The organism is Kitasatospora sp. NPDC058243 (assembly GCF_042882025.1).
In the GTDB taxonomy this organism is placed as follows: domain Bacteria; phylum Actinomycetota; class Actinomycetes; order Streptomycetales; family Streptomycetaceae; genus Kitasatospora.
Window position 1 is genome coordinate 5,549 of sequence record NZ_JBHVWW010000077.1, and the last position, 41,687, is coordinate 47,235.

General features: G+C 74.2%; 39 protein-coding genes. 11 read left to right on the forward strand and 28 right to left on the reverse strand.

Features of this window, described 5'->3' with window-relative positions; all coding sequences use genetic code 11:
• Window positions 1–132: 132 nt before the first annotated feature.
• The 6 genes from ahcY to ACFVX9_RS34280 all read right to left on the reverse strand — a co-directional run bounded on the left by ahcY (window position 133) and on the right by ACFVX9_RS34280 (window position 6,636).
• Complete coding sequence (gene ahcY, locus ACFVX9_RS34255; protein WP_363377427.1) at window positions 133–1,581, reverse strand: adenosylhomocysteinase; 1,449 nt, start codon at window positions 1,579–1,581, stop codon at window positions 133–135.
• A gap of 374 nt (window positions 1,582–1,955) precedes the next feature.
• Window positions 1,956–2,933, reverse strand: coding sequence for a cation diffusion facilitator family transporter (locus ACFVX9_RS34260; protein ID WP_387985587.1), 978 nt, complete (start codon window positions 2,931–2,933; stop codon window positions 1,956–1,958).
• 76 nt (window positions 2,934–3,009) lie between these two features.
• Window positions 3,010–4,284: an SIS domain-containing protein gene (locus tag ACFVX9_RS34265; RefSeq protein ID WP_380343738.1), complete on the reverse strand. Its 1,275-nt coding sequence runs from the start codon at window positions 4,282–4,284 to the stop codon at window positions 3,010–3,012.
• Window positions 4,285–4,350: 66 nt separating this feature from the next.
• Window positions 4,351–4,533, reverse strand: coding sequence for a Trm112 family protein (locus ACFVX9_RS34270; protein ID WP_063349138.1), 183 nt, complete (start codon window positions 4,531–4,533; stop codon window positions 4,351–4,353).
• 83 nt (window positions 4,534–4,616) lie between these two features.
• Window positions 4,617–6,002, reverse strand: a complete 1,386-nt coding sequence (locus tag ACFVX9_RS34275) for a phosphomannomutase/phosphoglucomutase (RefSeq protein WP_380377363.1) — start codon at window positions 6,000–6,002, stop codon at window positions 4,617–4,619.
• A gap of 190 nt (window positions 6,003–6,192) precedes the next feature.
• Window positions 6,193–6,636 carry a DUF3499 domain-containing protein gene (locus ACFVX9_RS34280; RefSeq protein WP_079136306.1) on the reverse strand — a complete coding sequence of 148 codons (444 nt, stop codon included), beginning with the start codon at window positions 6,634–6,636 and terminating at the stop codon, window positions 6,193–6,195.
• Window positions 6,637–6,721: 85 nt separating this feature from the next.
• On the opposite strand from ACFVX9_RS34280, the gene ACFVX9_RS34285 reads away from it, so the two are divergent.
• Window positions 6,722–7,174 carry a metallopeptidase family protein gene (locus ACFVX9_RS34285; protein ID WP_079135840.1) on the forward strand — a complete coding sequence of 151 codons (453 nt, stop codon included), beginning with the start codon at window positions 6,722–6,724 and terminating at the stop codon, window positions 7,172–7,174.
• A 53-nt stretch (window positions 7,175–7,227) separates the two neighbouring features.
• Here the strand turns inward: ACFVX9_RS34285 and ACFVX9_RS34290 are convergent, their stop codons facing one another.
• From ACFVX9_RS34290 to ACFVX9_RS34300, 3 genes are all read right to left on the reverse strand, one after another.
• Window positions 7,228–8,958 (reverse strand): DUF5719 family protein, encoded by a 1,731-nt coding sequence (locus ACFVX9_RS34290; protein WP_387985592.1) that lies wholly within the window; start codon window positions 8,956–8,958, stop codon window positions 7,228–7,230.
• A gap of 6 nt (window positions 8,959–8,964) precedes the next feature.
• Window positions 8,965–12,816, reverse strand: coding sequence for a glycosyltransferase (locus tag ACFVX9_RS34295; RefSeq protein WP_387985595.1), 3,852 nt, complete (start codon window positions 12,814–12,816; stop codon window positions 8,965–8,967).
• A gap of 217 nt (window positions 12,817–13,033) precedes the next feature.
• Window positions 13,034–13,306: a WhiB family transcriptional regulator gene (locus ACFVX9_RS34300; RefSeq protein WP_063349134.1), complete on the reverse strand. Its 273-nt coding sequence runs from the start codon at window positions 13,304–13,306 to the stop codon at window positions 13,034–13,036.
• A 629-nt stretch (window positions 13,307–13,935) separates the two neighbouring features.
• On the opposite strand from ACFVX9_RS34300, the gene ACFVX9_RS34305 reads away from it, so the two are divergent.
• From ACFVX9_RS34305 to ACFVX9_RS34315, 3 genes are all read left to right on the forward strand, one after another.
• Entirely contained in the window at window positions 13,936–14,553 is a 618-nt protein-coding gene (locus tag ACFVX9_RS34305; protein WP_387985643.1) for a cysteine dioxygenase, read from the forward strand.
• Window positions 14,554–14,657: 104 nt separating this feature from the next.
• The gene (gene cofD, locus ACFVX9_RS34310; protein WP_363377420.1) at window positions 14,658–15,617 is read left to right on the forward strand and encodes a 2-phospho-L-lactate transferase; all 960 of its coding nucleotides are present in this window, start codon (window positions 14,658–14,660) and stop codon (window positions 15,615–15,617) included.
• A 28-nt stretch (window positions 15,618–15,645) separates the two neighbouring features.
• Window positions 15,646–16,938: a coenzyme F420-0:L-glutamate ligase gene (locus ACFVX9_RS34315; protein ID WP_387985599.1), complete on the forward strand. Its 1,293-nt coding sequence runs from the start codon at window positions 15,646–15,648 to the stop codon at window positions 16,936–16,938.
• A 4-nt stretch (window positions 16,939–16,942) separates the two neighbouring features.
• Here ACFVX9_RS34315 and ACFVX9_RS34320 read toward each other — a convergent pair whose 3' ends face one another.
• The 5 genes from ACFVX9_RS34320 to ACFVX9_RS34340 all read right to left on the reverse strand — a co-directional run bounded on the left by ACFVX9_RS34320 (window position 16,943) and on the right by ACFVX9_RS34340 (window position 19,298).
• Window positions 16,943–17,212: a type II toxin-antitoxin system RelE/ParE family toxin gene (locus ACFVX9_RS34320; RefSeq protein ID WP_380377356.1), complete on the reverse strand. Its 270-nt coding sequence runs from the start codon at window positions 17,210–17,212 to the stop codon at window positions 16,943–16,945.
• Window positions 17,209–17,481 (reverse strand): type II toxin-antitoxin system Phd/YefM family antitoxin, encoded by a 273-nt coding sequence (locus ACFVX9_RS34325; RefSeq protein ID WP_063349130.1) that lies wholly within the window; start codon window positions 17,479–17,481, stop codon window positions 17,209–17,211. Before ACFVX9_RS34325 ends, ACFVX9_RS34320 begins: the two co-directional genes overlap by 4 nt.
• 128 nt (window positions 17,482–17,609) lie before the next feature.
• On the reverse strand, window positions 17,610–18,056 hold the full coding sequence (locus tag ACFVX9_RS34330) for a PIN domain-containing protein (RefSeq protein ID WP_063349129.1): 447 nt from the start codon (window positions 18,054–18,056) through the stop codon (window positions 17,610–17,612).
• Window positions 18,053–18,307 carry a type II toxin-antitoxin system Phd/YefM family antitoxin gene (locus ACFVX9_RS34335; protein ID WP_063349128.1) on the reverse strand — a complete coding sequence of 85 codons (255 nt, stop codon included), beginning with the start codon at window positions 18,305–18,307 and terminating at the stop codon, window positions 18,053–18,055. Before ACFVX9_RS34335 ends, ACFVX9_RS34330 begins: the two co-directional genes overlap by 4 nt.
• Before the next feature lie 25 nt (window positions 18,308–18,332).
• Window positions 18,333–19,298, reverse strand: a complete 966-nt coding sequence (locus ACFVX9_RS34340) for a DNA-3-methyladenine glycosylase family protein (RefSeq protein WP_387985604.1) — start codon at window positions 19,296–19,298, stop codon at window positions 18,333–18,335.
• 6 nt (window positions 19,299–19,304) lie between these two features.
• Here ACFVX9_RS34340 and ACFVX9_RS34345 point away from each other — a divergent pair, with 6 nt between their 5' ends.
• The gene (locus ACFVX9_RS34345) at window positions 19,305–19,796 is read left to right on the forward strand and encodes an SgcJ/EcaC family oxidoreductase (RefSeq protein WP_387985607.1); all 492 of its coding nucleotides are present in this window, start codon (window positions 19,305–19,307) and stop codon (window positions 19,794–19,796) included.
• Window positions 19,797–19,815: 19 nt separating this feature from the next.
• Here ACFVX9_RS34345 and ACFVX9_RS34350 read toward each other — a convergent pair whose 3' ends face one another.
• The gene (locus ACFVX9_RS34350) at window positions 19,816–20,928 is read right to left on the reverse strand and encodes an N-acetylmuramoyl-L-alanine amidase (protein ID WP_387985610.1); all 1,113 of its coding nucleotides are present in this window, start codon (window positions 20,926–20,928) and stop codon (window positions 19,816–19,818) included.
• Window positions 20,929–21,032: 104 nt separating this feature from the next.
• Between ACFVX9_RS34350 and ACFVX9_RS34355 the strand changes: the two genes are divergently transcribed.
• The 3 genes from ACFVX9_RS34355 to ACFVX9_RS34365 all read left to right on the forward strand — a co-directional run bounded on the left by ACFVX9_RS34355 (window position 21,033) and on the right by ACFVX9_RS34365 (window position 25,067).
• Window positions 21,033–21,824 carry a TIGR03089 family protein gene (locus ACFVX9_RS34355; RefSeq protein ID WP_387985612.1) on the forward strand — a complete coding sequence of 264 codons (792 nt, stop codon included), beginning with the start codon at window positions 21,033–21,035 and terminating at the stop codon, window positions 21,822–21,824.
• A gap of 36 nt (window positions 21,825–21,860) precedes the next feature.
• Window positions 21,861–23,222: an LCP family protein gene (locus ACFVX9_RS34360; protein ID WP_387985615.1), complete on the forward strand. Its 1,362-nt coding sequence runs from the start codon at window positions 21,861–21,863 to the stop codon at window positions 23,220–23,222.
• Window positions 23,223–23,414: 192 nt separating this feature from the next.
• Window positions 23,415–25,067 (forward strand): LCP family protein, encoded by a 1,653-nt coding sequence (locus ACFVX9_RS34365; protein ID WP_380377346.1) that lies wholly within the window; start codon window positions 23,415–23,417, stop codon window positions 25,065–25,067.
• Window positions 25,068–25,083: 16 nt separating this feature from the next.
• Here the strand turns inward: ACFVX9_RS34365 and ACFVX9_RS34370 are convergent, their stop codons facing one another.
• The 6 genes from ACFVX9_RS34370 to ssuE all read right to left on the reverse strand — a co-directional run bounded on the left by ACFVX9_RS34370 (window position 25,084) and on the right by ssuE (window position 33,514).
• A complete protein-coding gene (locus ACFVX9_RS34370; protein ID WP_387985619.1) occupies window positions 25,084–25,698 on the reverse strand; it encodes a DapH/DapD/GlmU-related protein in 615 nt (204 codons plus the stop codon).
• A gap of 97 nt (window positions 25,699–25,795) precedes the next feature.
• Window positions 25,796–26,836 carry a glycosyltransferase family 2 protein gene (locus ACFVX9_RS34375; protein WP_063349120.1) on the reverse strand — a complete coding sequence of 347 codons (1,041 nt, stop codon included), beginning with the start codon at window positions 26,834–26,836 and terminating at the stop codon, window positions 25,796–25,798.
• 236 nt (window positions 26,837–27,072) lie between these two features.
• Window positions 27,073–29,073, reverse strand: coding sequence for a hypothetical protein (locus ACFVX9_RS34380; RefSeq protein ID WP_387985623.1), 2,001 nt, complete (start codon window positions 29,071–29,073; stop codon window positions 27,073–27,075).
• Between the two features lie 178 nt (window positions 29,074–29,251).
• On the reverse strand, window positions 29,252–31,819 hold the full coding sequence (locus tag ACFVX9_RS34385; RefSeq protein WP_380486776.1) for an ABC transporter permease: 2,568 nt from the start codon (window positions 31,817–31,819) through the stop codon (window positions 29,252–29,254).
• Between the two features lie 18 nt (window positions 31,820–31,837).
• Window positions 31,838–32,626 carry an ABC transporter ATP-binding protein gene (locus ACFVX9_RS34390; protein ID WP_380560446.1) on the reverse strand — a complete coding sequence of 263 codons (789 nt, stop codon included), beginning with the start codon at window positions 32,624–32,626 and terminating at the stop codon, window positions 31,838–31,840.
• Between the two features lie 333 nt (window positions 32,627–32,959).
• Entirely contained in the window at window positions 32,960–33,514 is a 555-nt protein-coding gene (gene ssuE, locus ACFVX9_RS34395; protein ID WP_063349116.1) for an NADPH-dependent FMN reductase, read from the reverse strand.
• A 930-nt stretch (window positions 33,515–34,444) separates the two neighbouring features.
• Here ssuE and ACFVX9_RS34400 point away from each other — a divergent pair.
• Both ACFVX9_RS34400 and ACFVX9_RS34405 read left to right on the forward strand, forming a co-directional pair.
• Complete coding sequence (locus ACFVX9_RS34400) at window positions 34,445–35,377, forward strand: LCP family protein (protein WP_244293658.1); 933 nt, start codon at window positions 34,445–34,447, stop codon at window positions 35,375–35,377.
• 41 nt (window positions 35,378–35,418) lie between these two features.
• Entirely contained in the window at window positions 35,419–35,871 is a 453-nt protein-coding gene (locus ACFVX9_RS34405; RefSeq protein WP_063349114.1) for a hypothetical protein, read from the forward strand.
• Between the two features lie 34 nt (window positions 35,872–35,905).
• Here ACFVX9_RS34405 and ACFVX9_RS34410 read toward each other — a convergent pair whose 3' ends face one another.
• Both ACFVX9_RS34410 and ACFVX9_RS34415 read right to left on the reverse strand, forming a co-directional pair.
• On the reverse strand, window positions 35,906–36,463 hold the full coding sequence (locus ACFVX9_RS34410) for a hypothetical protein (RefSeq protein ID WP_380377338.1): 558 nt from the start codon (window positions 36,461–36,463) through the stop codon (window positions 35,906–35,908).
• Between the two features lie 305 nt (window positions 36,464–36,768).
• Window positions 36,769–37,263, reverse strand: coding sequence for a peptidylprolyl isomerase (locus tag ACFVX9_RS34415; protein ID WP_063349110.1), 495 nt, complete (start codon window positions 37,261–37,263; stop codon window positions 36,769–36,771).
• A 148-nt stretch (window positions 37,264–37,411) separates the two neighbouring features.
• Here ACFVX9_RS34415 and ACFVX9_RS34420 point away from each other — a divergent pair, with 148 nt between their 5' ends.
• The gene (locus ACFVX9_RS34420; RefSeq protein ID WP_380486771.1) at window positions 37,412–37,804 is read left to right on the forward strand and encodes a MerR family transcriptional regulator; all 393 of its coding nucleotides are present in this window, start codon (window positions 37,412–37,414) and stop codon (window positions 37,802–37,804) included.
• 43 nt (window positions 37,805–37,847) lie between these two features.
• On the opposite strand, the gene ACFVX9_RS34425 is transcribed toward ACFVX9_RS34420, so the two are convergent.
• The 5 genes from ACFVX9_RS34425 to ACFVX9_RS34445 form a co-directional block, all read right to left on the reverse strand.
• Window positions 37,848–38,297, reverse strand: coding sequence for a MarR family winged helix-turn-helix transcriptional regulator (locus ACFVX9_RS34425; protein WP_063349108.1), 450 nt, complete (start codon window positions 38,295–38,297; stop codon window positions 37,848–37,850).
• A 75-nt stretch (window positions 38,298–38,372) separates the two neighbouring features.
• Window positions 38,373–39,992, reverse strand: coding sequence for an alpha/beta hydrolase (locus ACFVX9_RS34430; protein WP_387985632.1), 1,620 nt, complete (start codon window positions 39,990–39,992; stop codon window positions 38,373–38,375).
• A gap of 133 nt (window positions 39,993–40,125) precedes the next feature.
• The gene (locus ACFVX9_RS34435) at window positions 40,126–40,794 is read right to left on the reverse strand and encodes a class I SAM-dependent DNA methyltransferase (protein ID WP_387985635.1); all 669 of its coding nucleotides are present in this window, start codon (window positions 40,792–40,794) and stop codon (window positions 40,126–40,128) included.
• Between the two features lie 40 nt (window positions 40,795–40,834).
• Window positions 40,835–41,317 carry a GNAT family N-acetyltransferase gene (locus ACFVX9_RS34440; RefSeq protein ID WP_387985638.1) on the reverse strand — a complete coding sequence of 161 codons (483 nt, stop codon included), beginning with the start codon at window positions 41,315–41,317 and terminating at the stop codon, window positions 40,835–40,837.
• A gap of 100 nt (window positions 41,318–41,417) precedes the next feature.
• Window positions 41,418–41,687, reverse strand: a 270-nt coding sequence (locus ACFVX9_RS34445) for an acyl-CoA dehydrogenase family protein (RefSeq protein WP_387985641.1), incomplete at its 5' end; no start/stop codon positions are given.

The window sequence follows — 41,687 nt, forward strand, 5'->3', positions numbered from 1 at the left end:
ACGCAGCAGAGGGAACCACCGCTCTCCTTGCCCCCCACACACGCCCCCCCAACCCCCCCGGCCCCCACCCCCCCCTCCCCGGTCCCCCCCCCACCGGCGTACGCCGCACCGCGTCAGTAGCGGTTCACCGCATCAGTAGCGGTACTGATCCGCCTTGTACGGGCCCTCGACCGGGACGCCGATGTAGTCGGCCTGGTCCTGGCTCAGGGTGGTCAGCTTCACGCCGAGCGCGTCGAGGTGCAGCCGGGCGACCTTCTCGTCCAGGTGCTTGGGCAGCACGTAGACGCCGATCGGGTACTGCTCGGTCTTCGTGAACAGCTCGATCTGGGCGATCGTCTGGTTCGCGAAGGAGTTGGACATCACGAACGACGGGTGGCCGGTCGCGTTGCCCAGGTTCAGCAGGCGGCCCTCGGAGAGGACGATGATGGTGCGGCCGTCCGCCTTGCGCCACTCGTGGACCTGCGGCTTGACCTCGGTCTTCACCACGCCGGGCAGCTGCGCCAGGCCGGCCATGTCGATCTCGTTGTCGAAGTGGCCGATGTTGCCGACGATGGCCTGGTGCTTCATCCGGGCCATGTGGGAGGCCATGATGATGTCCTTGTTGCCCGTGGTGGTGATGAAGATGTCGGCCGTCTCGACGACGTCCTCCAGGGTGGCGACCTGGTAGCCGTCCATCGCCGCCTGGAGCGCGCAGATCGGGTCGATCTCGGTGACGATGACGCGGGCGCCCTGGCCGCGCAGCGACTCGGCGCAGCCCTTGCCGACGTCGCCGTAGCCGCAGACGACGGCGACCTTGCCGCCGATCAGGACGTCGGTGGCGCGGTTGATGCCGTCGATGAGCGAGTGGCGGCAGCCGTACTTGTTGTCGAACTTCGACTTGGTGACCGAGTCGTTGACGTTGATCGCCGGGAACAGCAGCTGGCCGTCACGGTGCATCTCGTACAGGCGGTGGACACCGGTGGTGGTCTCCTCGGTCACGCCCTTGATGGTGGCGGCGACCTCGGTCCACTTGTTCGGGGAGTCCTTGAGGGTGCGGTTGAGCAGCTCCAGGATGATCCGGAACTCGTCGTTGTCCGCGGTGGACGGGTCCGGCGCGGCACCGGCCTTCTCGAACTCGACGCCCTTGTGGATCAGCAGGGTGGCGTCGCCGCCGTCGTCCAGGATCATGTTCGGGGTCTTGCCGTCAGGCCAGGTCAGGGCCTGCTCGGTGCACCACCAGTACTCGTCCAGGGTCTCGCCCTTCCAGGCGAAGACCGGCACGCCCTGCGGGTTCTCCGGGGTGCCCTCCGGGCCGACCGCGATGGCGGCGGCCGCGTGGTCCTGGGTGGAGAAGATGTTGCAGGAGCACCAGCGGACCTCGGCGCCCAGGGCGGTCAGGGTCTCGATGAGGACGGCGGTCTGCACGGTCATGTGCAGCGAGCCGGTGATGCGGGCGCCGGTCAGCGGCTTCGACTCGGCGTACTCGGCGCGGATCGACATCAGGCCGGGCATCTCGTGCTCGGCCAGCTGGATCTCCTTGCGGCCGAACGGCGCCAGGGAAAGGTCGGCGACCTTGAAGTCACCGGTGGTGTCGGTCGACATGCGTCTGCTCCTCGCTGATGGGGTGGGCGTGGCCAAGGTCCTGTGTGTGCGGTCGCAGCGGGGCGGGGCCGTACGGGTGCACGGCTACGCCGGGGCGGCCGGATCCGTGGTGCTGGACCGGTTCCCTGCTGCGCAGCACAAACCGTCGGAGGACCTCTCTCCCTCGACCGGGGCACACCCCACAGGGGCGGACCGCCGATCAACCGCCATCAGCAGCGACGTTCTGGCTCTGGTGACGAATCTACACCGGCGGCCCCACCGGCCGTCCGCCGATGAGCGATTTCGGCCTCGGACCGGACGGGTCCTCAAGCGGATCCCAGCCGGCCCCCTGGTCCGCCCCCGGCCGGCCCCGGCCAGGGGCGGACCGGCGCCGGTCAGTGCGAGGCGCCGGGCCCGGGCCCGCCGGGGGTGGCCGCCGGGTCCTCGCCCGCGGCGGCCTTCTCGGCGCTGTAGACGTCGGGCTCCAGGTAGATCGCCCGCGCGATCGGGACGGCGGCCCGGACCCGCTCCTCCGCCGCGTCGATCGCCTGCGCGACGCGGGCGGCGCTGTCCTCCGCGTTGACCGCGATCTTGGCGGCGACCAGCAGTTCCTCCGGCCCCAGGTGCAGGGTGCGCATGTGGATCACGCCGGTGACGGCCTCGCCGTCCACCAGCACCTCGCGGATCCGGCGCACCGAATCCCGGTCGGCGGACTCGCCGAGCAGCAGCGACTTGGTCTCCAGGGCGAGCACCACCGCGATCACCACAAGCAGGACGCCGATGCCCAGGGTGCCGACGCCGTCCCAGACGCCGTCGCCGGTGATCACGGTGAGCGAGACGCCGAGCAGCGCGAGCACCAGGCCGATCAGCGCGCCGGCGTCCTCCAGCAGCACCACCGGCAGCTCCGGGGCCTTGGCGGTGCGGATGAACTGCACCCAGCCCTGGCCGCCCTTGGCCTTCGCCGACTCGCGCATCGCGGTGAGGAAGGACCAGCCCTCCATCGCGACGGCGAAGAGCAGCACACCGACCGCCCAGCCCCAGGAGTCCAGCTTCTCCGGGTGGTTGACCTTGTGCCAGCCCTCGTAGATCGCGAACAGGCCGCCGACGCTGAAGAGGACGATCGCCACCAGGAAGCCGTAGACGTAGCGCTCGCGGCCGTACCCGAACGGGTGCTCCTCGTCCGCCTCCCGGCGCGCCCGCTTGCCGCCGATCAGCAGCAGCACCTGGTTGCCCGAGTCGGCGACCGAGTGCACGCCCTCGGCCAGCATCGACGAGGAGCCGGTGAAGCCGAAGGCGGTGAACTTGGCCACCGCGATCGCCAGGTTCGCGGACAGTGCCGCGACCAGTGCCTTGGTGCCGCCTTCTGTACTCATGCTTCGGGTCCCTCCGCCGCAATGGCTGGTCGCGCTGCTCCGTCGAGCGCTTACCGTACCGGCCGTGCGGCGCGGCTCAGGACTGCGCGGCGGCGAGCCCGAGGTAGACGGCGGCGAAGTCGGTCAGCGCGACCAGGTCGGCGAGCGCGTGCAGCGGGTCCGGCCGGCTGGTCGCGTACTCGGTCAGCCGGACGTCGTGGGCGCCGGCCAGCCGGTGCGCGCGGGTGACGCCGAAGCTGCGCGGGCCCGCGTCGTCCTCCGGCACCTCGGCCGGCCCGCCCTGCTCCTCGGGCGCGCCGCCGGGACGGACACCGGACTGGGCACCGGGCGCCCCCGGGACGTGCCGCAGCAGCAGGACCTGGAGGTGCAGCGGATCCGGCTCGTCGACCCGGTCGCGGAAGAAGTCGTCCGGGTCCGCGCCCGCGCCCAACTGGCCGGTGAACATACCGCGGTGGGCGGTGAGCACCTGCGGCAGCGGCCCGGCCAGCGCCGGGCGGCCGGCCCGTTCGGCGAGCTGGGCGGCGAAGCGGGTGGCGACGGCCCCGGCGATCGGACCCTCGGCCCACAGCAGCGGGACCGTCCCGGCCAGCCGGGCGGCCAGGCCCTTGGCCGGGTTGGTGTACGCGGCGGCGTCGGGGCGGCAGCGGACGGCGGTCGCGTCCAGCAGGTCGGCGACGGCCGGCAGCGCGTCGTACGGCAGCTGGGTGATGCCGATCTTCTGGGCGAGCGCGAGCAGCGGGGCGAGGTGGGACCACAGCGCGGCCGGGTCCTCGGCGGGGAGGTCCGGCTCGGCGGCCGGGCCGGCGGGCGCCTCGTCCTCGGGCAGCGCGGAGGCCACGTACGGCAGCGGCAGCGCGCGCACCTGCAGCGCGGCCTCGGCCAGCGGGCTGCCCGCCGGAGCGGTGACCACGATCGCGCAGCCGCGCGCGTAGGCCTGCTCGGCGAGGCCGACCAGGCCCGGTTCGCCGCCGTCGGCGGAGCTGACCACCAGGAGGTCCAGCGGGCCGGCCCAGCCGGGCAGTTGCCAGCCGAGCCCGGCGGTGAAGGCGGGCGGCGCGCCGGCCCGGTCGGCGCGCGGGGCGGCCGCCTCGGTCGGCGGCAGCGTGGTGATCAGGCCGGCGTGGCCGGCCAGCGCGGTCAGGATCTCGCCCGCCGTCAGGGCGCTGCCGTGGCCCGCGACCAGGACGGCGCGCGGGCGGCCGTCCGGGCGCAGCCGGTCCAGGCCGGCCGCGTCGGCCAGCCGCAGCGCGGTGCGGACCCGCGCGCCGGCGCCGGCCAGGGCCAGCAGGGCGCGGTCGCGGTCGGCGCGCTGCAGGGCGGCCGGGTCGTCGAGCAGGGTGTCGTCGAGCATGCGGCGGGCCTCCGGCTGCTGTCCTGTGCGCGCTGGGCTGGCGGGGTGGGGGCTTCGCCCCAAGGATCAGGCCGGGCGGCGGGCCTCGTCCACCAGCAGGACCGGAATGCCGTCCCGGACCGGGTAGGCGAGGCCGCAGTCCGCGCCGGTGCAGAGCAGCTCGGGCTGCTCCTCGGTGCCGCCCTCGGTGAGCGCGGCCCGGCACTGCGGGCAGACCAGGATCTCCAGCAGGAAGGATTCGAGCTTCATGGGGCTCTCCAAAAGTCGGGGGGTGGCACGGCGGTGCCCCGGCCGATAGGCAACCCTACCGGCCGGGGCACAGGAGGCCTCGGTCAGGCGCGGACGATGGCGAGCACGCCGTCGCGCAGCTCGGCCATCTTCGCCGGGTCCTTGGCCTCGGCGTTCAGGCGCAGCAGCGGCTCGGTGTTGGAGGCGCGCAGGTTGAACCACCAGTCCGGGCCGGCCACGGTGAGGCCGTCCAGCTCGTCGACGGTGGTGCCCTCCAGGCCGGCGTAGGCGGCGCGGACGGCGGCGGTGCTGGCGGCCTGGTCGGCGACGGTGCTGTTGATCTCGCCGGAGGCGGCGTAGCGGTCGTACTCGGCGGTGAGCGCGGACAGCGTGCCGGGCTGCCCGCCGAGCGCGGCCAGCACGTGCAGCGCGGCCAGCATGCCGGTGTCGGCGCGCCAGAAGTCGCGGAAGTAGTAGTGCGCGGAGTGCTCGCCGCCGAAGACGGCGTCGGTGACGGCCATCTCCTGCTTGATGAAGGAGTGGCCGACCCGGGTGCGCACCGGGTTGGCGCCGAGCTCGCGGACCACCTCGGGGACGGTCCAGGAGGTGATCAGGTTGTGGATGACGGTCGGCTCGGCCTCGCCGGCGGCCTGGGCGCGGGCGATCTCGCGGGCGGCGACCAGGGCGGTGATGGCGGACGGGGAGACCGGCTCGCCGCGCTCGTCGACGACGAAGCAGCGGTCGGCGTCGCCGTCGAAGGCCAGGCCGAGGTCGGCGCCGACCTCGCGGACCTTGGCCTGGAGGTCGACGATGTTCTTCGGGTCGAGCGGGTTGGCCTCGTGGTTGGGGAAGGTCCCGTCCAGCTCGAAGTACATCGGGACGAGCTCGATCGGCAGGCCGTCGAAGACGGTCGGCACGGTGTGGCCGCCCATGCCGTTGCCCGCGTCCACGACGACCTTGAGCGGGCGGATCGCGGTGAGGTCGACCAGGCCCAGCAGGTGGTCGGCGTAGCCGCGCAGGGTGTCCTGCTCGGACAGCGCACCGGGCTTGACGTCCTTGGCCGGGACGGTGACGGTGTCGTCCTCGCCCGTCCAGGACTCGACCAGCTCGCGGATCTCGGCGAGGCCGGTGTCCTGGCCGACCGGGGCGGCGCCGGCCCGGCACAGCTTGATGCCGTTGTACTGGGCCGGGTTGTGGCTGGCGGTGAACATCGCGCCGGGCAGGTCGAGCTTGCCGCTGGCGTAGTAGAGCTGGTCGGTCGAGCAGAGGCCGATCTGGACCACGTCGGCGCCGTAGGCGGCGGCGCCCTCGGCGAACGCCCGGGTGAGCGACGGGGAGGAGGGGCGCATGTCGTGGCCGACGACGATCGCGGACGCGCCGGTGACCTGCACGAACGCGGCGCCGAAGGCCCGGGACAGGTGCTCGTCCCACTGGTCCGGGACGACGCCTCGGACGTCGTAGGCCTTCACGAGCTGCTTGAGGTCGCGCACTGCGGCTCCACCCTGGTCTCTGTACTGGTCGGTGTGCGTGTGATCGGCGGCTGGCCGCCCACGGTCACGATACGTCGGGGTCACCGCCCGTTCGGTCGACGGTCCGCGGTGACGCTAGACGGGCAGCGTACCCAAGTCGGACGAACGCCCGGTGCAGGCCCGGGCGGGGTACGGCGTCGGCTGTGCGGCGTCAGTTGTCCGGCGAGCGCAGGACGCGCAGGTGGCCGCGGCGGCCGCCCTCGGTGGACTCGCCCTCGGACCCGCGGCCCTGACGGGGGGTCTGCGGCCGGGCGGCCTCGCGGACGGCGTTGGCGAGGGCCTCCAGGTCGTCACTGCTGCGGCGCAGCGGCCCGGCCTCGGCGGCCAACCGGACGACCTCCCAGCCGCGCGGGGCGGTGAGGCGCTCGGCGTGCTCGGCGCACAGGTCGTAGCAGTGCGGCTCGGCGTAGGTGGCGAGCGGGCCCAGGACGGCGGTGGAGTCCGCGTAGACGTACGTCAGCGTCGCGACGGCCGGCCGGCCGCACGCGGTCCGCGAACAACGACGTACAGAGCTCACGAGGGTGGACGGTACCGCACTCCTCGCCGGGGAGCGAAGACCGCCTGTCCGGCGGGTGTGCCGTGTCGCGGTCCGCACGCCGGTCCACGCCTCCGCCGCCCCGGGCGTTTCCCCGTCGGAGTAGTCCACTTCCGACCGTCCAAGGACTACCCTCGGCAGTGATATGGACAGCTCTGCACCGCAGTCATCGACGGGACCCTCGCGCCGTCCCCGGCATCGCGACCGGCACGGCAGGGGGCTGCGCGGCCCGCTGGCGCCGCCACAGGTGCCGATCTCGCTCACCCGCTCCGAACTGTTCGACGACTACGTGCGCGAATCGGTGGAGCGTCTTGAACGGCGCTGGCCGCAGCTGATCGAAGTGGAGTTCGCCGTCCAGGAGGTGCCGCTGCACGAGCCCGACGCGGCCGACGGCGAGGACGGCGTGCCGCTGGGGCGGGTGTTGCCGGGCAAGCAGGGGCGCAAGAGCCAGATCGTGGTGTACCGGCGGCCGGTGGAGATCCGGGCGAAGACCCGCGAGGACCGCGCGGCGCTGGTGCACGAGATCCTGATCGAGCAGGTGGCGGAGCTGCTGGGACTGTCCCCGGACGCCATCGACCCGCGCTACGACGAGGACTGAGCACGCGGACGGGGCGGTACCCGGGCCTGCCGGGTACCGCCCCGTCCGACCGGTCAGCGCAGGACGACGCCCGGATCCTGGCCGGCCCGCGGGACCCTGACGGTGCTGTGGTCGTCGCGCAGCGCCTGGATGGTGAACATCGGCACGTCCTTGGCGGGCAGCGAGAGCATCCGGGCGGCCATCACCGGGCCGCCGGAGACGGTCTCGACGGTGAGCGCGAAGCTGCCGTTCAGCCCACCGGGCTCGGGCGCCGGGAGGGCGACCGTGCCGCCGGCCGGCAGCTGGACGTCCTTGCTCACCGGGGTGCCGCCGCCGCTGCCGGCCGAGGCGGTGACCCGGACGGTGGCGGCGTCGCCGGCGGAGGTCAGGAACAGCGTGGACGCGCCGGCCCGGTTGTCGGCGACCGTGGCGCGGGCCCCGACCGGGCCGGTGCCGGTGAGCCAGGCCGCGTCGCTCTTGCCGCCGCCCCCGGCCCGGTCGACCCGCAGGCCCGCCACGACCCGGGTCGGGTGCTTGTCGTCGGTGGGCGACAGCCGCAGCCCGGCGACCTCGTCGCGGGTGACCTTGCCGAGGTCGACGGCGGCCACCATGCCCGCCTTGATGTGGATGGACTCGTTGCCGGCCGGGGTGAACCAGCCGTTCTTGCCGGAGAGCTGGATCTTCAGGTCGGCGTCGTCCTCCGGCGGCGCCCAGACCACCAGGTGGGCGGCGGAGGTGTCGGCGGGCAGGCCGGGCAGCACCTGGGTGGCCGCCGGTTCGGCCGAGGCCGGGATCCAGTCGGCGCCCTTGGCACCGTCGGCGGCGTGCAGCGCGGCACCGACCCGCCCGCTGCGGGCGACCACGTGCACGGCGAGGTCGTTGACCGCGCCCTTGCTGATCGTCGGCAGCAGCACGGACTGGGAGCTGCCGGGGGCGACGGTGATGCCGTTGGCGGCGTCGTTCTCGATCAGGCCCTTGTCGCCGTACAGCTTGATGTCGACCACGGCGGCGGAGGACTCGGTGTTCACCAGGCTGACGTAGTCGACCCGGTCGCCGGCCGTGCTGGCCCCGGCGAACCAGAAGCTGGTCCCGGCGGGGGTGCAGGTGAGGCCGGACAGGCCGAGGCCGCGCTGCTCGGTGACCACGGTGGTCTGGGTGACGGTGAAGCCGGGGGCGAGAGCGCCGGTGGCGACGGCCCCGGTGCCGGGCGCGGTGTCGCCGTTGGCGGCCGGGCCGGTGGCCGGGGCGCCGGGCTTGGCCAGGGTCAGCCGGGCGTCGGCGGGCGCGGCGCCCTTGTCCGGAGCGGCCGGAGCGGCCGAGCCGGACGGCGCGGCGGGGGCGCCGGACGCCGGGGCGGAGGGGGCGGTGGTCGGCGGGGTCGCGGGCGCGGCGGCGTCGGAGAGCCAGCCGGCCCCGCCGGTGGCGCCGCCCGCCCCGGGCGGGGTGTAGGCGGTGAGCGTGGTCGAGCCGGTCAGGCCCTGGAGCGGCTGCGGGCAGACCGCCGCCGTCCGCTCGACCTGCGCGGTGGTCGGGGCGACGCCGCCGTCCGCCTTGGCGGGGGCGGCCGGCGGGCGCGTCTCGGCGATCCCGAACACCGCCGCGAGCACGACGGCCGCGGCCAGCAGGGACTGCGTGGTCCTGGTGCCCCCGGACCGCCCCGCCGGCCGGGCGGAGGCCGCAGGCTCCGGCGCCTGGGCCGGGGCGGGCCCGGGCTGCCCGGACTGCCCGGACTCGGCGGCCTCGGCGGCCTCCGTCGGCTCGACGGCCTCGGGCGCGGACTTCTTCCTGAATGCGGGCTTCTTCATCGCGGGTCAGCTCCCCGATCCGTGCTGGTGCAGGTACCGGCCCGTGCCGTTGGGGTCGTTCGGGTCGTTGGGGTCGTAGTAGGGCTCGGCCTGCGGCTGCCCCGGCACCCACGGCTGCTGGTGCTCCGTCTGCTGGTAGGGCTGCTGCTCGTAGCCGTACTGCTGCTCCTGCGGGTACGCCTGCTGCTCGTAGCCCTGCTGCGGGTACGCCTGCGGCTGGTAGCCCTCGTAGCCCTGGCCGTCGTACCCCTGGCCGCCGTACGGCGCGGCCACCGGCTGCTGGGCCGCGTACTGGTCGTAGCTGTACGGGTCGGCCTGCTGGTACGTCTGGTACGGGTCGGCGTACGGCTCGGTCTCCTGGACGGCGGCGGCCGCCTGGACCGCCTCGGCCATCGGCTCGCCGGCCGGCTGCGCCGGGATCGCGCCCGGCGGGCCCTCGTACACCCCGCCGTCCTCGCCGCCCTCGCCGCGCTCGGCCATCCGGCGGGCCCGGCGGCTGCCGGGGGCGGGCGCCTGCGCCTGGGCCGCGGCGGCCAGCGCGGCGGCGGCCACCACCTCCTCGGGCAGGTCGTCGTCCTTGTGGCTGCGGCGTCCGGGCAGGGCCAGCACCAGGACGGTCAGGCCGAGCAGCACCTGGGCCCAGATCCAGCCGGTGTGCGCGAAGCCGTCCTCCCGGGTGACGGTCAGCTTGCCGCCGCCGGCCGGGAGCTTGAAGCCCTGCGCCCAGCCGTCGACCGTGACGGACTCCAGCGCGGTGCCGCCCACGGTGGCCTTCCACTCGGGTGCGGCGGACTCGGCGAGCCGCAGCACCCGGCCGTCCGGGCCGGCCGGGACGGTGGCGGTGAGGTCGCGGGCCCCGGCCGGGACGACCACCGGGGCGGCGCCCGGGGCGGTGATCACCGCACGGACGGCGGGGGCGCCGGTGACCTGCCAGAGCGCGGAGTCGCCGTCCTGGTTGGCCTTGACCAGACCGGGGGTGGTGTCCAGGACGTCCTTGTAGGTGCCGATCACCGACTGCTGGACCAGCACGTAGGCGATGCCGTAGCCGGAGAGCGCCCCGGCCTGGTCGGCGCCGGAACCGGCCAGCAGGCTGCCGACCATCTTGTTCAGGCCGTCCTGGGTGCCGGTCGCCGGGTCGACGGTGGACTCGGCCTGGCCGAGCGTCAGGCCCGCGCCGCGGACCACGGTGTAGCGGACCGCGCCGCCGCCCGGGTCGCCGGTGACGACCAGGGTGCGGGAGCGGTCGGTGGTGCCGGCCTCCTCCGCGATGAACGCGGGCACCTGGCCGGCCTGGGCCCGGTGCAGCGGCTTGCCGGCGCCGGTGAGCGCCCACCACAGGCCGGTGCCCAGCGGGGCCAGCACCGCGGCGGCCACCACCAGCGCGGCCACCGGCTGGCGCCAGCCGAAGGCGATCCCGGCCACTCGGGCGTTGGCGCCGTCGGCACCGATCGCGGCGGCCGCCAGCAGGGCGATCCCGGCGATCAGCGAGGCCGGGCCGGCCCAGGCGGGCACCGCCGGGCCGCCGGAGGCCGGGGTGACGGAGGTGCCCGCCACCGCGACCGCGAAGACCAGACCCGCACCGGCCGCACCCCAGGCGGACAGCACCGCACGGCGGCGGTCGGCGCGCAGCAGTGCGGCGAGCGCGGCGAGCACCACGCCGGCCGACAGCCAGACCGGCGGCACCCCGGCGCCGCCCGGGTTGACCAGCAGCAGGCCGGCCGCGCTCGCACCGGTGCCGTGCAGGCCGGGCAGGCCGGCCTCCAGCAGCAGCCACTGCGGGTGCGCCAGCACCGACAGCGACCACGGCGCCAGCACCAGGACGGGCAGCGCGAGGATCACCAGGACGCGCAGGCCGAGCAGGCGCAGCGCGGCGCCGCCCGAGCCGAAAGCACCGCCGCGGACCACCGCGACGACCAGCGTCGCCAGGCACAGCGGCAGGGCGAGCGCCCAGGTCAACGGCACGAAGGAGGTGGCCAGGGTGAGCAGCAGGACGGTCATCCAGACCGGCCGCCACCCCGGGCGGGCGCCCTTGGCGGCGCTCTCGTCGCGGATGCCGAGACCGGCCGCGATCGCGGCGGCGCGGGCCAGCGGCGGCAGCAGCACGGCGAGGACGGCGGTGCCGATCCGGCCCTGGGCGAGCGCGCCGGTCGCGGCGGGCAGCAGCGCGTAGGCGGCGCTGGCCCAGGCCCGGACGAGCTTGGAGTCCAGCAGCGGCCGGGACACCAGGTAGGCGCTGACCGCGGACAGCGGCACGGTGAGCACGACCAGCAGGGTGAGCGCGAGGTCGGCGTGGTCGAACAGCACCCAGGACAGCACCGCGAGCACGCCGAGGTACGGCGGCGCGGCGGCGGCGGAGCCGGTGCCGATCGGGTGCCAGGCGTCCGCGTACATCGACCAGAGGCCGCCGGCGCCGTCGGTGGCCGGCAGCAGGGCGCCGCCGAACAGCTCGCCGCTGCCGAACAGGCCGCGGCAGGCGATCAGGGCGAACACCAGCAGGGCCGCGAACAGCACCGGCGCCGGACGCCGGGCCAGCTTCTTGATCAGCGTGAACTGCTCGACGACCAGGTCCTCGTCGTCCTCGCCGCCCGGCCCGGCCTCGACCGTGCCGTGCCGGCCGGTGTCGTCCCCTCCCCCTATGCCGAGGGAGCCGATCACGCCCTCGACGGCGAGCCGGGCGGTGGCGCCGGGCGGCGGGAAGAGCGTGCGGTCGTCCAGAGCGTCGGCGGCCCGGGTGCGGGCGCGCTGCTTGCGCGCGGCCAGCAGCCGGGGGAAGCGGACGAGTTCGTGGCCGAGGCCGGTGAGCTCGTCGAAGGCCTGGCGCGGGTCCTTGCCGAGCAGGTTGGTGACGGCCCGCAGCAGGGTGCCGAGCACCAGCCGCAGCAGGACGTAGGGGAAGAGCGCGCCCTTGCAGTTGGCGAGCAGGGTGTAGACGGCGCCGGCCTTGTCCACCCGGTGCGGGTGGGCGGGGCCGCAGTCGATGGCGCGGCGCTCGCGGCTGGCCGCCTCGGCGTGCCGCAGCACGGCGTCGGGAGCGACCACCACGCGGTGGCCGGCGGCGTTGACCCGCCAGCAGAAGTCGGCGTCGTCGCGCATCAGCGGCAGCGCCTTGTCGAAGCCGCCGAGTTCCTCGAAGACGTCGCGGCGCACCAGCATGCCGGCGCTGGAGACGGCGAGCACCGGACGGACCTGGTCGTGCTGGCCCTGGTCCTGCTCGCGGCGGTCGAGGCCGGTCCAGCGGCGGCCGGAGCGGGCGATGGTGACGCCGACCTCCAGCAGCTGGCGGCGGTCGTACCAGCTGCGCAGCTTGGGGCCGACCACGGCGGCGCTGGGGGTGGAGTCGGCGACCTGGAGCAGCCGGCGCAGCGCGTCGGTCTGCGGCTCGCAGTCGTCGTGCAGCAGCCAGAGCCATTCGACGGGCTGGGTCTCGCGCGGGCCGCCGCGGCCGAGGTCGTCCTCCTGGGCGAGCGGGTCGCCGAAGTCGTCCCAGCCGCCGGTGACCGGGTCGTAGCCGGAGGGGTCGAGCCGGTACGGCAGGTCCTCCGGGCGCAGCGGCGGGCTGCTGAAGACGGCCTCGGCGACGGCGGTGCCGAAGCCGGCCCGGCGGCCGAGGAGCAGCGGGCCGCTCTCGGGCAGCCAGTCGGCGAGGGTGTCCGCCAGCAGTTGCGGAGAGTTGTCGGTGGAACCGGTGTCGACCGCGAGCACCCGCTGGACCTGGCGGTCCTGGCCGAGCAGGCCGGCGAGGGCCTGCGGCAGCCAGCGGGCCCCGTCGTGCGAGACGATCACCGCGGTGACCAGGTGGCGCGGGTAGGCGGGCGGCCTGGCAGCGGTGAAGCCGCTCTGGTGGCTGTAGACGGTCATCGAGTGCGCGGGCCTCAGTTCTCGGTGGACACAGCCGGTGAACGGCAACCGGATGGCGCACCACACTAACGGCTCCGGATGGCGGCTTCGTCCGCGGTGCCGGTGCGGGACCGGTGAAGAGCCGGCAGGGAACACGAAAGCGCCCCACCGCCGCGGTGAGGCGCCCGTACTGCCGTGTGGTTGTCGAAGGGTCAGCGGGGGTCGGCGGCCGCCCCGGTCAGACCGCGCTCTTCTTGAGCCGGCGGCGCTCGCGCTCGGAGAGGCCGCCCCAGATGCCGAACCGCTCGTCATTGGCGAGGGCGTACTCCAGGCATTCCGAACGGACCTCGCAGGCGAGGCAGACCTTCTTGGCCTCGCGCGTGGAGCCGCCCTTCTCGGGGAAGAAGGACTCGGGGTCGGTCTGGGCGCACAACGCGCGCTCCTGCCAACCGAGTTCCTCTTCCTCCTCCGCGATGCCGTCACCGATCAACAGCTCAAAGAGCTCGCTCATGTGGCGCGCCTCCTCTGCCCCTACTTGGCGTCCCCGTGGTTGCCGTTGCCTCGTGCGGCCGACGACACGAGTGAAATTACAGTTGCGTCACTCTGGCTCAGTCAAGCCGAGCTCTGGTATTGGGGCGAGGATTCACTCCCCGGCACCAAGCCGTTACGAATAGTGTACATATTCGGACACATTGGACCTTCGATCCGAAAGCCCTGAACGGCGTCGAACCAGCCACAACCCTTCGGCGAGTGACGCTCGGTCACCATCACAGGCCGGTCATCGCCCTGCCTTCCCGGCGATCTTCCCATCGAAACATAGAGCGTGATTTATCACCCCATCCGGGCAACTTCTTGGCGTAACCCTCTCGAATGCCGCATCCCTGTGTTTGACACCGGCCCCACGGATGCGGTCTCCTTTCCCCCATGTCAGAGTTCGCCAGCCCCCGGAGCGGTTCCACGCTCCGCCGTGCCGTGAACTCTTGTTGTCGCCTCTGCTCCTGCTGTATCTAGGCGCCCGCGTCCCACCGCGCGCCGCCCCCAGGAAGCACAGAGGCCGCCCGCGATTCCCGTCCCAGGACATCCCGGATCCGGCTGATCCCCGACGAACCAGCCGCCACTCCGAGGACGACTCCCGTGCGTATGACCCGCATCCGCAAGCGGAACCGCGACCGCAACAAACTCGCCCGCCGAAGCCCCTCCCCCACCGCGCCCGCCTCGCCCGCCCGGGGCTGGACCGACGGCCTCAGCGACGTCTCCATCGCCGGCGACCCGCTCGCCTTCCCGCACCTGGCCCGCACCGACCTGCCCCGCCACCCCACCACCGTGGCCGGCCACGCCCGGCTGATCCGCGAGATCGCCGCCGACCGCGCCCGCTGGGAACCCCTGGTCCGCTACGACGCGCTCACCCGCTGGTACGCCCGGCTGGAGACCGGCCCCGGCTACGAGGTCTGGCTGCTCAGCTGGCTGCCCGGCCAGAGCAGCGGCTTCCACGACCACGGCGAGTCCTCCGGCGTGATGACCGTCGTCCAGGGCGAGCTGATCGAGCGCTCGCTCACCCGCGCCGGCGAGGGAGCCCGCACCCTGCGCCCCGGCGGGCAGCGGGTCTTCTCCTCCGGCTACCTCCACGAGGTGGTCAACGGCACGCTCGAACCCGCCGTCTCCATCCACCTCTACACCCCGGGCCTCACCGAGATGAACCAGTACGGCGGCACCGCCGTCCCCGAGCAGCACCCGCAGGCCCAGGCCGAGGCACACTGAGCACCCGCCCGCGTCAGCCCGGCCGTCGCACCCGCCGGCGACCGGACCTACGACCGGGCCGGCGACCGGGCTGACGGGCAGTCGGACCGTGGCAGGATGAACCCATGCGCATCGTGGCACTGGCAGGCGGAATCGGCGGAGCGCGCTTCCTGCGCGGACTCCTCGCGGCGGTCGGACCGCAGGACGAGATCACCGTCATCGGCAACACCGGCGACGACATCCACCTCTACGGCCTCAAGGTCTGTCCCGACCTCGACACCGTGATGTACACCCTCGGCGGCGGCATCCACGAGGAGCAGGGCTGGGGCCGCACCGACGAGACCTGGTCGATCAAGGCCGAGATGAAGGAGTACGGCGTCGGCCCCGAGTGGTTCGGGCTCGGCGACCGCGACTTCGCCACCCACCTCGTCCGCAGCCAGATGCTCACCGCCGGCTACAGCCTCAGCCAGGTCACCGAGGCGCTGTGCGTGCGCTGGAAGCCCGGCGTACGGCTGCTGCCGATGAGCGACGACCGGGTCGAGACCCACGTGCGGATCACCGACGAGCAGGGCACCCGGGCGATCCACTTCCAGGAGTACTGGGTCAGGCTGCACGCCGCCGTCGACGCCGAGGCGATCATCCCGGTCGGCGCCGACACCGCGAAGCCCGCGCCCGGCGTCCTGGAGGCCCTCGCCGCCGCCGACGTCATCCTCTTCCCGCCGTCCAACCCGGTCGTCTCCATCGGCACCATCCTCGCCGTCCCCGGCATCCGGGAGGCCGTCGCCGCCGCCCCCGCCCCCGTCGTCGGGCTCTCCCCGATCATCGGCGGCGCCCCGGTGCGCGGCATGGCCGACAAGGTGCTCGCCGCCGTCGGCGTCGAGGCCACCGCGGAGGCGGTCGCACTGAACTACGGCTCCGCACTCATCGACGGCTGGCTCGTCGACACCGCCGACCAGGCCTCGGTCGCCGCCGTCGAAGCCGCCGGGATCGCCTGCCGGGCCGTCCCGCTGCTGATGACCGACGTCGAGGCCACCGCCGAGATGGCCCGGGCCGCCCTCGCCCTCGCCGAGCAGGTGCGCAAGTGAGCGGGCGCGGGCGCAGCGGGGCGGGCGCATGAGCCTGCAGATCCTGCCGGTCGAAGGGCTGCCGGAGATCGACGCCGGGACCGACCTCGCCGCGCTGCTCGCCAAGGCCGGCGAGTACCAGGACGGCGACATCCTGATCGTCACCTCGAAGATCGTCAGCAAGGCCGAGGGCCGGCTGCTGCACGCCGCCGACCGCGAGGCCGCGATCGAGGCCGAGACCGTCCGGGTGGTCGCCCGGCGCGGCCACGCCCGGATCGTCGAGAACCGCAACGGCTTCGTCATGGCCGCCGCCGGCGTCGACGCCTCCAACACCGCCCCCGGCACCGTCCTGCTGCTGCCCGAGGACCCGGACGCCTCCGCCCGCACCCTGCGCGGGCGGCTCCAGCAGCTCACCGGCCGCCGGCTCGCCGTCGTCGTCACCGACACCTTCGGCCGGCCCTGGCGCAACGGGCTCACCGACGTCGCCATCGGCGCCGCCGGGCTGTCCGTGCTGGAGGACCACCGCGGGCGCACCGACAGCCACGGCAACGAGCTGGCGCTCACCGTCACCGCCACCGCCGACGAACTCGCCGCCGCCGCCGACCTGGTGAAGGGCAAGACCAGCGGCGTGCCGGTCGCCGTCGTCCGCGGGCTCAGCCACCTCGTCACCGCCGAGGACGGCGACGGCACCCGGCCGCTGGTCCGCTCCGCCGTCGACGACATGTTCCGGCTCGGCACCTCCGAGGCGCTGCGCCAGGCCGTCACCCTGCGGCGCACCGTCCGCTCCTTCACCGACGCCCCGGTCGACCCCGGCGCCGTGCGCCGCGCCGTCGCCGCCGCCGTCACCGCGCCCGCCCCGCACCACACCACGCCGTGGCGGTTCGTCCTGCTGGAGACGGCGCAGGCCCGCACCCGGCTGCTCGACGCGATGCTCGCCGCCTGGCAGCGCGACCTGCGCGAACTCGACGGCTGGGACGACGCCCGGATCGCCCGCCGCACCGCCCGCGGCGACGTCCTGCGCGAGGCGCCCTACCTGGTGGTGCCCTGCCTCGTCATGGACGGCTCGCACCACTACCCCGACCAGCGGCGCGCCGCCGCCGAACGGGAGATGTTCACCGTCGCCGCCGGCGCCGCCGTGCAGAACCTCCTGGTCGCCCTCACCGGCGAGGGCTACGGCTCCGCCTGGGTGTCGTCCACCATGTTCTGCCGCGACACCGTCCGCGCGGCCCTCGACCTCCCGGACGGCTGGGACCCGATGGGCGCCGTCGCCGTCGGCCGCCCCGCCGAACCCCCGCGCGAACGCCCGGACCGCAGCGCCGACACCTTCATCGAGGTGCGGTAGCGGTTCAGAGACCGCGATAGACCTCGCGGCGATTGCCAACGGCCACCACGAGGATCACCAGCACGCCGTCGTGGATCTCGTAGGCCACGCGGTAGACGCCGACGCGGAGACGGTAGAGGCCGACGTGACCCGCCAGCTTCTTGACATCCGGGCCCTCGACGTAAGGGTCCTCGCCGAGAACGGTGAGCGCGGTGAGGATCCGCATCGCGTCGACCTGGCTGATGTCACGCAGCTGGCGCCTGGCATGCGAGGTGAAGCGGAACGCGTACTTCACGCAGCGCTCCCGGAGGAGTCCTTGGGCGAGTCGAACAGGTCGGCCAGGAGCTCGGCCATGGTCACGGTGGGATCGTTCCGGTGCTGCTCGGCCTCACGGGCGAGCAGTTCGTCGGCGGCATCCTCGATGGCATCGAGGATCTCGATCGGCACGACCGCTCCGACCCGCTCGCCCTTCCGAGTGATCACGGTGATCTCGCCGGCCTCGGCCTGGGTGACCACCTCGGCGAGGTTCGCACGCAGTTCCCGGATGCTCAGTGCGTCAGTCATGCATCAAGCGTACACATCGGCGTGTACACCGCACAGCGCTTCCGGTTCAGCGCCGCCGGTGGTCGTCGGGGGTGAGGCGCGAACGCCCGGACCGCGGCGCCGACACCTTCATCGAGGTGCGGTGAGGATCAGCCGTCGAGGTCGTCCGGCAGCAGCCGGAAGGCCTTGTGGTTGGTCAGCGGCCTGATCGCACGGAAGTGGCGACGGTCGACGGTCAGCACGGCGTCGGTCCTGAACTCCGCGGCCAGCGCGACGTTGATGGCGTCCGTCAGGCCGATGTCCAGGTCCGGGTACTGCCGCATGACCGCCCGCGCGGTGGCAAGGTGCGCACCCACCTCGGGCACCTCGAAGCGGCCGATCGCACATCGGTCGATGATGTCGTCCAGAACGCGCATCGCCATCGCGGCTCCGAGTGTCCGGTGCGCGAGGTAGTCCAGCTCGGCCAGCACCAGCGGCGAGATGACCAGATGGCCGACCGTACGCAAGGCCTTCAGGCAGGCGTCGTGGTCGGGTTCCTCACCGGCGTATGCGGCGAGCAGGGCGCCGGTGTCACCGACCACCGCGACGTCGGTCACCTGCCGAATCCTTCCATGTGCTGGTCGAGGTCGGCCAGAATGCGCCCGCCGCCACCGGGGATGACCGGCATGTCGTCGAGCTCCTCCCCCATCGGATCGGTCCGGAAGGGGTAGACGGGTGCGGCCAGGCTCGGCGGCAGGATGGTGGCCACATGCCTGCCGTCCTTGGTGACGGTGACGGTCTCGCCCCGCTCGACGGCTCCTATCACCCTGGCCGTCTGCTGGTTCAGCTCCCGCATGGTTGCTTCCATGCGAGGCAGTGTACTACGGCGTAGTTCATCGCCGCCGGTGGTCGTCGGGGGTGAGGCGGGGGCCGTAGCGGGGGGCGTGGGGGGTGGTGGCCAGCAGGAGGCGGCAGAGGCGGTGGCGGTGCGGGCGGTAGGGCTCCAGCAGGGCGAGCATCTGGGCGTCGTCGCTGCGGGGGCGGCCGGCCAGGGCCCAGCCGACCAGGTTGGGCAGGTGGAAGTCGCCGACCGAGACCGCGTCCGGGTCGCCGTTGCTGCGTTGCAGGGTCTCGGCGGCCGTCCAGGGGCCGATCCCCGGGACGGCGGTGAGCCGGGCGAAGGCCTCGACGTGGTCCATCGCGGCGGCCTCCTCCAGCCGGGGCGCCAGCCGGACGGCGCGCATGACCGTCGCCGAGCGCTTCGGGTCCACCCCCGCGCGGTGCCACTCCCAGCTCGGCACCAGCGCCCACTCCCGGGCCGACGGCGCCACCCGCATGCCCTCGGCCGGGCCCGGCGCCGCGGTGCCGAAGTCCCGTAGCAGGGTGCGCCAGGCGCGGTAGGCCTCGTCGGTGGTCACCTTCTGTTCCAGGATCGCCGGGACGAGGGACTCCAGGACCAGCCCGGTGCGGGTGAGGCGGACCGCGGCGGTGCGGCGCTGGGCGTCCCGCAGCGGGCCGGGCGGCAGCACCAGGGCCTCCGGGTCGTCCTGCGCGCCCAGCAGCGTCGGCAGCCGCTCCAGCAGCCACGTCGCACCCGGGCCCCAGGCGGTCGCCTCCACCTCGCCGGCCGTCGGGCGCGCCAGCACCCGCAGCGTGCCGATCCCGGCCGGGGTCCGGGACGCCCGCCAGAGCGCGCCGTCGCCGGTGGTGCGGTACGCCGGGTCGGCGGGGCCCCGGCGCAGCGGCAGCAGCGTCCGGGCGACGTCCAGCGGGAAACCCGGCCGCCAGCGCCGTACCGACTCGCCCGTCACCGCCGCGCACCTCCTCCGCTGTCCGGCTCCACCGCCTTCGCCGACCATGGGGATATGAACAATACGCGGCTGCCGGAGCTGTCCTCCGGGGACGAGAGCGCGGTGCGGGCGCTGTACCACCGGGCGCTGGAGGGGTGGAACCAGCGGGACGGTTCGGCCTTCGCCGGGCCGTTCGCCGAGGACGGGGAGGTGATCGGCTTCGACGGCACCCGGCACTGCGGGCGGTCGGTGATCGCCGCCGAACTGGGGCGGCTCTTCGCGGACCCCGCGACACCGGAGTACGTGGCCAGGGTGCGCCGGGTCCGCGCGCTGGGGCCCGGGGTGGCGCAGCTGGACGCCGTCGCGGGGCTGGTGCCGGACGCCGCGGAGGACCTGGACCCGGCGCTCAACGCGGTGCAGACGGTGATCGCGGTGAACGCCGGGGCGGGCTGGCGAATCGGGCTGCTGCAGAACACGCCGGCGCGCTACGACCTCCGGCCGGATCTGGCGGCGGCGTTGACGGCGGAGCTGCGGGGGCTGGTCGGGCGGGGGCCGGGGCCGGCGTAGGGCGGTGCGGTGGGGTGCGTCAGGGAGTCTGGAGGTGGGCCGCGGCCGTGCGGAGGGCGGGGAGCCGGGCGTAGAGGGCGTTGCCGGGGCACTCGGTGTTGAAGGCGTCGCGGTGGCCGGAGACGGCGTCGAAGTCGACGACGGTGCCCTTGGGGTAGCGGCTGGCGTCGGAGGCGGAGGTGAGCTTGGTGCGGCCGTCGGCGGGGTGGCCGGTAAGGCCGAGCTTCCAGCCGGCGATGGCGGCGAGGCCGTCCAGGAGGGGCTGGGGCGGGGCGTCGCCGACGTAGGTGCCGATGGCGGCGACGCCGGCCGAGTCGGTGTTGAAGCCGAGGGTGTGGGCGCCGTGGACGGGCTGGTCGACGCCGCCGGCCCGGCCCTCGTAGACGGTGCCGCAGCGGTCGACCAGGAAGTTGTAGCCGATGTCCCGCCAGCCGCTGCTCTGAACGTGGTACTGGTAGATCGACCTGATCACCCGGGGGGCGTCGGAGCAGGCGTAGTCGGTGGCGGTGGCGGTGTGGTGGACGAACACCTCGTGGACCGGGCCGGTGTACTCGAAGGCCTGGTCGCGCAGGGACTCGTCCGCGCCCCAGCCGGCCCGGGTGACGATGGCGGGGCGCGGGGCCTGGTGGCCGTCGGCGGGGCGGCGGGGCAGGACCCGGGCGGCGGGCGCGGGCGCACCCTGGCCGGGGTCGACCAGGTCGAGCCGCAGACCGGACGGGGGCCCGGCGGGGCCGGGGCGCACCTCGACGGCGACGCCGTCGCTGCGGCCGGTCCACAGGGGCGCGGTGGCGCCGCGCGGGGCGAGGTCGGGGCCGTCCTCGGTGTCGGCCTCCAGGTCGTGCCAGTCGCCCCAGCGGCCGGTGGCCGCGTCCCGGGTGCGGACCCGGACGGCGCCGCCGGCCAGCGCGTCCGCCGGGCCGTCCCAGCCGACGCCGAGGAGTTCGAACGGCCGGGTGGTGCGCGGCGCCAGGGCCGGGCCGGGGCCGAGCGGCAGCGAGGTGACCGACCCGCCGCCGGCGGAGCCGCGGCGCCGGGCGCCGTCGGGGTCGGCCGGGCCGGCGGTGGCGGCGGGCTGGAGGAGCAGGGCGGCGGTGCAGCCGGCGAGCACGGCGGCCGGGAGGGAAAGGCGCATAAACCGGATGGTGGCGGCAAATCGGGCCACTCGCCACGTCGCCTCGCGCCCGGTCCGCCACCCCTCCCGACGGCCCACTCGAAGGCCGTAGGCTGGGGCGCACCATGACTGCGCATTTCGCTGCCGATGCCCGCACCCCCGTCGAACTGCTGCACGCATATCTGCGAGGCGGCACGCCCACGGTCGATCCCGCGGCCCCGCTGGTCACCTTCTACGACGACGCCACCGGTGAACGGGTGGAACTGTCCGCCCGGACCTTCGACAACTGGGTGGCCAAGACGGCCAACCTCCTCCAGGACGAGTTGAACGCCGGCCCGGGCGACCGGGCCGTACTGCTGCTCCCCGCCCACTGGCAGAGCGCCGTCTGGCTGCTGGCCTGCTGGTCGGTCGGGGTGGCGGTGGTGCCCGGCGGCGACCCGGCCGCCGCCGACCTGGTGGTCAGCGGCCCGGACGGACTGGCGGCCGCCCACGCCTGCGAGGGCGAGCGGGTGGCCCTGGCCCTGCGCCCGCTCGGCGGACGCTTCCCGCAGCGCCCCGACGGCTTCCTCGACTACGCCGCCGAGGTGCCCGGCCAGGGCGACCGCTTCGCGCCGTACTCGCCCGTCGCCCCGGACGGCCACGCGCTGGAGACCGCCGTGGACGGGCTGCCGCTGAAGCTGACCGGCGAGCAGACCGTCGCGCTGGCCCGGGAAGGGGCCGCCCGGCTCGGACTGGAGCCCGGCGACCGGGTGCTGTCCACCTTCTCGTTCGACGACTGGACCGGCCTGGAGGCCGGTCTGCTGGCGCCGCTGGCGGCCGGCGCCTCGGTGGTGCTGTGCCGCAACTCGCAGGGGCTCGACCCCGAGCAGTGGGAGAAGCGGACCGAATCCGAACGGGTGACACTGCGCCTCGGGTAACCCCCGGGTCGGGCCGGGCGGGTAGGGATCCCTGCCATGGCCGAGGACGACACCGCGCACCCCCCGACCGACCCGCCCCCGACGGATGCGCACCCTTCCGAACCCGGACGCCCGCGTCGGCGCCGGCGGTGGCTGATGATCACCGCCGGCGTCGTCGCGTTCCTGCTGGTCGCCACCGGGGCACTGCTCTGGATCGCCTACCGCAAGCTGGACGGCAACATCCGCACCGACTCGGCCACCGACCGACTGCTCGCCCAGCTGGAGGCCGAGCGGCCGAGCCGGACCGCCGGGGCCAAGGGCTCCGAGAACATCCTGCTGATCGGCAGCGACGACCGCTCCGGCACCAACTCCTCGTACGGCGGCGAGCCGGGCACCCAGCGCTCGGACACCACGATCCTGCTGCACCTGGCCGCCGACCGGAAGCACGCGACGGCGGTCTCCATCCCGCGCGACGTCATGGTCACCGTCCCCGCCTGCGAGAAATCGGACGGCACCCGCAGCAAGGCCGGGCTGATGCAGTTCAACTGGGCGTTCGAGATGGGCGGCGCGGCCTGCTCGATCCGCGCCGTCGAGCAGCTCAGCGGCATCCGGATCGACCACTACGTGATCCTCGACTTCAACGGCTTCAAGACGATGGTGAACGCGATCGGCGGGGTCGAGGTGTGCGTCCCGCAGGCGATCCACGACAAGGACGCCAGACTCGACCTGCCCGCCGGGCGGCAGACCCTGCACGGCGAGCAGGCACTCGGCTACGTCCGGGCCCGGGAGAGCCTGGGCGACGGCAGCGACACCCAGCGGATGGGCCGTCAGCAGCAGTTCCTGGCCGCGCTGATCCGCAAGGTGCAGTCGCAGGGCGTGCTGCTGAACCCGGCGCGGCTGTGGCCGGTGCTGGACGCGGCCACCTCCTCGGTCAAGGCGGACGGCGGGCTGTCCTCGCTCGGGGCGCTGTACGACCTCACCCAGGACCTGCGGGACATCCCCTCGGCGGACGTGGTGCTCCTGACCGCGCCGCGCCGCCCGTACCGGTACGACTCGGACCGGGACGAGTTCGTGCAGCCGCAGACCACCCAGTTGTTCACCGCGCTGCGGGACGACCGGTCGGTCGCCGTCCGGCCGCCCGGTTCGGCGCCGTCGCCGGGCGCCGTCGCCGGGGCGGGCGTCGGTGTCGGGGCGGGCGTCGGTGTCGGGGCGGGCGTCGGTGTCGGGGCGGGCGTCGGGGCGGGCGCGAGCCCGAGTCCAAGTCCAAGTCCGGTGGCGGCGGGTGCGGGCGCGGGGTCGGACGGGGCTGCGGGGGCCGCGGGGGCCGCGGGGGCTCCGGCGAAGGCGTCACCTTCGGCGGACGCCTCGCCCACCTTCGAGGGACGCACGGCCGACGTGGACGCCTGCGCGCAGCACTGATCGCGGCTGCGCCGCAGGTCGGCGCGGGTTTTCCGGAAATCCCGCACACCCAGGGGACTTTACCCGGCCATTACCTGGACATGGCGCAGATCACACCGGAACGATTCAGTCGTTCGGCTCGTCTAGTGTGTCCGGATCGGCCCGCCGAACGGGCGAGCCGGAGCCGTGACCGGTCGGAGGTAGGGAACCCCCGTGCAGCAGGACAAACCGGAGGTCGATCCCGCCGACCAGTGGACGCGCGACCCGGAAACCGGCCAGTACCGCCTCGACCCGGCCGCCGGCATCCCCGGGCAGCGCCGCCGGACGGCCGACCGGAGATCCCCCGAGGAGACGCCGGCCACCGAGTCGGCCGGGACCGCCGACGTCCCCGGGCCGGGCCGCCGCGACTCCCGGCGCCGGGCGGCCGCCGCCGCCAAGCGGACCCGGCGCCGCCGGGCGCTCAAGTGGACCGCCGGGGCCGGCGCCCTGGTGATGGTCGCGGGCTGCGGCGGGGCGTACTACCTGTACCAGCACTTCAACAGCAACCTGACCTCCGTCAAGGTCCAGCTGGGCAACGAGGAGGAGCGGCCCAAGGCCGCCGGGGACGCGCTCAACATCCTGGTGCTGGGCACCGACAGCCGGCAGGGCCTCGGCCGCGAGTACGGCAACGAGGGCAGCGCCGGGCACGCCGACACCACGCTGCTGTTCCACATCTCCAAGGACCGCTCCAACGCCACCGCGATCAGCATCCCGCGCGACCTGATGGTGCCGATCCCGGAGTGCCAGAGCGGCAGCGGCAAGAAGATCCCCGGCTCCGCGCGGGACATGTTCAACAACAGCCTCGGCCAGGAGGGGCGCGACCCGGGCTGCACCTGGAAGACCGTCGAGAAGATGACCGGGATCCGGGTCGACCACTTCGTGCAGGTCAACTTCGAGGCGGTGAAGACGCTGTCCAGCGCCGTCGGCGGGGTCGAGGTCTGCGCGGCCAAGGACATCAACGACAAGGACTCGCACCTGAAGATGAGCAAGGGCCGGCACGTGGTCCAGGGCGACGAGGCGCTGGCCTTCGTCCGCACCCGGCACGCCGTCGGCTTCGGCGGCGACCTCACCCGCATCCCGCTCCAGCAGCAGTTCATCAGCTCGATGATCCGCAAGATCAAGAGCGACGACACCCTGACCAGCCCGAGCAAGCTCTACAAGCTCGCCGACGCCGCCACCAAGGCGCTCACCGTGGACTCCGGGATCGGCAGCGTCGACAAGCTCAAGGACCTCGCGCTGGACCTCAGCAAGGTGGACACCAAGAACATCACCTTCGCCACCGTGCCGGTCCTGGACGACCCCAAGGACAAGGACCGGCTGGTGCTCAAGCAGCCGGACGCCGGGCAGCTGTTCTCGATGGTCGCGGGCGACCGCTCGCTGACCGAGACCGCCGCCCCCGCCGACGCCGCCACGGCCGCACCGGAGACCGCACCGGCGGCCCCGACCGCCGCCGCCCCGACGGTGGACCCCAAGGACGTCCGGGTGACGGTGCGCAACGGCAGCGGGACGCGCGGGCAGTCGGGGCCCACCGTGGAAAAGCTCCGCACCAAGGGCTTCGCCAAGGCCACGACCGCCCCCGACGCGCCCGTCACCGCGACCACCACGGTGTCCTTCCCGACCGGGCAGGACGCCGCGGCCGCCGCCCTGGCCGCCGCGCTCGGCCTGCCGGGCGACGCCGTCCGGCCGGACCCGAAGGCGGATCCCAAGGGCCCGCTGGTGCTGGTGCTCGGCAAGGACGTCCTCGCCGCTCCGGCGGCGGCCCCGACCGAGGCACCGAAGGACCTCCAGCGGGTGCAGGCGGACGACACCGATGCGTGCGCCAAGTAGCTAGGGGCCCTGGGCCCTACTCCGGAGCGAGGGTGCCGTCCGTCTCCCGGTAGTGCTCGCCGGTGCGAGGGCAGCGCCAGCGGCCGTCGCCGACGGGTTGCACCGGCTCGCCGGCGCGACCGACCCAGCCGATCCGGCGGGCCGGGACGCCGGCGGCCAGGGCGAAGTCCGGGACGTCCCGGTGGACCACCGCGCCGGCCGCGACCAGCGCCCAGCGGCCGACCGTCACCCCGGCGACCAGGACCGCCCGGCCGCCGATCGAACAGCCTTGACGGAGCGTCACCCCTTCGGCATGCCAGTCCTGTTGACGCTTGGGCCGACCGTCGGGGGTCACCGCGCGGGGGTGGCGGTCGTTGGTGAGGACGGCGGCGGGGCCGATGAACACCCCGTCCTCGACCAGCGCGGGCTCGTACACCAGCGCGTGGTTCTGCAGTTTGACCCGGTCCCCGATCCGGACGCCGGGGCCGACGTAGGCGCCGCGGCCGATCACGCACTCGGCGCCGACCACCGCGCCCTCGCGGACCTGGGCGAGGTGCCAGACCGTCGTCCCCGCGCCGATGACGGCCCGTTCGTCGACGTCCGCGCTCGGCTCGATCCGGGCCGCGCCGGGCCCGCCCTCAACTGTCGCCATGCGCACCGACGATAGCGGCACGGGCTCGACCGTCAGGGCTTGTCCGGCAATTCGCGCGCCCGGCGGGAATTGTCGGACAAACCCTGCCGGGCCGGCGTCAACTCGCCCTGGAGAGCACGTCCTTGGCGGCCGGTCCGACACTGCCTATCACCCGGCGGGCCAGTGATCGGGGCGAGGTGAGGAAGCCGAAGCCCCAGCTGAGGTGCATGGTGGCGAGCGCCACCGGCAGCATCGCCCTGGCCTTGAAGGACAGGCCGCGGCCGCCGACCAGCCCGCCGCCGAGGATGCCCAGCAGGTACGCGCCGGGCACCGCGAGGAGGGCCGGGTGGACGGCGACGCCCAGCACCAGCCCGAGGGTGACGGCCAGCAGGGCGGTCGGCGGGGCCAGGTAGCGGAGGTTGACCGAGCCGCGGTGGTAGCGGGTGACCACCCGGCGCCAACGGCCGTAGTCCTTGTACTGCTTGGCCAGCGCCTTCACCGACGGCCGGGGCCGGTAGGTCACCTTGAGCTGCGGGGTGAACCAGACCAGCCCGCCGTCCTGGCGGATCCGGTAGTTGAGCTCCCAGTCCTGGGCGCGGATGAACTCCTCGTTGTAGCCGCCGAGCTTCTCCAGCACCTCGCGCCGGAACACCCCGAGGTAGACGGTGTCCGCCGGGCCGGCCAGGCCGCCGGTGTGGAAGGCGGCGTTGCCGACACCGATCTTGGAGGTCATCGCGGCGGCGACCGCGTTCTCCCACTCGGTCTCGCCCTCGGCGTGCATGATGCCGCCGACGTTGGCGGCGTCCATCTCGTCGAGCAGCCGGACCGCGGTGGTGATGTAGCCGGGGGTGAGCAGCCCGTGGCCGTCCACGCGCACCACTATCGGATGGCGCGAGCCGCGGATCGCGGCGTTCAGCCCTGCGGGGGTGCGACCGGTGGGATTCGGCACGGTCCGTACCCGCGGGTCCTCCGCCACCAGTTCGGCCGCGATCTCCGCGGTCCGGTCGGTGGACGGACCGAGGGCGATCACCACCTCCATCGGCCCGGGGTACTCCTGGTCCAGGATGCGCCGGACCGCCGTCCGCAGGTGTCGTTCCTCGTTGAGCACCGGCATGATCACGGAGACAGCCGGCAGCTCCTCAGCAGCCTTGGTGTTCATCGGGGCCAACCGTACCGGTGCGGACACGTCTCCGTCTTGTCCCGGTCTGGGCCGCTGCACGCAGCCCGCGACGCCCGGTTGGACTCCTTGATCACGTCCACCGTACTCCGCTCCGCGTACGGGCCCGCAGCCGGGTCGGAACGGGCGGTTTCCGGAGGACGGGACGGAGCCCGGGAGAGCGCCCCCGGCGGGGTTCGGCGGCGGCCGCGCGGGTTCGGTGCAGGTTCGGCGCAGGTTCAGAGCAGGTGGTGAACGATGGTGAAGAGCGCGTAGCCGGCCAGCGACAACCGGTTCAGCAGGTGCTGCGGGCCGCCCAGCCGGTCCGGCAGCGACCGGTGCGGACGCAGGTCCGGCCGGTGGGCGGCGGTCGCGACGGCCCGGGCCAGCTCGACCGGGTCGTAGCGGTCCCCGAAGTGTCCGGCCAGCCAGGCGGCCGGGCGGCTGCCGACGGTGACCTCCTCGCCCGAGCGCAGCTGGACGGTGAGCAGGTTGCGGTGGACGGCGGCCGCGTTGATCTCCTCCCACCGAAAGGCCCGGGTGCGCAGCGCGGTGGCGATCCGCAGGCCGTCCCGGTCGGCGACCATCTGCCAGGAGAGGGTGCGGCCGCAGGCGAGGATCGCCACCGTGCCGGTCAGCAGCGGGTGCACCAGCCCGCCCCACCAGCCGCTCCTGCCGAGCAGCACGACGAGGCCCGCGAGCAGCAGGGCGGGCACCGGACCGGCCACCGCCCGCAGCGGCAGCGGCATCTCCCAGCGCCGGGCGGGCACCGGGTCGGCGTCCGGCCCGGCCGCGGGGGCGGCGGCCACCGTCTCGGCGGTCAGGGCGGCGACGGCCAGTTCCCGCTCCCGGTAGCCCTCGGTGCGCCGGCCCGGCCGCGGGGCCCGGGCGGCGGGGGCGACCACGGCCGCCACCCAGCGCGGGTCGTGGTCCAGCAGTCCGGGGCGGACCAGGAGCTGCTGCTCCGGCCCGTCGGGCCCCCGGTACAGCACGGCCGGCACGCTCCGGCCGGCGCGGGCGAGCCAGGCGGCGGCCTGCTCCGGGGTCAGCCGTTCGAAGACGTCCCCGGGCTCCTCCTCTTCCTCGTCGTAGGAGACTTCGAGTTCGAGGTGGTCGGCGTCGTCGTCCTCGGTCTCCAGGTGTTCGGGCACCCAGGCCGGGCCCTCGCCGTCCGGGGCGCCGTAGCGGGCCCAGCGGTAGCGGTCGCGCTCGACCAGCCGCCAGAGCGCGGGGCCGTCCGGCGGGCCGTCCAGCGGCTGCACCAGCAGGTCGCCCTGGGCGTCGGCGCGGACCCGGACGGCGAGGGCGGGCGCGGAGCCCGCGAAGGGGGGCCGGGAGCGGCGGGCGTTCGCGGTGGCGGCCGAGCCGAGCAGCAGCAGGCCGGGCAGGGCGAGCAGGCCGCCGGCGGTCAGCGCGCCGGTGAGGTCGTAGTCGTCGCCGGCGGCGCGGACGGCGGCGCCGTCCACCAGCAGCGGGACGGGCTCGCCGGGCTGCGGCGGCCGGGCCCACCAGACGTCCAGCCGGGCGGTGCGTTCCGGGCCGCCGCCGGGTGGGTGGAAGCGGACGGTCAGGACGCCGTCCCGGTCGGTGTCGCCCGCGGTGCCGGTGACCTGGTCGGCCCGTTCGGCGCTCGCCTGCTGCCGGGCCTGCCCCCACAGCCCGTACAGCGGGAACGCCAGGGCGGCGGCGAGCAGCAGGCCGCCGAGCGCGCGGCGCAGCACCGGCGGGCCGTCGGGGTGGACGGGCGAGGGCGCTCCGGCGGCGGTCCAGGGGAAGGGGACGGGCGGGGCCATCAGTTCGTCGAGCTGCTGGCGGGCGCGGCGGCGGCCGAGCTCGGCGCCGATCAGCGCGGCGGAGAGCAGCAGGTGGAGCAGGACGGCCGTCCAGCGGCAGAGCGGGGTGACCAGGCCGTGCGGGGCGTACCAGAGCACCGCGAGGACGGCCGGCGGGACCAGCGCCCGGCCGCGGAACCGGCCGGCCAGCAGGACCACTTCGGCGAGCACCGACCAGACGGCCAGCGAGGAGCCCCAGGTGTCCCGGCAGACGCCCTGGACGTTGCAGTCGCCGGGGGTCGGCTCCACCGCGGTGGCCAGGATCACGAAGGCGGCCGGCAGCAGCGCCGACCAGCGGCTGTCCAGGCGCCAGGCGGTGCGGGCGGCGCGCCAGCGGGCGGCAGCGGCGGCGGTGAGGGGCGCGGCGCTGGGCAGCGGCGGGGCGTCCGGGGTATCCGGGGCGAACATCGGACGATCATCTCAGTCGGCCTGGGGCGGCCCGCGCCGCAGGGGCCGGGTGCTGCCCGCACCCGGCCCCTGCCCCCCGTTCCCCCCTCGGCGGCCCCCCAGCCGCCGGGTCCTGCGGCCCTCGCCGCCCGGTCAGTCCGTCGCGACGGCCGCGGTCGAACCGTCGCGACGGCCCCGGTCAGTCCGTCGCGATGGCCGCGAGGACGTTCATCCGCCCGGCCCGGAAGGCCGGGACAAGGGCGGCGACCAGTCCGATCACCACCGAGGCGACCAGCGTCACCGCGAGCGTGGTCGTCGGGACGGAGAGCGTGGCCAGGCCCTGGTCGCGCAGCACCCGCTGGGCGGTGACGCCCCAGGCCAGCCCGAGCCCGGTGCCCAGGACCGCGCCGAACACCGAGATCACCACGGCCTCCAGCCGGATCATCCGGCGCAGCTGGCGGCGGGAGAGCCCGATCGCCCGCAGCAGGCCGATCTCCCTGGTCCGCTCGACCACCGACAGCGCCAGGGTGTTGACCACCCCGAGCACGGCGACCGTGATGGAGAGGCCGACCAGGCCGTAGATCAGGTAGAGCAGGGTGTTGACCTGGGACTGCACGACCTCCTTGTAGCCGGCCTGGTCCTTGATGGTCAGCTGCGGGTACTCCTTGAGCGCGCCCTCCAGGGCGGTCAGCGTCTTCGCGACGTCGGCTCCGGAGGAGGCCTTGGCGAAGAACGTCCAGACCGGCGGCTGCTCGTCGGCGGGCACGGCCCTGGCCATGGTGTCGAAGTCGACGAAGGAGCCGTCGCCGAACAGCGAGCCCTTCGCGAACACGGCGCCCACCGGCAGCACCTGGGTGCGGCCCTTGCCGTAGGCGACGGTCACCTGGTCGCCGACCTTCAGGCCGTGGTCCTTCGCGAAGGCCTCGCCGATCCCCAGCTCGCCCCGCCCGATCGCGTCCACCGAACCGGCGGTGACCGGGAGGTGGAAGTCGGTGCCGAAGAAGGCGGGCGGCGCGGCGGTGAGGTTGGTCTTCGCGCTCCGGCCGTCCGGCAGCTGGAGCTTGGGGTTGAAGAACTTCTGGGTGGTGACGTGGTCGATGCCCGGGGTCCGGCGGACGGCGTCCAGCATCTCGGGGGTGATGGAGGTGCGGCCGCCCTGGACGATGTAGTCCGCGCCCACCGACCGGTCGATCTGCGCGTTGGCCGAGGTGACCGTCGAGGCGCTGAACACCGAGGAGCCGATCACCAGCGCCAGTCCGATCATCAGCGCGGCGGCGGTGGCCCCGGTGCGACGCGGGTTGCGCATCGCGTTTCGCTGGGCGAGCCGGCCGGACGAGCCGAACAGCGCCGGCAGCAGCGCGCCCAGCACCCGCACCACGGCGGTGGCCAGCAGCGGGCCGAGCACCACGAAGCCGATCAGGGTGAGCAGCACGCCGAGACCCAGGTACTGGCCGCCGGTGGCCGCCTTCTGCGCCTGCGCGGCCAGCACCAGCAGACCGCCGCCGCCCGCCGTCAGGACGAGGCCGACCACCGTGCGGACCAGGTTGGCGCGGCCCTCGGCCGGCGTGCCGTGGTCGCGCAGGGCGGCCATCGGCGCGATCCGGCTCGCCCGGCGGGCCGGGACCCAGGCCGCCACCAGGGTCACCACGATGCCCAGGGCGTACCCGGCGAGGAACACCGTCGGACCGATCTTCAGGTCGCCCGCGTCGAGCTTCATGCCGATCGCGTTCATCAGCTTGATCAGGCCGACCGCGATGCCCAGACCGGCCGCGACCCCGAGGGTCGAGCCGAGCACGCCGAGGATCAGCGCCTCGACCAGGACCGAGCGGTTCACCTGCTGGCGGCTGCCGCCGATGGCGCGCAGCAGGCCGATCTCCCGGGTGCGCTGGGCGACCAGCATCGAGAAGGTGTTGATGATCAGGAAGCAGCCGACGAACGCCGAGATGAGCGAGAAGCCGAGCATCGCGTTCTTCATGAAGCCGAGGCCGCTGCCGATGCTCTTGGTGTTCTCGTCCTTCTGCTCGGCCGCGGTCTTGACCTGGTAGCCGGCGCCCAGCTCGGCCAGGGCGTCGGCCTTCAGCCGGTCGTTGCCGCGGCTGCCGTCGCCGAACGCCTCGACCGAGGTGTACGCCTGCTCGCCGAGCAGCACCTGCTGGGCGGTCGGGGTGTCCAGGAAGGCCAGCGCCGCACCGGGGTTGGTGGTGGTGAAGGAGGCGATGCCGGAGATCGTGAACTCGTGCCGGCCGTCGGCGTTGTCGACCCGGAGCTTGGCGCCGACGCCGAGTCCGGACTTCTTCGCGGTGTCCGCGTCCAGCACCAACTCGCCCGCGTTCCGCGGGGCGTGGCCCTGGGTGAGACGCACCGCGCTGCGCGGGGTCTCGGTCCAGTTGCCGACCAGGGTCGGCGCACCGGAGGTCGGGCCGACCAGCTTGTTGGTGGCCGGGTCGACCAGGGTCGCGTTCTCGACCATGACCTGGCCGACCGCCGACTTCACCCCCGGCACCGCGGCGAGCTGCTGTGCGGCCGCCACCGGGACGGTCCGCGGCTTGTCTGAGGCCTGCTGGTCGTCGTCCTCGGCCGGCTTGGGCGGCTGGACGGAGACGTCGGAGGCGGTCGCGGCGAACAGCTTGTCGAAGGTGCTGGTCGCGGTGTCGGAGAAGACCAGGGTGCCGGAGACGAACGCGACCGACAGCATCACGGCGATCAGGGAGAGCACCATGCGGCCCTTGTGGGCGAAGAAGCTCCGCAGAGCGGTCTTGAGCAGCATCTGTCCCGTCCCGCCCGCTCAGCTGGTCCGCTTGCCGTCGAAACGGCGCATGCGTTCGAGGACGGAGTCGGCGGTGGGCGCGTGCATCTCGTCGACGATCAAGCCGTCGGCGAGGAAGAGCACGCGGTCCGCGTAGCCCGCGGCGACCGGGTCGTGGGTCACCATCACGATGGTCTGGCCCAGTTCGTCGACCGAACGGCGCAGGAAGGTGAGCACCTCGGCGCCGGCCCGGGAGTCCAGGTTGCCGGTGGGCTCGTCGCCGAAGATGATCTCGGGCCGGGCGGCCAGCGCCCGGGCCACCGCGACGCGCTGCTGCTGACCGCCGGAGAGCTGCGCCGGGCGGTGCTTGAGCCGGCCGGCCAGGCCGACGGTCTCCACCACCTGGTCCAGCCAGGCCTGGTCCGGCCGGCGGCCGGCGATGTCCATCGGCAGCGTGATGTTCTCCAGCGCGGACAGCGTCGGGAGCAGGTTGAACGCCTGGAAGATGAAGCCGATCTTGTCCCGGCGCAGCCTGGTCAGCTGCTTGTCCTTGAGGCCGGTGATCTCGGTGTCGCCGATCCAGATCCGCCCGGCGCTGACCGTGTCCAGGCCGGCCAGGCAGTGCATCAGGGTCGACTTCCCGGAGCCCGACGGGCCCATGATCGCGGTGAAGCGGCCGCGCTGGATGTCGACGTCCACCGCGTCGAGCGCGGTGACCCTGGTCTCGCCCGCGCCGTACGCCTTGCTGACCTGGCGGGCCGCGGCGGCGACGGCGGGCGCGCCGTCGGGAAGCTGGGGGTCGTACACGGCTGTGGCTGCCGTCGTCACTGGAGTCTCCTAAGAAGTGGGCCCGACCGTCGACCCCGGCCGGCCCCTCCGTGCGCGGGCATGCCGCAGGACGCGGGCATGGCGCAGGAAGGGTCGTCGACCGGGAGTTGACCCCACCCACCGGGCCCGGCGGGCGCCGGCTCCCGGGAGAACCTCGCCCCTCGTCGGCACGAGCGGGGACGTCCACAACGTTATGAGCAACGGCGGGCACGCTCGTCATCCGCCGGAATGAAGCCGCCCGACCAAGGATCTACGGGGCGCGGCGCCCCTCCCCCTAGGGGGTGCCGCGGCCCGTCTCGGGGACGCCCCGTACGGGGTCCGGGCCCCGGTTCCTCAGCCGGTCAGCGCCGGTGCGGCCAGCCGCTCCAAGGCCTGCGCGAAACCCTCCACGACCGGGGCCAGCAGGGTATCGGTCTCGCGCTCGACCAGGGTCGTCCCGTCCTCCCTGGTGGTGATGTGGCGGTCGAGCACGAACCAGCCCTGGGTGATGTGGCCGGCGCCCATCGAGCTGAGCACCGGGCGCAGCGCGTAGTCCACCGCCAGCACGTGCGCGGGCGAGCCGCCGGTGGCCAGCGGCAGGACGGCCTTGCCGGCCAGCGCGTACTGCGGGAGCACGTCCAGCAGGGCCTTCAACAGGCCCGAGTAGGCGGCCTTGTAGACGGGGGTGCCGATCACGACGCCGTCCGCCCGGGCGAACAGCTCGGTCACGGCGACGATCTCCGGGTGGTCGAAGTCGCCCGACAGCAGCGCGTGCGCGGGCAGGCTGCGCGCCTCGAACGGGACGACGTGGTGGCCGCGGGCCTCCAGCCCGGCGTCGACGTGGCGCAGCAGGCGGGTGGTGCGGGAGGTGGCGGACGGGGAGCCGGAAACGGACAGGACGGTGGCCATGGGGTTCACCTTTGGCTGGAGGCGGGGGCGGCGCGACGCGGTGCAGGAGGACCGCTGCGGGTCGGAGCCCGGGAAGGTGTTTCGACGTGCTCGACGCGTTCGAGGTGAGGTGCTCGGCGTGGGTGGGGTGACGCCGAGGTGGTCCGGTGGGCGCGCTTCAGCCGCGACAGAGCGAACAGGCCACACCACGCCGCAGGTCGACGTGCCGCCGACGCGTGAGTGCCCAACGCTGATCCATACCCGAAATGCAAACACGCTGCGTTCGAACCGGTCAAGAATCGTTTCGCCAGTTGAACGGCGGGTGACGTGACGCGTGGTGACCGGGCTCACGTCGACCCGGCGCCCGCGCCGTCCCGCCCCGTCCCGCCCCACCGTCGTACGGCCGCGCGGAAGTTGCGGCGGAACGATCCGACCCGTGCATCAAAACTGCTACAAGCGACCTGGTGAGTACCCCGGGGGGAGTCAGCACGAGCGGGGTCGGGCATCCTCGACGACATGAACACGTGGCAGGAGGGCCGCCCGGGAGGCGGCGGGAACCCGTACCGAGACGGGAACCCGTATGGGGGCGGCGGCAACGGCGGCGCGTACGGGCGCGGCGGGGGCGGCGGGGCGGCCGAGCCGCCGCTGCCGTCGTCGATGAACCCGCGCGGGCCGGGTGCGCCCGCGCCACGACAGCCGGAGCCGTCGCGGCTCGGCGGCGTCCCGCCGCAGGGTCCGGGCGGGCAGCCCGGCGGCCGTCCCGGGGGGCCTGGCGGGCCTGGGGGCCCCGGTGGTCCTGGTGGTCCTGGTGGTCCTAACGGTCCCGGGGGTCCCGGACGGCCGGGTGGGCCCGGGGGCCCGGGCGGCGCCCAGCCGGGCGGTATACAGACCAAGCGGTGGCCGCGGCGGCGGATCGTCAAGTGGTCGGTCTTCGGCCTCCTGATCGCCGTCATGGTCACCGCCGTCTCGACCTGGTTCTGGGCCGACTCCAAGCTCAACCACGAGAACGTGCTCGCCGACTACCCCGGCCGCCCGCCGGCCGGCAAGGGCACCAACTGGCTGATCGTCGGCTCCGACAGCCGCCAGGGCCTCACCGACTCGGAACAGGACGACCTGCACACCGGTCACGACACCGAGGGCAAGCGCAGCGACTCGATGATGGTCCTGCACGTCGGGGACAACGGAAACACCCTGATGAGCATCCCGCGCGACTCCTGGGTGCCGATCCCCGAGTACAAGAGCAGCAGCGGCAAGACCCTCAAGGGCACCACCTCGAAGATCAACTCGGCCTTCGGCAACGGCGGCGGCCGCCTCCTCGTCCAGACCGTCGAGCTGAACACCGGCATCCGCATCGACCACTACGCCGAGATCGGCTTCGCCGGCTTCGTCGGCATCGTCGACTCCATCGGCGGCGTCGAGATGCACATCGACCAGGACCTCAAGGACAAGGACTCCGGCCTCGACCTCAAGGCCGGCGACCAGACCCTTAACGGCAAGCAGGCCCTCGCCTTCGTCCGCCAGCGCCACCAGATGGCCGACCAGGACCTCGGCCGGATGCGCAACCAGCAGAAGTTCCTCGGCGCCCTCGCCCACCAGGCCGCCTCCCCCGGCACCGTGCTGAACCCGTTCACCTTCTACCCGCTGGTCGACTCCGCCCTCGGCACCCTCATCGTCGACGACGACGCCGGCCTCACCGACCTCGGCTCGCTCTTCCTCGCCATGAAGGACGTCAACGGCGGCGGCGGCAAGACCCTGACCGTCCCGATCGGCAACCCGGACTACCGGACCAAGACCGGGGAGTCGGCGGTGCTGTGGGACGCCGCCAAGTCCAAGCAGGTCTTCGACGCCTTCAAGAACGACACCGCGGTACCGGACATCAAGTAACCCCCTGTGACGTGAAGTAGCCGCGCCGCCACAATGGGTGGATGTCACTCGTCACCGCGCTCGTCTACCGCCGCCGCCACCGCCTCCTGGGCCGCCTGGTCCAGGAGGCGCTCGCGCTCTACGGCATGGAGGTGCCCGCCGCCTGCGAGATCGGGCCCGGGCTCGTCGTGTTCCACCGCGGCTTCGGCACGGTGCTCCACCCGTACACCACCCTCGGCGCCGGCGTGACGCTCTACAACGGGGTCACCATCGGCCGGGCCGACCCGTGGGTGCCGCAGGAGCGGAGCGCCATGCGGCGGGTGGTGGTCCAGGACGGCGCGGTGCTGTGCGCGGGCGCCAAAGTGGTGTGCAAGGAGGGCGTGCTCACCGTCGGCGCAGGCACCGTCATCGGCGCCAACGCCGTGCTCACCCGCTCCACCGGGCCCGGCGAGATCTGGGCCGGCGCCCCCGCCCGCAAGGTCGGCCTGCGGGACGGGGCCCGGACGGCGGCCTGACCAGCCGACGGGAGCAGGCCCGTACCGCAGTCGCCTAACCCGCCTGCGGGAGCAGGCCGGTGCCGCACTCGGGGAAGCGAACCAGCCACTCCCCCTCGCCGCCGGCGGCCTCGGTGGCACCCGCGTAGCCGTAGTGGATCAGCCGCCCCTCGCCGCCCGCCAGCCAGCGGGCGCCGGTCAGGTGCACGGTCAGGGCCGCCGGGCGGTGCGGATCGGGCCGCTCCAGCACCAGTTCGTGCTCGGCCTCGCCCGGCCGGAAGGCCACCGCGGTCTCCGTGGTCGGCCGGCGCGGGCTGCCACCCTCCCGGTACGTCCAGTACGCGGCCACCGTCACCGTGAGCGCGCCGTCCACGCCGCCGGTGCCCGGCCGCACGTACTCCTCGTCCGGCACCCAGCGCGAGTGGTGGCGGATCTCCTCCGGCCCCCAGCGCTCGTCCCAGCGCACCCAGTAGCCCGCCACCCGCTTGACCGTCATGACCTCGCAGGCGACCCGCACCGCGATCCGCGCCGGATTGACCGGCTCGCACGAGGCGAGCGAGACCACCGTCACCTGCTCGTACGTCACCGCGCCGTCGTCGGCGTCCTGTTCCATCGGTGAACCACCTTGCCGGAGTGTCGAGTTCGCCGCGGCTCCGACCGCGCACGGAGAGCCTAGAGCGACCGCGCCGGCGCACGCAGTGATTGCCCGGTTCCGGCCCGCCCGCCCACCCACCCGGCTACCCTGCCCCCGCACTCCGGGAGCCGGTCGAGGCCGAAGTGGTCCAGTCGGGCGACCAGGGCCTACGCCGCCCGCCGGACATGCCGCCTCCGGACACGCCACCGCCCCGGGGTGGGAAGTCGACTGATCAGACTTCCGCGGCCGGGGCGGTGTGCGGTTTCGAACTGATGAACCGGTGACTACTCGACGATGCCGGACTTGGCGATGGTGACCTTCGCCGAGGTGCGGCCGCTCTGCGAGCCGAGCTTCTCGACCGCCGTCACGACGTCCATGCCCTCGACGACCTCGCCGAAGACGACGTGCTTGCCGTCCAGCCAGTCGGTGACGATGGTGGTGATGAAGAACTGCGAGCCGTTGGTGTTGCGGCCGGCGTTGGCCATCGACAGCAGGCCCGGGCGGGTGTGCTTGGCCTGGAAGTTCTCGTCGGCGAACTTCTCGCCGTAGATGCTCTTGCCACCGGTGCCGTTGTGGTTGGTGAAGTCACCGCCCTGCAGCATGAACTGCGGGATCACGCGGTGGAAGCCGGAGCCCTCGTAGCCGAAGCCGTTCTGGCCGGTCGCGAGCTCGCGGAAGTTGCGGGCGGTCTTGGGGACGACGTCGTCGTACAGCTTGAAGACGATGCGGCCCGACGGAACGCCGTCGATCTCGATGTCGAAGAAAACGTTGGAAGCCATGCAGGGATCATGGCACGACCCGTCGGCCGACGCGCGTCACCCCCGGCACGGCGCCGGGTGGCGGTCCCGTGTTATCCGGCCGGTGCGAGGGCCGCGGAAGCTAACATCGGCGTCAGGTTCAAGCGGTCACGGCGACGGGGTGGGCGGCATGCGGATCGGTGAACTGGCCCGGCGGACGGGCGTGAGCGAGCGCTCGCTGCGCTACTACGAGCAGCAGGGCCTGCTGGCCGCCCGGCGGACCGACGGCAGGCACCGGGAGTACCCGGAGCCGGCGGTGGACCGGGTCGTGCTGATCCAGGAACTGTTCGCGGCCGGGCTGCACAGCCGCACGATCTACAAGATCCTCCCCTGCATGCGCGACTCCGACGGCGGCCCGAACGAGGTCGCCACCCCGCTGCTGGTCGAGGAGCTGGCCTCCGAACGGGACCGGATCGACCGGATGGTCACCGACCTGCTCCGCTCCCGCGACGTGCTGGACGAGGTGATCGCGACCGCCTCCGGCCGGCCGCGGGCCGGGGCGGCGGAGGCCGACCCGGTGTAGCCGACGCGGTGTAGCCGACGCGGTGTAGCCCCGGGCCCGGGGCTCAGGCCTTCAGCTTGCGCCAGACCGCCTCCAGGGCCGCGATGTCGCCCTCGTCGAGCCGGTCGGTGAAGACCGGCGCGAGGACGGCCCGCCGGGTGGCGTCGGCCTCGGCGAAGGCGGCGCGGCCCTGCCCGGTCAGTTCGATCCGCACCGACCGGGCGTCGGAGGCGGAGGGCGTGCGGGCCACCAGGCCGCGTGCGGCCAGGGCGTCGACCACCCGGGAGACCTGGCTGCGGCTGAGCATCGTCTTCGCGCCCAGGTCGGAGGCGGCGACCGGCTCCTGCTGCCCGTTGAGCCAGAGCATCACCTCGAACCAGGACAGCGACAGCCCGTGCACCCGGGTGAGCTCGCGGTCCACCTGGGCGGCGAGGGTGGTGCCGGCCCAGACCAGGCCGTAGAAGGCGTGGTCCCGCTCGGACAGCGGGCCCAGGGAGAGGTCGGCACGGTTCATGACGTTCATCGTACCGAGGTGCGTGCGCGTGCACGGATTCCGCGCACGCGCACGACCAGGGCGGCCGGGCAGGACCTAGAACGCCTGGTGGTCCGGCTCGCAGACCGTGCCGGGCGGCGGGAGCTCACCGCTGACCAGGTACCGCTGCTCGCGGTCCCAGGCGCAGGCGCTCGGGTTGCCCAGCGCCGTGTGGCCGTAGCCGTGGACGGTCAGCAGGCGGCCGCGGGCGAGGGTGTCGGCCAGCGCGCGGGAGCCTTCGTAGGGCCAGGCCGGGTCGCCGGTGAGGGCCACGACCAGGATCGGCGCGGAGGTCGGCCGGTTCCACGGGCCGGTGTAGCGGTCCCGGGCGGCCTCGGCCGGCCAGGCGGCGCAGCGCTGGTTCTGCCAGACCAGGTACGGGCCGGTGGCGCCCGCACGGGCCCGGGCGAGGGCGGACAGCGCCGGGTAGGTGGTGTCGGCGGCCGGGTCGGCACCGGAGGCGGGCGGGTTGACGGTGTCGGCGCAGAGCGCCCCGAGGGTCTGCGCCTGCTTGAGCTGGCCGCCGGTCGGCAGCGGCGCCGAGGCGTCCGGGGCGGCGGTCCACAGCTGCTGGAGCAGTCCGCCCAGCGCCGGCCAGCCGGTGCCGGGGGCGTTCGGCACCGGGGTGGCGGCGTAGAGCATCGGCAGGACGGTGGAGGCGGTGGAGGCCTGGTCGAAGGTGACCGCCGCCGGCGGGGTGCCGAGCGTCACCGGTGTCCGGCCGAGCCGGTCGAGCAGTTCGGCGAACTTGGCGCGGGTGGCGTCCCGGTCCGCCGCCGCGAAGGCGCAGGCGGTGGGGCCGGCGTCGGCGCACTGGTCAAGGAAGGCGTCGAGGGTGCGGGCGCCGGCGAGGTCGCTGCCGGTGCGCAGGAACGGCGGCAGGGCGCGCTGCTGCGGCGAGCGCCCGGTGGACCAGGCGACCGGGTCGGGGGCGCTGTCCAGCACCATCGCGCGCACCCGGGTCGGGAAGAGGTTGGCGTAGGTGGCGCCCAGGTAGCTGCCGTACGAGGTGCCGAGGTAGCTCAGCCGGCGGTCGCCGACGGCGGCGCGCAGCAGGTCCAGGTCGCGGGCCGTGTCGGCGGTGGAGAGGTGGGCGAGCAGGCCGGTCCGCTCGTTGTCGGCGCACTGGCGGCCGAAGCGCGCGTACGTCGTCGCCCAGGCCGACTCCTGGGCGGCGCCGACCGGGTAGCCGGCCGGCAGCCCGGCGAGCAGGCCCTGCTCGGCCGCCGCGTCCGGGAAGCACTGCGGCAGGGTGGAGTCGCCGACGCCGCGCGGGTCGAAGCCGACCAGGTCGAACCGCTCCCGCACCTGCGCCGGGAGCATCCCGTACACGGCGGGCAGCGCCTGGGTGCCGGGCACGGCCGGGCCGCCGGGGTTGAAGAACAGCGAGCCGATCCGGTGCGCCGGGTCGGTCGCGGGGTGCCGGATGACGGCCAGCTCGACGGTGCGCCCGGCCGGGTCGCGGTAGTCCATCGGCACCGTGGCGCGGGCGCAGTCGAAGTCCGGTACGCAGGACCGCCAGTCCAGCCGGGGCACCGGCGCCGCCGGGGCCGCCGGGGCCGCCGGGGCCGCCGGGGCCGCCGCCGCCGAGGCGGCCGGGGCGAGACCGGCCAGCAGCAGCCCGGCGGCCGCGGCGGCGCCGGTTCTGAGGGCGGAGGTGAGGCGGGGTCGGGGCATGGGGCAGGGCCTCCCGTTTCGGCGGACTGACGTGCAGTCACCAAGATTCGGGGCACCCTCTGTCAGACCTCTCACACCCCGCCGGCACCACTGTCATGCCGCTGTCACCGCCGCCCCAGGCGACTCAGGCGGCTCAGGCGGGCTTGCGGGCCAGCAGGTAGGCCTGCGGGGTCGGCTGCACGCCCTCCTCCGGCTCGCGGAGCGTGCGGGAGGTGAGCCGCAGGCCGGCCGCACGGATCAACTCCGCGATCCGGTCCGGCTGCTGGCGGCGGAAGTCCAGCGCCACCGGGTGCCCGAAGGGCTGGTCGATCCGCAGCGGCTCGTCGCCGACCTGGAAGGCGAGCAGCAGGTGGCCGCCCGGGGCGAGCACCCGCGCGAACTCGGCGAACACCTCCGGCAGGCGCTCCGCCGGGGTGTGGATGATCGAGTACCAGGCGACCGCGCCGGTCAACTCGCCGTCCCGCAGCGGGAGATCGAACAGCGAACCCTCGGCGAAGTCCAGCCCGGGGTACGTCGCGCGGGCCAGCTCGACCATCCTCGGCGACAGGTCGATGCCGCGGACGTCGAGACCGAGGCCGTGCAGGTGGTGCGTCACCCGGCCGGGGCCGCAGCCCAGTTCGGCCACCGGGCCGTCCGCGCGCCCGGTACGGACCAGCTCGGCGCGGACCAGCTCGGCGAAGGCCGCGAGCACCGCCCGGGACAGCGGTTCACCGGCCAGTTCGTCGCGGAAGCGGTCGGCGTAGTCGACCGCGATGGCGTCGTAGAACGCCCTGGTCGTGGCGAGGAAGTCCGGCTCCGTCATGGTCCGGCACCCTACTCGTCACCGCCGGTCCCTGGGGCGGTCAGCGCACGGCCGGCTCCAGCTCCAGCTCCGCCACCGTCTGGTCGCCGCTCGTCTCGCCGGTCGGGCGGAAGCCCAGGCCGGTGTAGAAGGCCGCGGGGCCCTCCGGGCCGGGGACGTACGTGACGGTGGCGCGGGTGCCGCCCCGGCGGCGGATCTCGGCGCAGACCTGCTCGACGGCGAAGCGGCCGTAGCCGCCGCGCTGCCGGTCGGCGTCGACGAGCAGGCGCCAGAGGCCGGAGCGGGGGCGGTCGTCGGGCTGCTCGGGGTTGAACCCGATGTCGAAGAACGCCATCACGAAGCCGACCGGCCGTTCCCCGTCCATGATCAGCCGGGGCCAGGCGGTGTCCCCGTGGGCGTACGCCTCGGCCAGCGACGTCGCCACCGGCGCGACCAGGGCCTCCTGGTCGGGGCGCACCTTCAGGGCGAGGGCGGCGTCGATGGTGTCGGGGGTGATCCGGGCCAGGCTCAGTGCGGAGGACATGGCGGGCAGCCTACGAAGCGGGGCCGCCCGCCGTCGCCCGGTTTTCGGGGCCGAGGCGCGGTCGGGGCCGAGGTTTGGTCGGGGCCGAAGCGCCGTCCGGCTACGGCAGGTTGCGGGCCATGACGATGCGCTGGATCTGGTTGGTCCCCTCGTAGATCTGGGTGATCTTCGCGTCCCGCATCATCCGCTCCACCGGGTAGTCCCGCGTGTACCCGTACCCGCCCAGCAACTGCACCGCATCCGTCGTGATCTCCATCGCCGCATCCGACGCGTAACACTTCGCCGCCGCCCCGAAGAACGTCAGATCCCCGTCCCCACGCTGCGACTTCGCCGCCGCCGCATACGTCAACTGCCGCGCCGCCTCCAGCTT

What these genes read in the sequence shown, in the direction of transcription:
- ACFVX9_RS34270 (WP_063349138.1), bottom strand. Translation starts at nt 4,533, where the DNA reads ATGAAGCTCGAATCCTTCCTGCTGGAGATCCTGGTCTGCCCGCAGTGC.
- ACFVX9_RS34325 (WP_063349130.1), bottom strand. Translation starts at nt 17,481, where the DNA reads ATGACTGACGCACTGAGCATCCGGGAACTGCGTGCGAACCTCGCCGAG.
- ACFVX9_RS34405 (WP_063349114.1), top strand. Translation starts at nt 35,419, where the DNA reads ATGTCACTCGTCACCGCGCTCGTCTACCGCCGCCGCCACCGCCTCCTG.
- ACFVX9_RS34345 (WP_387985607.1), top strand. Translation starts at nt 19,305, where the DNA reads ATGAACAATACGCGGCTGCCGGAGCTGTCCTCCGGGGACGAGAGCGCG.
- ACFVX9_RS34285 (WP_079135840.1), top strand. Translation starts at nt 6,722, where the DNA reads ATGGACAGCTCTGCACCGCAGTCATCGACGGGACCCTCGCGCCGTCCC.
- ahcY (WP_363377427.1), bottom strand. Translation starts at nt 1,581, where the DNA reads ATGTCGACCGACACCACCGGTGACTTCAAGGTCGCCGACCTTTCCCTG.
- cofD (WP_363377420.1), top strand. Translation starts at nt 14,658, where the DNA reads ATGCGCATCGTGGCACTGGCAGGCGGAATCGGCGGAGCGCGCTTCCTG.
- ACFVX9_RS34260 (WP_387985587.1), bottom strand. Translation starts at nt 2,933, where the DNA reads ATGAGTACAGAAGGCGGCACCAAGGCACTGGTCGCGGCACTGTCCGCG.
- ACFVX9_RS34435 (WP_387985635.1), bottom strand. Translation starts at nt 40,794, where the DNA reads ATGACGGAGCCGGACTTCCTCGCCACGACCAGGGCGTTCTACGACGCC.
- ACFVX9_RS34425 (WP_063349108.1), bottom strand. Translation starts at nt 38,297, where the DNA reads ATGAACCGTGCCGACCTCTCCCTGGGCCCGCTGTCCGAGCGGGACCAC.
- ACFVX9_RS34415 (WP_063349110.1), bottom strand. Translation starts at nt 37,263, where the DNA reads ATGGCTTCCAACGTTTTCTTCGACATCGAGATCGACGGCGTTCCGTCG.
- ACFVX9_RS34400 (WP_244293658.1), top strand. Translation starts at nt 34,445, where the DNA reads ATGGTCACCGCCGTCTCGACCTGGTTCTGGGCCGACTCCAAGCTCAAC.
- ACFVX9_RS34430 (WP_387985632.1), bottom strand. Translation starts at nt 39,992, where the DNA reads ATGCCCCGACCCCGCCTCACCTCCGCCCTCAGAACCGGCGCCGCCGCG.
- ACFVX9_RS34360 (WP_387985615.1), top strand. Translation starts at nt 21,861, where the DNA reads ATGGCCGAGGACGACACCGCGCACCCCCCGACCGACCCGCCCCCGACG.
- ACFVX9_RS34290 (WP_387985592.1), bottom strand. Translation starts at nt 8,958, where the DNA reads ATGAAGAAGCCCGCATTCAGGAAGAAGTCCGCGCCCGAGGCCGTCGAG.
- ACFVX9_RS34265 (WP_380343738.1), bottom strand. Translation starts at nt 4,284, where the DNA reads ATGCTCGACGACACCCTGCTCGACGACCCGGCCGCCCTGCAGCGCGCC.
- ACFVX9_RS34420 (WP_380486771.1), top strand. Translation starts at nt 37,412, where the DNA reads ATGCGGATCGGTGAACTGGCCCGGCGGACGGGCGTGAGCGAGCGCTCG.
- ACFVX9_RS34295 (WP_387985595.1), bottom strand. Translation starts at nt 12,816, where the DNA reads ATGACCGTCTACAGCCACCAGAGCGGCTTCACCGCTGCCAGGCCGCCC.
- ACFVX9_RS34385 (WP_380486776.1), bottom strand. Translation starts at nt 31,819, where the DNA reads ATGCTGCTCAAGACCGCTCTGCGGAGCTTCTTCGCCCACAAGGGCCGC.
- ACFVX9_RS34305 (WP_387985643.1), top strand. Translation starts at nt 13,936, where the DNA reads ATGACCCGCATCCGCAAGCGGAACCGCGACCGCAACAAACTCGCCCGC.
- ACFVX9_RS34375 (WP_063349120.1), bottom strand. Translation starts at nt 26,836, where the DNA reads ATGAACACCAAGGCTGCTGAGGAGCTGCCGGCTGTCTCCGTGATCATG.
- ACFVX9_RS34440 (WP_387985638.1), bottom strand. Translation starts at nt 41,317, where the DNA reads ATGTCCTCCGCACTGAGCCTGGCCCGGATCACCCCCGACACCATCGAC.
- ACFVX9_RS34350 (WP_387985610.1), bottom strand. Translation starts at nt 20,928, where the DNA reads ATGCGCCTTTCCCTCCCGGCCGCCGTGCTCGCCGGCTGCACCGCCGCC.
- ACFVX9_RS34370 (WP_387985619.1), bottom strand. Translation starts at nt 25,698, where the DNA reads ATGGCGACAGTTGAGGGCGGGCCCGGCGCGGCCCGGATCGAGCCGAGC.
- ACFVX9_RS34300 (WP_063349134.1), bottom strand. Translation starts at nt 13,306, where the DNA reads ATGAGCGAGCTCTTTGAGCTGTTGATCGGTGACGGCATCGCGGAGGAG.
- ACFVX9_RS34355 (WP_387985612.1), top strand. Translation starts at nt 21,033, where the DNA reads ATGACTGCGCATTTCGCTGCCGATGCCCGCACCCCCGTCGAACTGCTG.
- ACFVX9_RS34340 (WP_387985604.1), bottom strand. Translation starts at nt 19,298, where the DNA reads ATGGTCGGCGAAGGCGGTGGAGCCGGACAGCGGAGGAGGTGCGCGGCG.
- ACFVX9_RS34335 (WP_063349128.1), bottom strand. Translation starts at nt 18,307, where the DNA reads ATGGAAGCAACCATGCGGGAGCTGAACCAGCAGACGGCCAGGGTGATA.
- ACFVX9_RS34410 (WP_380377338.1), bottom strand. Translation starts at nt 36,463, where the DNA reads ATGGAACAGGACGCCGACGACGGCGCGGTGACGTACGAGCAGGTGACG.
- ACFVX9_RS34315 (WP_387985599.1), top strand. Translation starts at nt 15,646, where the DNA reads ATGAGCCTGCAGATCCTGCCGGTCGAAGGGCTGCCGGAGATCGACGCC.
- ssuE (WP_063349116.1), bottom strand. Translation starts at nt 33,514, where the DNA reads ATGGCCACCGTCCTGTCCGTTTCCGGCTCCCCGTCCGCCACCTCCCGC.
- ACFVX9_RS34380 (WP_387985623.1), bottom strand. Translation starts at nt 29,073, where the DNA reads ATGTTCGCCCCGGATACCCCGGACGCCCCGCCGCTGCCCAGCGCCGCG.